This window comes from Georhizobium profundi, assembly GCF_003952725.1.
GTDB classification, from domain to species: domain Bacteria; phylum Pseudomonadota; class Alphaproteobacteria; order Rhizobiales; family Rhizobiaceae; genus Georhizobium; species Georhizobium profundi.
On record NZ_CP032509.1, the window covers coordinates 1,572,268 to 1,629,002 of the forward strand.

General features: G+C 62.7%; 53 protein-coding genes, 1 pseudogene and 1 riboswitch (2 of these 55 only partly in view). Of the genes and pseudogenes, 36 read left to right on the top strand and 18 right to left on the bottom strand.

The annotated features are described in order from the left end of the window. From D5400_RS07305 to D5400_RS07340, 8 genes are all read left to right on the top strand, one after another. Positions 1–703: the 3' portion of an ABC transporter ATP-binding protein gene (locus tag D5400_RS07305; RefSeq protein ID WP_126009066.1), read on the top strand. Its footprint begins 380 nt before the window's first position; the window shows 703 of its 1,083 coding nt (coding positions 381–1,083); its start codon lies off the left edge, out of view; its stop codon occupies positions 701–703. A gap of 10 nt (positions 704–713) precedes the next feature. Next, positions 714–1,778 carry an ABC transporter ATP-binding protein gene (locus tag D5400_RS07310; RefSeq protein ID WP_126009068.1) on the top strand — a complete coding sequence of 355 codons (1,065 nt, stop codon included), beginning with the start codon at positions 714–716 and terminating at the stop codon, positions 1,776–1,778. A 2-nt stretch (positions 1,779–1,780) separates the two neighbouring features. Further along, entirely contained in the window at positions 1,781–2,650 is an 870-nt protein-coding gene (locus D5400_RS07315; protein WP_126009070.1) for a carbohydrate ABC transporter permease, read from the top strand. Between the two features lie 112 nt (positions 2,651–2,762). Continuing rightward, positions 2,763–3,581, top strand: coding sequence for a carbohydrate ABC transporter permease (locus D5400_RS07320; protein WP_126012907.1), 819 nt, complete (start codon positions 2,763–2,765; stop codon positions 3,579–3,581). Between the two features lie 17 nt (positions 3,582–3,598). Next, a complete protein-coding gene (locus tag D5400_RS07325) occupies positions 3,599–3,880 on the top strand; it encodes a DUF2160 domain-containing protein (RefSeq protein WP_126009072.1) in 282 nt (93 codons plus the stop codon). Positions 3,881–3,953: 73 nt separating this feature from the next. Continuing rightward, on the top strand, positions 3,954–5,783 hold the full coding sequence (locus tag D5400_RS07330) for an ABC transporter substrate-binding protein (RefSeq protein ID WP_126009074.1): 1,830 nt from the start codon (positions 3,954–3,956) through the stop codon (positions 5,781–5,783). A 77-nt stretch (positions 5,784–5,860) separates the two neighbouring features. Next, entirely contained in the window at positions 5,861–7,357 is a 1,497-nt protein-coding gene (glpK, locus tag D5400_RS07335) for a glycerol kinase GlpK (protein WP_126009075.1), read from the top strand. A 58-nt stretch (positions 7,358–7,415) separates the two neighbouring features. Beyond that, positions 7,416–7,763 (top strand): hypothetical protein, encoded by a 348-nt coding sequence (locus D5400_RS07340; RefSeq protein WP_126009077.1) that lies wholly within the window; start codon positions 7,416–7,418, stop codon positions 7,761–7,763. 149 nt (positions 7,764–7,912) lie between these two features. Here D5400_RS07340 and D5400_RS07345 read toward each other — a convergent pair whose 3' ends face one another. Further along, positions 7,913–10,015: a putative bifunctional diguanylate cyclase/phosphodiesterase gene (locus tag D5400_RS07345; protein ID WP_126009079.1), complete on the bottom strand. Its 2,103-nt coding sequence runs from the start codon at positions 10,013–10,015 to the stop codon at positions 7,913–7,915. 133 nt (positions 10,016–10,148) lie between these two features. Continuing rightward, on the bottom strand, positions 10,149–10,856 hold the full coding sequence (locus D5400_RS07350; protein WP_126009081.1) for an SDR family oxidoreductase: 708 nt from the start codon (positions 10,854–10,856) through the stop codon (positions 10,149–10,151). Between the two features lie 141 nt (positions 10,857–10,997). Here D5400_RS07350 and D5400_RS07355 point away from each other — a divergent pair, with 141 nt between their 5' ends. Both D5400_RS07355 and rirA read left to right on the top strand, forming a co-directional pair. Continuing rightward, positions 10,998–12,626 (top strand): alpha-D-glucose phosphate-specific phosphoglucomutase, encoded by a 1,629-nt coding sequence (locus D5400_RS07355; RefSeq protein WP_126009083.1) that lies wholly within the window; start codon positions 10,998–11,000, stop codon positions 12,624–12,626. Positions 12,627–12,765: 139 nt separating this feature from the next. After that, entirely contained in the window at positions 12,766–13,227 is a 462-nt protein-coding gene (gene rirA / locus D5400_RS07360) for an iron-responsive transcriptional regulator RirA (RefSeq protein WP_126009085.1), read from the top strand. 24 nt (positions 13,228–13,251) lie between these two features. On the opposite strand, the gene D5400_RS07365 is transcribed toward rirA, so the two are convergent. Continuing rightward, positions 13,252–13,539, bottom strand: coding sequence for an ArsR/SmtB family transcription factor (locus tag D5400_RS07365; RefSeq protein ID WP_245451531.1), 288 nt, complete (start codon positions 13,537–13,539; stop codon positions 13,252–13,254). A 171-nt stretch (positions 13,540–13,710) separates the two neighbouring features. Next, complete coding sequence (locus D5400_RS07370) at positions 13,711–14,487, bottom strand: HugZ family pyridoxamine 5'-phosphate oxidase (protein ID WP_245451474.1); 777 nt, start codon at positions 14,485–14,487, stop codon at positions 13,711–13,713. Between the two features lie 132 nt (positions 14,488–14,619). On the opposite strand from D5400_RS07370, the gene D5400_RS07375 reads away from it, so the two are divergent. The 3 genes from D5400_RS07375 to D5400_RS07385 all read left to right on the top strand — a co-directional run bounded on the left by D5400_RS07375 (position 14,620) and on the right by D5400_RS07385 (position 16,569). Continuing rightward, on the top strand, positions 14,620–15,222 hold the full coding sequence (locus tag D5400_RS07375) for a thymidine kinase (RefSeq protein ID WP_126009087.1): 603 nt from the start codon (positions 14,620–14,622) through the stop codon (positions 15,220–15,222). Between the two features lie 82 nt (positions 15,223–15,304). Continuing rightward, positions 15,305–15,691 carry a c-type cytochrome gene (locus D5400_RS07380; RefSeq protein ID WP_126009089.1) on the top strand — a complete coding sequence of 129 codons (387 nt, stop codon included), beginning with the start codon at positions 15,305–15,307 and terminating at the stop codon, positions 15,689–15,691. Positions 15,692–15,756: 65 nt separating this feature from the next. Then, on the top strand, positions 15,757–16,569 hold the full coding sequence (locus D5400_RS07385) for a hypothetical protein (RefSeq protein WP_126009091.1): 813 nt from the start codon (positions 15,757–15,759) through the stop codon (positions 16,567–16,569). Here D5400_RS07385 and D5400_RS07390 read toward each other — a convergent pair. Continuing rightward, positions 16,541–17,002, bottom strand: a complete 462-nt coding sequence (locus D5400_RS07390; RefSeq protein WP_126009093.1) for an Lrp/AsnC ligand binding domain-containing protein — start codon at positions 17,000–17,002, stop codon at positions 16,541–16,543. The two genes, D5400_RS07385 and D5400_RS07390, sit on opposite strands and share 29 nt — an antisense overlap. A 113-nt stretch (positions 17,003–17,115) precedes the next feature. Between D5400_RS07390 and putA the strand changes: the two genes are divergently transcribed. The 3 genes from putA to D5400_RS07405 all read left to right on the top strand — a co-directional run bounded on the left by putA (position 17,116) and on the right by D5400_RS07405 (position 22,722). Continuing rightward, positions 17,116–20,235 (top strand): bifunctional proline dehydrogenase/L-glutamate gamma-semialdehyde dehydrogenase PutA, encoded by a 3,120-nt coding sequence (gene putA, locus D5400_RS07395; RefSeq protein WP_126009095.1) that lies wholly within the window; start codon positions 17,116–17,118, stop codon positions 20,233–20,235. Positions 20,236–20,363: 128 nt separating this feature from the next. After that, on the top strand, positions 20,364–22,043 hold the full coding sequence (locus D5400_RS07400; RefSeq protein ID WP_126009097.1) for a formate--tetrahydrofolate ligase: 1,680 nt from the start codon (positions 20,364–20,366) through the stop codon (positions 22,041–22,043). Between the two features lie 4 nt (positions 22,044–22,047). Further along, positions 22,048–22,722, top strand: a complete 675-nt coding sequence (locus tag D5400_RS07405; protein ID WP_126012916.1) for a spermidine synthase — start codon at positions 22,048–22,050, stop codon at positions 22,720–22,722. 4 nt (positions 22,723–22,726) lie between these two features. Here the strand turns inward: D5400_RS07405 and D5400_RS07410 are convergent, their stop codons facing one another. Beyond that, positions 22,727–23,671, bottom strand: a complete 945-nt coding sequence (locus D5400_RS07410) for an extensin-like domain-containing protein (RefSeq protein WP_126009099.1) — start codon at positions 23,669–23,671, stop codon at positions 22,727–22,729. A gap of 324 nt (positions 23,672–23,995) precedes the next feature. Between D5400_RS07410 and D5400_RS07415 the strand changes: the two genes are divergently transcribed. Continuing rightward, complete coding sequence (locus tag D5400_RS07415; RefSeq protein WP_126009102.1) at positions 23,996–26,182, top strand: anthranilate synthase; 2,187 nt, start codon at positions 23,996–23,998, stop codon at positions 26,180–26,182. 12 nt (positions 26,183–26,194) lie between these two features. Then, on the top strand, positions 26,195–27,106 hold the full coding sequence (locus tag D5400_RS07420; RefSeq protein WP_126009104.1) for a cation diffusion facilitator family transporter: 912 nt from the start codon (positions 26,195–26,197) through the stop codon (positions 27,104–27,106). Positions 27,107–27,155: 49 nt separating this feature from the next. Here D5400_RS07420 and D5400_RS07425 read toward each other — a convergent pair whose 3' ends face one another. Next, positions 27,156–28,277, bottom strand: a complete 1,122-nt coding sequence (locus D5400_RS07425) for an acyl-CoA dehydrogenase family protein (RefSeq protein WP_425364916.1) — start codon at positions 28,275–28,277, stop codon at positions 27,156–27,158. Between the two features lie 200 nt (positions 28,278–28,477). Here D5400_RS07425 and D5400_RS07430 point away from each other — a divergent pair, with 200 nt between their 5' ends. The 8 genes from D5400_RS07430 to D5400_RS07465 all read left to right on the top strand — a co-directional run bounded on the left by D5400_RS07430 (position 28,478) and on the right by D5400_RS07465 (position 35,665). Beyond that, positions 28,478–29,173, top strand: a complete 696-nt coding sequence (locus tag D5400_RS07430) for a winged helix-turn-helix transcriptional regulator (protein ID WP_126012922.1) — start codon at positions 28,478–28,480, stop codon at positions 29,171–29,173. Positions 29,174–29,241: 68 nt separating this feature from the next. After that, positions 29,242–29,356: riboswitch (TPP riboswitch) on the top strand. Continuing rightward, positions 29,349–29,960, top strand: a complete 612-nt coding sequence (locus D5400_RS07435; RefSeq protein WP_126009106.1) for a YkoF family thiamine/hydroxymethylpyrimidine-binding protein — start codon at positions 29,349–29,351, stop codon at positions 29,958–29,960. It overlaps the preceding riboswitch by 8 nt. Positions 29,961–30,014: 54 nt before the next feature. Next, complete coding sequence (locus D5400_RS07440) at positions 30,015–30,596, top strand: ECF transporter S component (RefSeq protein ID WP_126009108.1); 582 nt, start codon at positions 30,015–30,017, stop codon at positions 30,594–30,596. Further along, positions 30,589–32,247 (top strand): ABC transporter ATP-binding protein, encoded by a 1,659-nt coding sequence (locus D5400_RS07445; RefSeq protein ID WP_126009110.1) that lies wholly within the window; start codon positions 30,589–30,591, stop codon positions 32,245–32,247. The genes D5400_RS07440 and D5400_RS07445 overlap by 8 nt, the downstream gene beginning before the upstream one ends. Beyond that, positions 32,241–32,984 (top strand): energy-coupling factor transporter transmembrane component T family protein, encoded by a 744-nt coding sequence (locus D5400_RS07450; protein ID WP_126009112.1) that lies wholly within the window; start codon positions 32,241–32,243, stop codon positions 32,982–32,984. The genes D5400_RS07445 and D5400_RS07450 overlap by 7 nt, the downstream gene beginning before the upstream one ends. 138 nt (positions 32,985–33,122) lie before the next feature. Next, the gene (locus tag D5400_RS07455) at positions 33,123–34,121 is read left to right on the top strand and encodes an ATP-binding cassette domain-containing protein (RefSeq protein WP_126009114.1); all 999 of its coding nucleotides are present in this window, start codon (positions 33,123–33,125) and stop codon (positions 34,119–34,121) included. Beyond that, the gene (locus tag D5400_RS07460) at positions 34,118–34,939 is read left to right on the top strand and encodes an ABC transporter permease (RefSeq protein ID WP_245451476.1); all 822 of its coding nucleotides are present in this window, start codon (positions 34,118–34,120) and stop codon (positions 34,937–34,939) included. Before D5400_RS07455 ends, D5400_RS07460 begins: the two co-directional genes overlap by 4 nt. 183 nt (positions 34,940–35,122) lie before the next feature. Then, positions 35,123–35,665: a hypothetical protein gene (locus tag D5400_RS07465; protein WP_126009116.1), complete on the top strand. Its 543-nt coding sequence runs from the start codon at positions 35,123–35,125 to the stop codon at positions 35,663–35,665. Positions 35,666–35,738: 73 nt separating this feature from the next. Here D5400_RS07465 and D5400_RS07470 read toward each other — a convergent pair whose 3' ends face one another. Beyond that, positions 35,739–36,104, bottom strand: coding sequence for a DUF2019 domain-containing protein (locus D5400_RS07470; RefSeq protein ID WP_126009118.1), 366 nt, complete (start codon positions 36,102–36,104; stop codon positions 35,739–35,741). Continuing rightward, a complete protein-coding gene (locus D5400_RS07475; RefSeq protein ID WP_126009120.1) occupies positions 36,101–36,685 on the bottom strand; it encodes a hypothetical protein in 585 nt (194 codons plus the stop codon). Before D5400_RS07475 ends, D5400_RS07470 begins: the two co-directional genes overlap by 4 nt. Positions 36,686–37,304: 619 nt before the next feature. Here D5400_RS07475 and leuA point away from each other — a divergent pair. The 3 genes from leuA to D5400_RS07490 all read left to right on the top strand — a co-directional run bounded on the left by leuA (position 37,305) and on the right by D5400_RS07490 (position 40,644). After that, entirely contained in the window at positions 37,305–39,047 is a 1,743-nt protein-coding gene (gene leuA / locus D5400_RS07480) for a 2-isopropylmalate synthase (protein WP_126009122.1), read from the top strand. Further along, positions 39,044–39,859, top strand: coding sequence for an alpha/beta fold hydrolase (locus D5400_RS07485; protein ID WP_126009124.1), 816 nt, complete (start codon positions 39,044–39,046; stop codon positions 39,857–39,859). The genes leuA and D5400_RS07485 overlap by 4 nt, the downstream gene beginning before the upstream one ends. Before the next feature lie 95 nt (positions 39,860–39,954). Further along, a complete protein-coding gene (locus D5400_RS07490) occupies positions 39,955–40,644 on the top strand; it encodes a hypothetical protein (RefSeq protein WP_126009126.1) in 690 nt (229 codons plus the stop codon). Between the two features lie 96 nt (positions 40,645–40,740). On the opposite strand, the pseudogene D5400_RS07495 reads toward D5400_RS07490, so the two are convergent. Further along, positions 40,741–41,604, bottom strand: a pseudogene (locus D5400_RS07495) (metallophosphoesterase family protein); the annotation flags it as partial. On the opposite strand from D5400_RS07495, the gene D5400_RS07500 reads away from it, so the two are divergent. Then, positions 41,587–42,117, top strand: coding sequence for an NUDIX domain-containing protein (locus D5400_RS07500; protein ID WP_245451477.1), 531 nt, complete (start codon positions 41,587–41,589; stop codon positions 42,115–42,117). The pseudogene D5400_RS07495 and the gene D5400_RS07500 overlap by 18 nt on opposite strands. A gap of 8 nt (positions 42,118–42,125) precedes the next feature. Here the strand turns inward: D5400_RS07500 and D5400_RS07505 are convergent, their stop codons facing one another. Then, positions 42,126–43,115, bottom strand: coding sequence for a glutathione S-transferase family protein (locus D5400_RS07505; RefSeq protein ID WP_126009131.1), 990 nt, complete (start codon positions 43,113–43,115; stop codon positions 42,126–42,128). Positions 43,116–43,373: 258 nt separating this feature from the next. On the opposite strand from D5400_RS07505, the gene D5400_RS07510 reads away from it, so the two are divergent. Beyond that, the gene (locus D5400_RS07510; RefSeq protein ID WP_126012928.1) at positions 43,374–43,874 is read left to right on the top strand and encodes a GNAT family N-acetyltransferase; all 501 of its coding nucleotides are present in this window, start codon (positions 43,374–43,376) and stop codon (positions 43,872–43,874) included. 15 nt (positions 43,875–43,889) lie between these two features. Here D5400_RS07510 and D5400_RS07515 read toward each other — a convergent pair whose 3' ends face one another. Genes D5400_RS07515 through D5400_RS07530 form a run of 4 tightly spaced genes read right to left on the bottom strand, consistent with a single transcriptional unit; the run spans position 43,890 to position 50,722 of the window. Beyond that, positions 43,890–45,947 (bottom strand): hypothetical protein, encoded by a 2,058-nt coding sequence (locus tag D5400_RS07515; protein WP_126009133.1) that lies wholly within the window; start codon positions 45,945–45,947, stop codon positions 43,890–43,892. A gap of 13 nt (positions 45,948–45,960) precedes the next feature. Beyond that, positions 45,961–48,774: a DUF4159 domain-containing protein gene (locus tag D5400_RS07520; protein WP_126009136.1), complete on the bottom strand. Its 2,814-nt coding sequence runs from the start codon at positions 48,772–48,774 to the stop codon at positions 45,961–45,963. After that, positions 48,774–49,691, bottom strand: coding sequence for a DUF58 domain-containing protein (locus D5400_RS07525; RefSeq protein WP_126009138.1), 918 nt, complete (start codon positions 49,689–49,691; stop codon positions 48,774–48,776). The genes D5400_RS07520 and D5400_RS07525 overlap by 1 nt, the downstream gene beginning before the upstream one ends. A 14-nt stretch (positions 49,692–49,705) precedes the next feature. Further along, positions 49,706–50,722 (bottom strand): AAA family ATPase, encoded by a 1,017-nt coding sequence (locus D5400_RS07530; RefSeq protein ID WP_126009140.1) that lies wholly within the window; start codon positions 50,720–50,722, stop codon positions 49,706–49,708. A 213-nt stretch (positions 50,723–50,935) separates the two neighbouring features. On the opposite strand from D5400_RS07530, the gene D5400_RS07535 reads away from it, so the two are divergent. Genes D5400_RS07535 through D5400_RS07545 form a run of 3 tightly spaced genes read left to right on the top strand, consistent with a single transcriptional unit; the run spans position 50,936 to position 53,507 of the window. Beyond that, positions 50,936–51,541 (top strand): DUF1285 domain-containing protein, encoded by a 606-nt coding sequence (locus tag D5400_RS07535; protein ID WP_164527820.1) that lies wholly within the window; start codon positions 50,936–50,938, stop codon positions 51,539–51,541. Between the two features lie 8 nt (positions 51,542–51,549). Further along, positions 51,550–52,209, top strand: a complete 660-nt coding sequence (locus D5400_RS07540; RefSeq protein WP_126009144.1) for a CoA pyrophosphatase — start codon at positions 51,550–51,552, stop codon at positions 52,207–52,209. After that, the gene (locus tag D5400_RS07545; protein WP_126009146.1) at positions 52,206–53,507 is read left to right on the top strand and encodes a CCA tRNA nucleotidyltransferase; all 1,302 of its coding nucleotides are present in this window, start codon (positions 52,206–52,208) and stop codon (positions 53,505–53,507) included. The genes D5400_RS07540 and D5400_RS07545 overlap by 4 nt, the downstream gene beginning before the upstream one ends. Here the strand turns inward: D5400_RS07545 and D5400_RS07550 are convergent, their stop codons facing one another. Continuing rightward, positions 53,508–53,702, bottom strand: a complete 195-nt coding sequence (locus tag D5400_RS07550) for a DUF1059 domain-containing protein (protein ID WP_126009148.1) — start codon at positions 53,700–53,702, stop codon at positions 53,508–53,510. Between the two features lie 86 nt (positions 53,703–53,788). Continuing rightward, complete coding sequence (gene hemF, locus D5400_RS07555) at positions 53,789–54,700, bottom strand: oxygen-dependent coproporphyrinogen oxidase (protein WP_126009150.1); 912 nt, start codon at positions 54,698–54,700, stop codon at positions 53,789–53,791. Positions 54,701–54,867: 167 nt separating this feature from the next. Between hemF and D5400_RS07560 the strand changes: the two genes are divergently transcribed. Then, positions 54,868–55,128: a hypothetical protein gene (locus D5400_RS07560; protein WP_126012931.1), complete on the top strand. Its 261-nt coding sequence runs from the start codon at positions 54,868–54,870 to the stop codon at positions 55,126–55,128. Positions 55,129–55,152: 24 nt separating this feature from the next. Here the strand turns inward: D5400_RS07560 and D5400_RS07565 are convergent, their stop codons facing one another. Next, on the bottom strand, positions 55,153–55,623 hold the full coding sequence (locus tag D5400_RS07565; RefSeq protein ID WP_126009152.1) for a tRNA (cytidine(34)-2'-O)-methyltransferase: 471 nt from the start codon (positions 55,621–55,623) through the stop codon (positions 55,153–55,155). A 257-nt stretch (positions 55,624–55,880) separates the two neighbouring features. Here D5400_RS07565 and D5400_RS07570 point away from each other — a divergent pair, with 257 nt between their 5' ends. Next, on the top strand, positions 55,881–56,735 hold the 5' portion of the coding sequence (locus D5400_RS07570; RefSeq protein WP_126009154.1) for an ABC transporter ATP-binding protein. It continues 999 nt past the right edge of the window; only the first 855 of its 1,854 coding nucleotides appear in the window; its start codon is at positions 55,881–55,883; its stop codon lies off the right edge, out of view.

Sequence of the window (56,735 nt, forward strand, 5' to 3'; positions counted from 1 at the left end):
CACACCGCTCAATCTGTCCGGCGGGCAGCAGCAGCGCACTGCGCTGGCGCGCGCCATCGTGAAGAATGCCGGTCTGGTGTTGCTCGACGAGCCGCTCGCCAATCTCGACTACAAGCTGCGCGAGGAACTGCGTCTCGAATTGCCACGCATCTTTGCGGAAAGCGGCGCGATCTTCGTTTATGCGACAACCGAACCCAGTGAAGCGCTGCTGCTTGGCGGCAACACGGCAACGCTGAGCGAAGGGCGCGTCACGCAATTCGGCCCGACAATCGACGTCTACCGGGAGCCAGCCGATATCCTGACGGCCGAAACCTTCGCCGACCCACCATTGAATGCGATCGACGTGGTCAAGCGCAACGGGCGCTTCGTGATGGAAGGCGAGGCCAGCGTGCCGGCGCAAGGCGCAATCGCATCGCTTGCCGACGGTCCGTACCGCATGGCCTTCCACCCGCATCAATTGCGCCTCGAGCGTTTGGGCGAAGATCATGCGCCTATCAAGGCGCGGGTGACGGTCACGGAGATCACCGGTTCGGAAAGCTTCATCCATCTCGATTTCGCCGGCCAGAAATGGGTGGCGCTGGTCCACGGCATCCACGAGTTCGAACCGGACGCGATGGTCGAAGCCTATATCGATCCGCGCCACATCCTGGTCTTCGACGCGCAGGGCCGACGGGCCGTGGCGCCATCGTCGCTTGCGGCTTGAGGAGAAACCGATGGCACGCATCGAACTCGACCATATCCGTCACGCCTACATGGCCAATCCGCAATCGGCCGACGATTACGCGCTGAAAGAGGTGCACCACCAGTGGAGCGACGGCGGCGCCTATGCGCTGCTCGGCCCTTCCGGTTGCGGCAAGACCACGCTCCTCAACATCATTTCGGGTCTTTTGAAGCCCTCAGAGGGCCAGATCCGGTTCAACGGCGCGGATGTGACGAACCTGTCGACCGAGGAACGCAACATCGCCCAGGTGTTCCAGTTCCCGGTCGTCTACGACACGATGACGGTCTTCGACAATCTCGCCTTTCCGCTGCGCAATCGCGGCTTGCCGGAAGCGGACGTGAAGAAGCGCGTCACCGAAACGCTGGAAATGCTCGATCTTTCCGACCGCGCCAACAAGCGGGCGCGGGGCCTGACCGCCGACCAAAAGCAGAAGATTTCGCTCGGTCGCGGGCTGGTGCGGCGGGACGTAAACGCCATTCTCTTCGACGAGCCGCTGACGGTCATCGATCCGCATCTGAAATGGGTGCTGCGGTCGGAATTGAAGAAGCTGCACCGCCGCTTCGGCTTCACGATGGTTTATGTGACGCACGACCAGACCGAGGCGCTCACCTTCGCCGACAAGGTCGTCGTCATGTATGAGGGCGAGATCGTTCAGATCGGCACGCCGGACGAGTTGTTCCGCAGGCCTGCCCACACCTTCGTCGGTTATTTCATCGGTTCGCCGGGCATGAACATCGTGCCGATCAAGCTCGACCAAGGGCGTGCGCGCCTCGGCGAACATGTGATCGACATTCCTGGCGCAACGCCCATGCCGGGCAAGATGGAGCTCGGCATCCGGCCGGAATTCGTCACGCTCGGCCGCGAAGGCATGCCGATCTCGATCTCGAAAGTCGAGGATATCGGCCGGCACCGCATCGTGCGGGCGCAACTCGCCGACCACGACATCGCGGTGGTGGTGCCGGAGGATGGCGACATTCCGGCGGACCCGCGGGTCACCTTCGTGCCCGAAGGCATCAATCTCTATGCCGACTCCCGGCGCGTCGAGACGAGGGGCTGATCATGGAAAAGACCTATAACAACAAGGCATGGTTCCTCGTTCTGCCGGTTCTGGTTCTGGTTGCCTTCTCCGCCGTCATCCCGCTGATGACAGTGGTCAACTATTCGGTGCAGGACACGTTCGGAAACAACGTCTTCTTTTGGGCCGGCACAGAATGGTTCGAGCAGGTTCTGACATCGAGCCGCTTCCATGGCGCGCTGATCCGCAGCCTCAGCTTCTCGCTGGTAATCCTGGCCATCCAGATCCCGCTCGGCATCTTCGTGGCGCTGAACATGCCGCGCAAAGGCATCGGCGTACCGATCTGCCTCGTCTTGATGGCGCTGCCTCTTCTCATTCCGTGGAACGTGGTCGGCACGATCTGGCAGGTCTTCGGCCGTGGCGATATCGGTCTGCTCGGCTACACGCTGCGCACGCTCGGCATCTCCTATAACTACGCCACCGATCCCTGGCATGCCTGGATCACGGTCGTGGTCATGGATGTGTGGCACTGGACGTCGCTCGTCGTGCTGCTCTGCTATGCCGGTCTCGTCTCGATCCCGGACGCCTATTATCAGGCGGCGAAGATCGACGGCGCGTCGCGCTGGTCCGTCTTCCGCTACATCCAGCTGCCGAAGATGAATCGCGTACTTCTGATCGCCGTGCTGCTGCGCTTCATGGACAGCTTCATGATCTACACCGAGCCGTTCGTCGTCACCGGCGGTGGACCGGGCAGTGCCACCAACTTCCTGTCGATCGATCTCGTGAAGATGGCGATCGGGCAGTTCGACCTCGGACCGGCTGCCGCCATGTCCATCGTCTACTTCCTAATCATCCTGGCGCTATCATGGGTCTTCTACACCGTCATGACGAACTACGACACGGCGGACCGCTGAGATGGCCGAACGGGAGGCAAGTGCCATGGCAACCACCACGACGACCATGCTGAGGGAAACGGCGTCTTCGCACCACGAGGCGCTCGGCCAAAGCGAGGCAGTGGCGCGCAAGATGCGCCGAAGGGGGCGGGAATCGCGCTTCTGGTGGCTCGTTCCGACGCTCTACATCGTGTTCCTGATGTTGCCGATCTACTGGCTCGTCAACATGAGCTTCAAGACGAACACCGAGATCCTTGGTTCGTTCTCGCTGTGGCCACAGAACCCGACGCTGCGCAACTACATGGTGATCTTCACCGATCCGGCCTGGTACTCGGGCTATATCAACTCGATCATCTACGTGACGCTGAACACGATCATCTCGGTGGGTGTGGCTCTTCCTGCGGCCTATGCGTTCTCGCGCTACAAGTTTCTCGGCGACAAGCATCTGTTCTTCTGGCTTCTCACCAACCGCATGGCGCCGCCGGCCGTCTTCGCGCTGCCGTTCCTGCAGCTCTATTCGTCCTTCGGCCTCATCGACACGCACATCGCGGTGGCGCTTGCGCACTGCCTGTTCAACGTGCCGCTGGCAGTCTGGATCCTCGAAGGGTTCATGTCGGGCGTACCGAAGGAGATCGACGAGACGGCCTATATCGACGGCTATTCGTTCCCGCGTTTCTTCGTGAAGATCTTCATGCCGCTGATCGCATCCGGCATCGGCGTCGCTGCATTCTTCTGCTTCATGTTCTCATGGGTCGAACTGCTGCTTGCCCGCACGCTGACCACGACCGAAGCGAAGCCGATCGCCGCAACGATGACGCGCACCGTTTCGGCGTCGGGCCTTGACTGGGGCGTGCTGGCAGCGGCGGGCGTGTTGACCATCATTCCCGGTGCGCTCGTCATCTATTTCGTGCGCAACTATATCGCCAAGGGCTTTGCCCTCGGCCGCGTCTGAAGAAGAGGAGACCGGATATGGATTTCTCATGGATGGCCTGGACGACGCCGACGGCGCTGTTCTTCCTCAGCATTCTGACACTGCTGCTCGGGATGGGCGTGTGGGAATATTTCTCGCCGGGCGGCAATCCTCGGGTCGGCATCCTGCGCTTCGAGACGACGCGCGGCGACCGGCTGTTTCTGTCGCTGCTCGGCTCGGCATTCATTCATCTCGCATGGCTGGGGCTCGTCGGTCCCAATCTGTGGTGGGCTCTAGCCCTATCGGTGGTCTACGCGATCGGCGTGTTCCGCTTCGTCTAGGGAGAGGCAACGGGCCGCCCTCAAGGCGGCTTTCGGACGGCAAACTGCAATCGCACTCAAAGGGAGGAACCTCATGCGAAAGCAACTGTTCTCAACGACCACGGCGCTTGCGCTGCTTTGCGGAATGGGCGTCGCCCATGCCGACATGGAAGCAGCCCGAGCCTTCCTCGATGCCGAGATCGGCGACATGTCGTCGCTTTCGCGCGAGGAACAGGAAGCCGAAATGCAGTGGTTCATCGATGCGGCGGAACCGCTTTCCGGCATGGAGATCCGCGTCGTTTCGGAAACCATCACGACGCACGAGTATGAAAGCCAGGTTCTGGCTCCGGCCTTCACCGCGATCACCGGCATTCGCGTCACGCACGATCTCATCGGCGAAGGCGACGTCGTGGAACGTCTGCAGTCGCAGATGCAGACCGGCGAAAACCTCTACGACGCCTATGTCAACGACTCCGATCTGATCGGCACCCACTGGCGCTACCAGCAGGTCCGCAACCTGACCGACTGGATGGCAGGCGAGGGTGCCGACTTCACCAACCCGAACCTCGATCTGGAAGATTTCGTCGGCATCTCGTTCACGACCGGCCCGGACGACAAGGTCTATCAGCTTCCGGTTCAGCAGTTCGCGAACCTCTACTGGTTCCGCTACGACCTGTTCACCGATCCGGAGATCATGGCTGAGTTTGAAGCCGAGTATGGCTACGAGCTCGGCGTGCCGATCAACTGGGCGGCCTATGAAGACATTGCCGAGTTCTTCACCGGCAAAGAAATCGACGGCACGTCGATGTACGGTCACATGGACTATGGCCGCCGCGATCCTTCGCTCGGCTGGCGCTTCACCGATGCCTGGCTTTCGATGGCCGGCAACGGCGACAAAGGCCTGCCGAACGGTCTTCCGGTCGACGAATGGGGTATCCGCGTCAACGAGAACTCGCAGCCGGTCGGCTCGTGCGTCGCTCGCGGCGGCGACACCAACGGCCCGGCTTCGGTCTATGCCATTCAGAAGTATCTCGATTGGCTGGCAGCCTACGCACCGCCGGAAGCCCAGGGCATGAACTTCTCTGAATCCGGCCCGGTTCCGGCTCAGGGCAACATCGCTCAGCAGATCTTCTGGTACACCGCCTTCACCGCAGACATGGTTGGCGAAGGTGCTTCCGCAGTCCTCAACGAAGACGGCACGCCGAAGTGGCGCATGGCGCCCAGCCCGCATGGCGTCTACTGGCAGGAAGGCATGAAGCTCGGCTATCAGGATGCCGGCGCTTACACGCTGATGGAATCGACCCCGGTCGATCGTGCCCAGGCGGCCTGGCTCTATGGCCAGTTCATTGCGTCGAAGACCGTGGATGTGAAGAAGAGCCATGTCGGCCTGACCTTCATCCGCGAATCCACCATCCAGCATGAGAGCTTCACGGAGCGTGCGCCTGAACTCGGCGGCCTCGTCGAGTTCTACCGTTCGCCGGCCCGCGTTCAGTGGTCGCCGACGGGCACCAACGTGCCGGACTATCCGCGTCTCGCACAGCTGTGGTGGCAGGCGATCGGCGATGCGTCTTCCGGTGAGAAGACCGCGCAGGAGGCCATGGACCAGCTCTGTGCCGAGCAGGAAGCTGTGATGGAGCGCATTCAGCGTTCGGGCATCCAGGGCGACCTGGGTCCGGTTCTGAACGAGGAAGAGAGCCTCGAGTACTGGAACGAGCAGGCGCAGGCCAACGGCACGATCGCGCCGCAGCTCAAGAAGGAAAACGAGGACGAAGAGCCCCAGACGATCACCTATGACGAGCTGATCCAGAGCTGGCAGGCCGCTGATGCATCGGCACCGGCCGATGCTGGAGCCATGGAAGAGGAAGCAGCACCGGCAGAAGCCGATGCTCCTGCCGAAAGCGAAGCTGAAGGCCAGCAGAACTGATCGTTCTTCAACGAGCAAGGGGGCCGGGGTTCATCCCCGGCTTCCGTTTATGCGCATAGGCACGAATGGACGAATTCATGACAGCGAAGCACATCCTCGCGATCGATCAGGGCACGACATCGAGCCGTGCGATCCTCTTTGACGAGGCGCGTCGCATCGTTGCCGTGGGCCAAAAGGAATTTCCGCAGCATTTCCCACACTCCGGCTGGGTCGAGCACGACCCGGAAGACATCTGGGAGAGCGTGATCTGGTCCGTTCGATCGGCGCTGGAGAAGGCAGGCCTCGAAGCCGGCGACGTCGCAGCCATCGGCATCACCAATCAACGCGAGACGGTTGTCGTCTGGGACCGGGCGACGGGCAAGCCAATTCACAACGCGATCGTCTGGCAGGACCGACGCACCGCTGCGCTTTGCGCCGAGCTGCGCGATGCCGGGCATGAGCCGATGGTCACGGAACGGACGGGGCTGCTGCTCGACCCGTATTTTTCCGGCACGAAGCTGGCCTGGATCCTCGATCATGTTCCCGATGCGCGCGCCCGCGCCGACAAGGGCGAATTGTGCTTCGGCACCATCGACACGTTTCTCATCTGGCGCCTGACGGGTGGCCAGTCCTTCGTGACCGACGCGACCAACGCCTCGCGCACGCTTCTCAGCAATATCGATACGGTGAGTTGGGACGAGGAGCTTCTGTCTCTTCTGAACATCCCAGCCCAGGCGCTTGCGGAGATCCGTGATTGCTCGGGCGAGTTCGGCGTCACGGACAAGAGCGTCCTCGGTGCTGCGATCCCCATCCTCGGTGTGGCCGGCGATCAGCAGGCGGCCACGATCGGCCAGGCCTGCTTTAAGCCGGGCATGTTCAAATCGACTTACGGAACGGGGTGTTTCGCGCTGCTGAACACCGGCGCGGATCGCGTTGCATCGAACAACCGCCTGTTGACGACGATCGCCTATCGCCTTGACGGTGAGACGACCTACGCGCTTGAGGGCTCGATCTTCGTTGCCGGGGCGGCTGTCCAATGGCTGCGCGATGGCCTGAAGATATTGAAGGACGCCTCGGAGAGCGGGGCGCTCGCGGACAAATCGGATCAGGAACAGGCGGTCTATCTCGTGCCGGCCTTTACCGGACTTGGTGCGCCGCATTGGGACGCAAATGCCCGCGGCGCGATCTTCGGCCTGACCCGCAGCACGGGCCCGGCAGAGCTGGCGCGCGCTGCGCTGGAGTCGGTCTGTTTCCAGACCCGCGATCTTCTCAACGCCATGCACCGCGACTGGTCCGGCGCCAATGGGGATACGGTGCTGCGCGTCGATGGTGGCATGGTGGCGTCCGATTGGACGATGCAATGCCTTGCCGACATTCTGGATGCACCAGTCGATCGGCCGCGGATCCTGGAAACGACGGCGCTTGGCGCGGCGTGGCTTGCCGGCTCCCAGGCCGGGATCTGGCCGGATCGGACGGGCTTTGCGGAAGATTGGGAGCGCGATCGCCGCTTCGAGCCGAAAATGAGCGCCGAGACCCGCCAGGAGAAAATCGCCGGCTGGGACGATGCTGTTTCAAGAACGCTCTCCAAGCCCTAGCGCGGGCCTTTTTCAAAAGATTGTTTTTCGACTTTCTTAACGTTCACGGCATCTCGCTGTGAACAACAAAGGAAACTTGCTTCGCTTTGCTTTGCCGCATGGCTCACACTGCAATATACAACCGGTGGATGGTGTTGCTGGGGAGGTTGCAGTTGTGGACCGGGCGGGTATTGAAGGAAGTATAGGGATCGGTTCGGCAGACGCGATCGAGCCGGAATACAGGCTGGCATTGCTGCGGGAGTGGCACTGTGCGCTGACAAGCATCGTCGCTGCGGACCCGGAAACCCCCGAGACACGCCGGACCATCGACACGATCGAAGGCGAAATCGCCAAGCTCGAAATTATCTGCAAAAAAAATCGATCGAGCGCGGAACCGAAAATCGGGTCGAATGTTATTGGGTCGTAGCGTTCACAACGACGGGTTCTTTTCCCACCCCCCGAAACGCCCTGTCCGACGCTTACATTGCCTTGATGCCCGCCCCGAACCTCAAGGCAACCATAAAAACCGGCTCTCCCCCCAGAGCCGGTTTTTTATTGTCCTGAAATCGGGATGCCTCAGGCGACCTTCTGCCGGAGAGGCTTGGCGGGAATGATCGCTTCCGGCAGGTCGATGACCAACTGCTCCGCCTTGGGAGCGTTCTCCGCCAGCATGACGTCGAGCGCCTTCTTGGCGAGGGGGCGTCCGAAATAGAAGCCCTGGACCTCGTGGCAGCCTTCGGCGTTGAGGAAGGCGAGGTGTTCCTCTGATTCGACGCCCTCGGCAAGCACCGGAATGTCGAGGCTCGATCCGAGAATGATCGTCGCGCGCACGATGGCTGCGGCCTGTCGATCCGTATTGACGCCATCGACGAAGGACCGATCGATCTTAATCTTGTCGAACGGGAAGTTCTTAAGCGTCGCGAGGGACGAGTAGCCTGTGCCGTAGTCATCCATGGCGATCCGCACGCCAAGGCTCTTCAGCTGTCGGATGACGTGAAGCGCGCGGGTCTGATCCTCGATGATGCCCGTTTCCGTGATCTCGAGCTCCAGTCGCGAAGCGCCGAGACCGGAGTTCAAAAGTGCCTCGTGGACAATTGTCGGCAGGTTGGTCTGAGCTAACTGCAACGGCGCGACATTGACGGCAATGCGGTAGGGCTGAGCCCAGGTCGATGCCTCACGGCAGGCCTCGCGCAGCACCCATTCGCCAATTTCGCAGATCAGGCCCGATTCCTCGGCAATCGGGATGAACTCGCCTGGTGACACCATGCCACGTTCCGGGTGGTTCCACCGCAGCAGGGCCTCAAACCCGACAAGCTGGCGCGTCGCGGCATCGTTCTGTGGCTGATAGTAGAGCTCAAGCTCTCCCTTCGCCACAGCCTGTCGAAGACTGACGGCAAGCGCGCGCCGCGAGCGCTGGCCCTCGTCCATGGACTTGTCGTAGAAGCACACGGATGGCCCATCGATCGACTTGGCGCGATACATGGCCAGATCGGCCTTGGTCAGCAATTCTTCCGGCTTCTGGCCATCGATCGGGAAGATGCTGATGCCGATGCTCGCCCCGATCGAGAGCAGGTGCTCGTCATAGGGGAAGGGCTCGCAGACCGCAGCGACGATCGCATCGGCGAACTGGCTCGCTTCGGCCTTTGTGTAGATGCCCGACTTGACCGCCACGAATTCATCGCCGCCTACTCGGGCCAGGAACTCACCGGGCTTCATCATGCGCTGGATGCGGGCTGCCAGTTCTCGCAGGAGCACGTCACCAGCGGCATGGCCGTGCACATCGTTGACGAGCTTGAAACGGTCGAGGTCGAAGGCGAAGAAGGCGGTGCGCGCCGCGTCAACAGCCCTGTCGTCTGTCAGACTTTCGAGCTTGGAGTTGAGGTAGGCGCGGTTCGGCAGGCTCGTCAGCGGGTCATGGAGAGCAAGGTGGCGATAACGATCGACAGCTTCGTTCTGCGTTTGCACGTCGATGAAGTGAATGGCGGCGCCCGTCGCGAGCACCAGCACCATGATAGAGACGACGCCAAACGCCAGGATCGATTGAGGGATCAGCATTTCTGGGCGGAACGCGCCGGCATCGGGGATGACCGTCATCGCGCCCATGGCGGTGAAGTGGGTGCCGCAAATTGCCAGGATCAATGCTGCGACACTGCCATAGCGGCAGAAGCGCGTGACCGGACGCACGGCGCGGTTCATGGAAAGCGCGCCGAATAGGGCACCGATCACCAGCGAGGCGATGACGAGGTTGTCGTCCCAGGCAATGGATCCCTGAAGTTGATAAGCCTTGACGCCGGAATAGTGCATGGCGCCAACGCCGAGGCCCAGGATCGCTCCACCCGCTTCCGCGAGGTATGTCTCGCGTCCGAGCGCCGTGATGAAAAAGCCACCGAAGGTCGCTGCGACGCCGATCAGCAGCGAGAGAAAGGTCGACTGCGGCTCGTAGCCGTGTGGCACGCCGGGGTCGAAGCCCATCATCGCGGTAAAATGGGTCGTCCAGATCGTCGCTCCGGCCAGGAAGCTCGCCAGAAACAGCCAGGCATAGCGCCTGCCACCCTCCGAGCGACGAACACGCGAAAACAGCCGGATGGCAATCATGCATCCTGCGAGGCAGATGAGAGCTGCCAAAAGCACGAAGCGAAGATCGTGATCGATAACCAGGCAGGAGAGAACTTTGACCATGCGACGGTGCCTCTTAGGTAGACACTCCGCATAGCCCCTAAATTCACACCAAATTACAAATAGCGCTTATGTTCTCGCAGCATGTGAGATGAGATGCGGTGAAACAGTAAGATGTGATTAATTGATCGTTGCGCTACCAAGTAATTGGAAGCCCTTTGTGATCGAAAAAGCCTGCATTGTCTTCATTTTGGAGACGATCGATGACCATCAGAAGATTTTCGGCCGCCTCATGGGGCTGCTGGATCGACAGGCCCTGCTTGGAGAACGGTGCAGACAGGTCGGTTGCCACCGTGCCGGGATGCAATGCGCAGCATATGGCATGAGGCCGGGTGCGCCTCAGCTCGATCGCCGCGGTCCGCGTGAACTGGTTCAGCGCAGCTTTCGATGCGCGATAAGAATACCAACCGCCGAGCGCATTGTCGCCGATGCTGCCGACCCGGGCGGACAGCGTCGCGAAGACGGCTTTTCCCTCTCGCGGCAGCAGCGGCAGATAATGCTTCATGATGAGGGCCGGGCCGATGGCATTGAGCGCGAATGCCTTTGCCATGTGCGGGGGCTCAAGCTCGCGCAAAGCCTTTTCCGGCCTGTGCTTGTCATCGTGGAGAAAGCCTGTGGCATCGATGACGAGGCGGATTGCCCCATCACCCTGGGCGACGGCCTTTGCCGACCCAGCGATGCTCTCCTCGTCCTCCAGTACCAATGCCGGATCGGTGCGCCGTCCGATGAGCATGACGTCGGCAAATGCGGAACTTGCTTCGAGTGCGTGAGCGAGCGCCGTGCCGATGCCGCCGGTGCCGATCACGATGGCGCGACCGCCTGTTTCAAAAGATGTGAGGATCATGAGGCATGAAATGGAACGCGGCCACGGGATGTCCATTCCCCTCGCGCAGAATGCGTCCTAATCATCGAATTGGCGCATGGCAGCGGCTCGACTATGCTCGCGTCGCGGACCGACCACATTCATCAAGCGAGTTTCCCCGACATGATCGAAACTGTTGAGACCACGCCTTTCCGTGATCAGAAGCCCGGTACGTCGGGGCTTCGCAAGAAGGTCCCGGAATTCCAGAAGCGTGGCTATGTGGAGAACTTCCTGCAATCCATCTTCGATGCGCAGGAAGGCTATGAGGGCAAGACCCTGGTCGTTGGCGGAGACGGCCGGTTCTATAATGAGGATGTCATTCAGACTGCGATCCGGATGGCGCTCGCCAACGGGTTTGGCCGCATCCTGATCGGGCAAAACGGCATCCTGTCTACGCCTGCGGCATCCAATGTCATCCGCAAATACAAGGCCTTCGGTGGCATCATCCTGTCGGCCAGCCACAATCCGGGCGGCCCGAATGAAGACTTCGGCATCAAGTACAATGGTGCCAATGGCGGACCGGCCTCAGAGACGGTGACCGGCGCGATTTACGAGCGCAGCCTGGTGATCGATCGCTACAAGACGATGGACATCCCGCAGGTCGACCTCTCGCGCATCGGCAGGGTCGACGTCGCCGGTGGTGTGGTCGAAATCATCGACCCAGTCGCCGACTACGCCGATCTGATGGAGACGCTGTTCGATTTTGCGGCCATTCGCGATCTTTTCGCGTCAGGCTTCCGCATGCAGTTCGACGCGATGAGCGCCGTCACCGGCCCTTATGCGGAAGAGATCTTCGTGAAGCGGCTCGGCGCCGATCCGGCAGCGATGATGAACACCACGCCGCTGCCCGATTTCGGCGGGCATCATCCAGACCCCAATCTCGTGCATGCCAAGGAGCTCTATGCCGCGATGATGGCCGAGGACGGGCCCGATTTTGGCGCCGCGTCCGATGGCGACGGAGACCGCAACCTGATCATCGGCAAGGGCATGTACGTCACGCCATCAGATTCGCTTGCCATGCTTGCCGCGAATGCGCATCTCGCACCCGGCTATGCCAAGGGCATTGCCGGCATTGCACGGTCGATGCCGACGAGCCAGGCAGCAGACCGCGTAGCCGAAGCGCGTGGCCTGCCATGCTTCGAGACGCCGACAGGCTGGAAATTCTTCGGCAATCTGCTGGATGCCGGCAAGGTGACGATCTGCGGCGAGGAGAGTGCCGGAACTGGATCGGATCATGTGCGTGAAAAGGACGGGCTTTGGGCCGTTCTGCTATGGCTGAACGTGCTTGCCGTACGGCGCCAGTCGGTGGCCGAGATCGCGCGCGATCATTGGGCAACCTTCGGACGCAACTACTATGCCCGGCACGATTACGAGGCGCTGGACACGGCAACGGCTGATGACATGGTCGCAGCACTGCGCGAAAGGCTGCCGTCGCTTGTCGGGCGAACTTTCGGCAATCGGACGATAAGAGCGGCGGACGATTTTGCCTATCATGATCAGGTTGATGGATCGTCGAGCGCCAAGCAGGGCATTCGCGTCTTCTTCGATGACGGTGCGCGGATCGTTTATCGGCTTTCAGGCACCGGCACGACCGGCGCCACTCTCCGCGTATATCTGGAGCGCTATGAGCCGAACGACGGCAATCTCTCCATGCAGACCAATGATGCTCTGGCTGACCTCGTGACGGCGGCGGACGAAATTGCCGAGATTTCGGCCCGGACGGGTCGTGTATCCGCAGATGTGATCACCTGACGGGCAAAAGACCTGCATGACTGAATGGTGGGGTGGTCCAGACGCTGGACCGGCCCACCTCCGGCATGCTAGGAAAAGCCATACTCTGGAATTATTCTAATGTTCCATTGCCGATTCACTTGGACGGATCTGACACCCGATGCGCCTGACCAAACAGACCAACTACGCCGTTCGCATGCTGATGTATTGTGCATCGGCAGACGAAGGCAGCTTGAGCCGTGTTTCGGAAATCGCCAAGGCGTACGGCGTATCTGAACTGTTCCTGTTCAAGATTCTGCAGCCGCTGGTCGAAGCCGGGCTGATGGAAACCGTACGCGGGCGCAAGGGCGGCGTGCGTCTCGCGCGTCTTGCATCGGACATCACGCTCTATGACGTCGTGCGGGTTACCGAAGATAACTTCGCGATGGCGGAATGTTTCGAAAACGACGCGGCTGAATGCCCGCTCGTTGAATCCTGCGCGCTGAATTCGGCACTTTACAAGGCGCTGAACGCCTTTTTCGCCGTTCTGCAGGACTACACCATTGCCGATCTGGTGCAGAACCGGCCGCAAATGCGGATGCTGCTCAACATGATGCAGGGCGAGGCGGTCGCCGTTCAGTGAGTTTAAAGGTTGGCCGGCTGAGTATCAGCCGACCGTCGCTGGTTTGGCTGTCACCTGGGCCAGGCGCGCTGGCCGGCTGGACAGGAAGATATCTCCGATCGTTTCCAGCACCCGATAGACGCTCTCCGAGGCGATCGAGTAATAGATCGTCTGTGCGTCTCGCCTGGTGCTGACCAGCTTGCGGGCGCGCAATTTGGCCAGATGCTGCGACAGCGCCGATTGGCTTAGACCCACCGTCTCGGCCAGCTGTCCAACGGGCATTTCACCTTCGATGAGATTGCAGAGAATCAGAAGGCGTTTTGCATTGGACATCGCCGAAAGCAGGTCTGCTGCCTCGTCGGATTTCAACTTCAGCGCCTCGGCGTCGGATTTCAAGGACGATGAGGGGCCGTTTGACGTGTTCTTGTGGGTTTTCGTGCTCATCATGCCCCAATAACGGACTTTGATGGGCCTAGTTCCAGCATAGGTTAAAGGCATTCGAATTTAATCGTTTGCTCTTGCACTTTTTGCGAGCTCGGCAAGAGCCTTGCGAAGATCTCCCGCATCACCAAGGGACTTCGGGAAGCGGATGCGGCGCAATTGATCGCCACGCTGAATCTCGAAGCCTGCGGGATCGATGCCGCAGATGCGCCAGCCGCTATCTTTTTCGCCAGCAAGATGTGCGGCGTAGAGATCGATCGCGTCGGAATGGTCGGCATTCATATGGGCGATGGCGCCTTCCTCCATGTCGGCCAATGCCGACGCGGCGGGGGAAGCGATATCGAGATCGTCGCCGGAAAGCTCGTAAGCCTTGCCAAAACCGCCGTTTAGGCTCGCGGAGAGGGGGAGCAGCCGGAAGAAGCTGAAATCGGGAAAATCGATATAGAGCTCAGCCTTCGGATGACGTGTAAGAAAACGACGCCTCAAGGCTGGACGTTCGGCTGAGTCGCGCGTGATGTGCTCGGCGCGGCATTTCAAGGAGATGCGGGGATGCGCCAGCGGATCTCCCTTGCCAGGCTCGCCGAAAAGAAGGCCGGCCCGCGCATCGGCAAGAAGCGCCTTGGTGTGGCTCGACAAGGCCGAGACGAGGATGATCGGTCTGCCGACACCATCGGTTGCAACGAGCGTTCGGCTGACAATGGGGTGACCCGTCATTGGTTCGAGAACCGAGAGCGCCGCATGCCGTGAGCCGCGGATCAGACGGTCCGCTTCCGTCCGCGCGAACTCGTCCGTTTCGCGGATCGTCTTGGCTGCTTCCGGCTTGCGCATTTCCTCGGACATGCGGTTTTTTGAACTCCCCTTGATCGTCCTCAAGCTGTTGATGGCCTGCGGGTCTGCCGGGTCAGCACTGGTAACACCGGCCGGCAACAGTCAGATAGAGTGCGTATCGAACCGAACCAGTGGACGTTCGTCTTGGCCAAACTCTATTTTCATTATGCTTCCATGAATGCCGGCAAGTCGACCTTGCTGCTGCAGGCGTCCTACAATTACGAGGAACGGGGGATGCGGACCCTGCTGCTGACCGCAGCCCTCGACGACCGGGCTGGCCATGGGCGCATCGCTTCCAGGATCGGTCTCGGATCGGACGCGCTGACCTTCACGGAGGCCGATGACCTCTATGGCGTCGTGGAGCGCGAGATAGAACAGGAGAGTGATGGCCGGCTGGCCTGCGTCTTCGTCGACGAGGCCCAGTTTCTCAGCGAGGCTCAAGTGTGGCAACTCGCGCGCGTCGTCGACCGGCTGAACGTGCCGGTGATGACCTACGGGCTGAGAACCGATTTCCGTGGCGAGCTCTTCCCTGGCTCCAAGGCACTTCTCGCCATCGCCGACAGTCTGAGAGAAATTCGGACAATCTGCTTTTGCGGAAAGAAGGCGACCATGGTGGTCCGGGTCGATGCAGAGGGCAAGGCGCTGAGCGAGGGCGCCCAGATCGATGTCGGCGGCAACGACAAATACGTGCCCTACTGCAGGGAACACTGGATGGAGAAGACCGGGCGACGGCCCGACCGGGGATAGTTCTTTAGCTCGGGGGACTTGCCGTTCTCAGCCGCGACGTTATGTCTCTTATGTCTCACGACAGTCGTGATGGGAGAGAGATATGGTTCGTTATTTGCTTGCCGCAGGTTTTTCCGTACTCGCACTGACTTCGGTCGCTTCCGCTCAGGATGCTGCCGCCGGTAAGGCCACTTTCCGTCAGTGCATGGCCTGCCATGTCGTTGATCAGGAGCAGAATCGCGTAGGTCCTCATCTGGTCGGTATCGTCGGTCGTCCCGTCGCTTCGATCGAAGGCTTCAACTACTCCGACGCAATGCGCGCCTATTCCGAAGATGGCGCCAAGGTATGGGACGATGCGACGCTTGCAACCTATCTCGCCGATCCGCGCGGTGTGGTCCAGGGCACGCGCATGGCATTTGCCGGTGTGAAGGATGAGGCTGCGCTTGCCAATCTGATCGCCTATCTCTCCGATCCTGCCGCTGCCGAATAGTATTTCGGTCAGCCGCTTTTTTCGGTATCGGTCATCGACGCGTCTAGAAGGCGAGATGATTGCCGATGCCCGCTCCTTCTCCGAATGATCAATCGATCGAAGCGCTGCTGTCGCTTCGATCGCTTACCTTGCACGTCGTTCATGAGGCGGATGGCATCGTCGCAGCGGTTTCCCGCAATCCGGGAAGCGCCGGGGAGCAGCCAGCGCTCGGAGACCGCGTCCGTACGCTGAATGCGGCGGTTGCAGCCATGCACCATCATGCCTCAATGCTTTTGCAGCGCCTCGGCAGTGCCGTGGGTGAGGCTGGCAACGGAGCCGATCGTTCGCCGAGACGAAACACCCTGCGTTTGTCACGGTTACCGCAACCGGGTGACGCGGAGATGGGCGAAAAGCTCGCAGCCGATCTCCATGGCTTGGCTCGGTTGATCGATCTTCTCGATGAGCATCGCGACGCCGTCGCGCATCGGGTGACACTGACCGAAGCGCAATCGGAAGCCGCGATGCGATCCGTCGCGGCCATTCGGGCGGCTGCGTGTGCCGGAAGCAGCTTTGACCCTCGGGTGGATGCCGTGTCCTACGCCATCAGCAACGCCGAGGCTGCAATCGGCGTGCTTTTGCACGATCTGCGGATCGTCGATGCCATGGCGGCACTGGCGCGCCTGGAATTGGAGCGCGGCGTTCTCATCCATGCCGCGTCGGGTCGCGCAGCCTTCAAGGAGCCGCGCGGATATCTTGGCGAGGTTCTGGAACTGCACCAGCAGCAGTTGTTGTCGGCGAGGGACATCGAGAGCCGTCGGCAGAAGGCAGGCGAGCTTCTTTCGGCGTTAATGGCGCCGCCGGCCACCGGGCTTAAACGGGAAGATGCCCGGTCGTTTTGACCTCTTCCATGACGGCGTAGGTGTGCGTTTCCCTGACGCCCGGCAGGGACAGGATCACATCGGAGAGGAAAGTGCGGTACGCGTCCATGCCCGCGACGCGTGCCTTGACGAGATAGTCGAAGCCGCCCGCCACCATATGGCATTCCATGACATCGTCGCTCGTCTTGACTGCCTTGGCGAAGGCATCGAACACGTCGGGCGTCGTCCGATCGAGCTTCACCTCGACGAAAACCAGTAACGTACGTCCAAGCTTTGCTGGGGAGAGGCGCGCGCCGTATCCTTCGATATAGCCTTCGCGTGTCAGCCGTTTGACCCGCTCGGCCGTCGCCGTCGGCGACAGCGCTATCCGGTCGGCGAGTTCCGTGTTGGTCAGTCGACCGTCCAGCTGGAGTGACCGCAATATCTTCCGGTCGATTCGATCAAGATCCTTCATGTGGACAGCAATAGCGCCGAACGTTGGAGATATCCACCAAGTCACCGACAAAATATAGCGGATAATGCGGTTGCGGCTTTGCTAGGATCGCAGCAGATTTTCGGAGATCCCTGATGACTGCTGCGCCGCGCCTCTCCACCTTGCGATTTGATGCACCCTACGGGGGCGACGACGACACGATCATCCGCGGCCATCTGGGCCTGATCGCTATGGATCAGGCGCAGGACCGCGCGATCGATCAGCGGGCGACCCGGCTGATCAATGCGATCCGATCGGAAGCCGGTTCAATGGGCGGGGTCGAGGATTTCCTACGTGAATACGGGCTCTCCACGCGCGAAGGCCTTGCGATGATGGTGCTCGCGGAAGCGCTGTTGCGCGTGCCGGATGCGGCGACACAGGACAAGCTCATCGAAGACAAGCTGCGCGAGGGCGGCTGGAGCGAGCACGAGGCGCATGGCGAGACCTGGTTTGTTTCGGCCTCCGCCTGGGCGCTCGGTCTGTCTGCGCGTGTCCTGAAGCCCGGCGACACGCCCGAAGGCGTGATGCAGGGCCTCGTTCGGCGGCTCGGCATGCCGACGGTCAGAACCGCAACGCGGCAGGCGATGCGGTTTCTCGGGCATCATTTCGTGCTCGGCGAAACGATCGAGGATGCGCTGTCGCGTGCAGCGCGCAACGAGGCGAAAGGCTATCGGCATTCCTTCGACATGCTTGGGGAGGGCGCGCGCACGGCTGACGATGCGGCGCGCTATTGGCGCTCCTATGCCGAGGCGATAGAGGCGATCGGCAAGGTGCAGGCCAAAAGCGGCAAAGAACGACGTCTGCCCGAGCGTATGGGCATCTCGGTCAAGCTGTCCGCGCTTCATCCGCGCTATCTGGCGACCCATCGGGATCAGGTGCTCAAGGAGTTGGTGCCGGACGTGCTGCGTCTTGCCCAGCGCGCGAAAGCACATGACCTCAATTTCACGATCGATGCCGAAGAAGCGGACCGCCTCGAACTGTCGCTCGATGTAATCGATGCGGTCTTTGCCGATCCGTCGCTGGCGGATTGGGACGGCTTCGGTTTGGCGATCCAGGCCTACCAGAAGCGGGCGCCGATGGTGATCGAGCATATCGATATGCTGTGCCGGAAGCTTGGCCGGCGGATGATGGTTCGGCTCGTCAAGGGCGCCTATTGGGACACCGAGATCAAGCGGGCGCAGGAGCGGGGACTTCCTGACTATCCGGTCTTTACGCGCAAGCCGGCCACGGATGTTTCCTATCTCGCCTGTGCCCGCAAGATGCTCGACCGGCGAGCCCATCTCTACCCGCAGTTCGCGACCCACAATGCCCTGACGATCGCGACGATCCTTGAAATGGCCGGTAGCGACCGCTCGGGCTTCGAATTTCAGCGCCTGCACGGCATGGGGGAGGCGGTCTATGCCGATCTTGCCAAGAGCAACGAGCGTGTGCCCTGCCGCATCTATGCGCCGGTCGGCGGCTATCGGGATCTGCTTGCCTATCTGGTGCGCCGTCTTCTGGAAAATGGGGCGAACTCGTCGTTCGTTGCCGTGGCAGGCGATGCGAAGATCCCGGTCGCCAAGCTTCTCGTCAGGCCGCAAAACCACCTCGCCCTCGACAAAGGGCATTCGGCCCGTCACGAGAAGATCCCGCTGCCTGCCAAGCTCTATGGGAACCGCCGAAACAGCGGCGGCCTCGAATTCGGCTATCGCGCCGATCTGGACCAATTGGTTGCCGGTCTGGCCCGTGCAACTGCAACTGTGAACGCCCAGCCGCTCAATCCGGGTCTTGCCGCATCCGGAAAGGCCCAACCCGTTCTGGCTCCTGCCGATCCCGGACGCGAGGTCGGCTCTGTGGTGTTCGCAACGGCTGCGGACGTCGACAAGGCGATGACGGCGGCGCGTGCCGGCTTCGCCCGCTGGTCGCGCACCCCGGTCCAAGATCGGGCCGCGACGCTGGAGCGCGCAGCAGACCTTCTGGAAAAACACCGCGATGCACTGATGGCGCTTCTGGCGCTCGAGGCTGGCAAGACCCTCGATGACGGGTTGGCGGAGATCCGGGAGGCTGTTGACTTCTGCCGATATTATGCGGCGCAGTCCCGAAAGCGTTTTGCCACGAAAGAGCGGATGCCGGGACCGACCGGCGAGGACAATCACTATGGCTGGCGCGGGCGTGGCGTTTTTGCGGCGATCAGTCCCTGGAATTTTCCGCTGGCGATCTTCCTGGGGCAAGTGACGGCAGCGCTTGCCGCCGGCAACGCGGTCATCGCCAAGCCGGCCGAGCAGACGCCGCTAATTGCCTATCGCGCGGTGCAGCTTCTCCACGAAGCCGGTGTGCCGAAGGATGTGCTGATCTACCTGCCCGGAGCCGGAGATGTGGGCGCGGCGTTGACGGCGCATCCTGCAATCGCGGGTGTCGCCTTCACCGGATCGACGGACACGGCGCGTGCGATCAACCGCACGCTTGCCGAAAAGGACGGTCCGATCGTTCCGCTGATCGCCGAAACCGGTGGTCTCAACGCGATGATTGTCGATGCCACCGCGCTTCCTGAGCAGGTGGCGGACGACGTGGTCATGTCGGCGTTCCGTTCGGCCGGCCAGCGGTGCTCGGCGCTGCGGTTGCTCTTTCTCCAGAACGACGTCGCCGACCGCATGATGGACATGATCGAGGGTGCGGCAAGCGCCCTGAAGATCGGCGATCCGATGGATCCCTCGACCGACATCGGCCCCGTGATCGACCATGCGCAAAAGGAGATGCTGGAGACCCACATCACGTCCATGCGGAAAAGCCACGCCGTTCGTGCGACCGGCAAGGCACCCGAAACCGGAACGTTCTTCGCGCCGCACATTGTGGAGCTCGACCGAGCAGACCGGCTGGATCGTGAAATCTTCGGACCCGTTCTTCACGTGGTTCGCTACCGGGCGAAGGATCTGGACCAGGTCGTGGAAAGCATCGCGGCGTCGGGCTACGGGCTGACGCTCGGCATCCATTCCCGCGTCGATGCCACAGTCTCGCGCATCATCGATCGCCTCGATGTCGGCAATGTCTACGTCAATCGCAACATGATCGGGGCCGTGGTCGGCACCCAGCCTTTCGGCGGCTCCGGGCTGTCCGGCACCGGTTTCAAGGCCGGTGGACCACACTATCTGACCCGCTTTGCGCAAGAGCAGGTGGTGTCGATCAACACCGCTGCCGCCGGCGGCAATGCAAGCCTGATCGCCATGGGGGACGGCTGAGCCGCTGCTCGGTTCCATGCCTGGCCGCTGAATAAGTGATGCGCCATCTTGCGCGATGGCGTATCCGCGTAGCACCGTGGGCGCGTCAAGCTGCGGTGAACGGCAGCCGTGCAAGCGAGGGGAAATTCATGACGAGTGTCCAATCCGACATCGAGATTGCACGCGCTGCAGCGAAAAAGCCGATCATGGAGATTGGCGCCGCCCTCGGAATTCCCGCAGACCAGCTTGTTCCCTACGGCCATGACAAGGCGAAGGTCTCGGCGGACTTCATCGGCAGCCTGAGCGGCCGTCCGGACGGCAAGCTGATCCTCGTCACGGCCGTCAACCCGACGCCGGCCGGCGAAGGCAAGACGACGACGACGGTCGGTCTCGGAGATGGGCTGAACCGGATCGGCAAGCGCGCAATCGTCTGCGTGCGCGAACCCTCGCTCGGTCCATGCTTCGGCATGAAGGGCGGTGCAGCCGGCGGCGGCTATGCGCAGGTCGTGCCGATGGACGACATCAACCTGCACTTCACCGGCGACTTCCATGCCATTACGGCCGCTCACAATTTGCTGTCGGCGCTGATCGACAACCATCTCTATTGGGGCAATGCGCTGGGCGTCGACAGCCGCCGGGTCGTGTGGCGTCGCGCGCTCGACATGAACGACCGGGCGCTGCGCGACATGGTGTGCGGTCTCGGCGGCGCGTCGAACGGCTTTCCGCGCCAGACCGGGTTCGACATCACCGTCGCGTCGGAAATCATGGCCATTCTCTGCCTTGCATCCGACCTCGAAGATCTGGAGCGGCGCCTGGGCGACATCATCGTCGCCTATCGGCACGACAAGTCTCCCGTCTTTGCGCGCGACCTGAAGGCCGATGGCGCGATGACGGTCCTGCTCAAGGATGCTATGCAGCCCAACCTCGTGCAGACGCTGGAAAACAATCCGGCCTTCGTCCATGGAGGGCCGTTCGCCAATATCGCTCATGGCTGCAACTCGGTGGTGGCAACGCGCACGGCATTGAAGCTTGCCGACTACGTCGTGACCGAAGCGGGGTTCGGCGCTGACCTCGGCGCGGAGAAATTCTTCAACATCAAGTGCCGAAAGGCCGGCTTGAAGCCCGCGGCCGCCGTCATCGTCGCGACGATCCGGGCCCTGAAGATGAATGGCGGCGTGGCCAAGGCCGATCTCGGCCACGAGAACGTCGATGCGGTGAAGGCAGGCTGCGCCAATCTCGGCCGCCACATCGAGAACGTGAAGCAGTTCGGCGTGCCGGCCATTGTCGCCATCAATCATTTCTCAGGCGACACCGACCGCGAGATCGATGCGGTTCGGGACTATGTCGCGCGCTTCGGCGAGGAGGCGATCGTCTGCCGCCACTGGGAAAAGGGCTCGGCCGGCATCGTCGACCTGGCCGAAAAGGTCGTGGAGCTGGCAGAGACCGGCCACGCGCAATTCGCGCCGCTCTATCCGGACGAGATGTCGCTCTTTGGCAAGATGGAGACCGTCGTCAAGCGCATCTATCGCGGCGCGGAGGCCGTCGCCGAACCAACCGTGCTCGATCAGCTGTCCCAGTGGGAAGCGGCCGGATACGGCCATCTTCCGGTCTGCATGGCAAAGACCCAGTACTCCTTTTCCACCGACCCGACCGCGCTGGGGGCTCCGAACGATCACACTGTGGCGATCCGCGAGGTTCGGTTGTCGGCCGGTGCCGGTTTCGTCGTCGCGATCACAGGCCAGATCATGACGATGCCGGGCCTGCCGCGGACGCCGGCGGCGGAGACGATCCATCTCGATGACCGCGGCCAGATCGAAGGCCTGTTCTGATCCGATGATCCCCTGGGTACATCTCGATACGGCGATCGTGCCGGGCGATGGAACGCCGCTGAAGCTGATGCAGCGCGGCCATGAGTTCTCGATCATGACCGGCGCCACCGAACTGATGAACAGCCGCTTGAGCGGTTCGGAAGAGGTGCTCGCGGAACGGTCCTGCGAGCTGGTTGCGGATCGCGCCCGGCCGCGCATTCTGGTCGGTGGCCTCGGCATGGGCTTCACGCTGCGTGCCGCGCTGAAGGCCTTGAAAGCCGAAAGCGAGATCGTTGTCGCCGAACTCGTGCCGGCTGTGGTGACGTGGGCGCGCGGACCGTTGCAGCCGATCTATGGCGAGAGCCTCGGCGACCCGCGCTTGACGATCATCGAAAGCGATGTAGGCGCCGTCATTTCAGCCGAGCCTGGCCGCTACGATGCGATCCTGCTCGACGTCGACAATGGCCCGGACGGGCTGACACGCGATGCCAATGAAGGTCTTTACAGCTTCGCCGGCCTGGAAAGAGCGCGACGTGCTCTGACGAAGAACGGGGTTCTGGCCGTCTGGTCTTCTGCGCCGGATGCGGGCTTTTCGCGCAGGCTCAAATCATCGGGGTTTGCCGTGGAAGAAGTGAAGGTGCGCGCCAGGCGCTCACGCGGGGCGCGGCACCTCATCTGGCTCGCGACGCGCACGGACTAGCCCGTCACGGCGTCTGGCAGAGACGGTAATCGCTTGAGCGTTCGGCGATGTCGAGATGCAGATGGTCGTCGTGATACGCGTCCGACCCGGGTCCGAGAACTGTCGTGAAATGCAAACAAGCGCCCGAGCCGACCGCCTTCTGGAAGGCTTCGCTGGCATCGCCGTCACCTTCCTTGGGTGAAACGGTGATGGCTTCTCCGCTTTCGAAGGTGAAGCTCATGATGTCGATGGCGTTGCCCAGCGCATGTTCCGAGATGTCGGCTTCTTCGACGTTGTTGCGCGGACGGCAGACATAGGTCGATCCGTGGTTGAGTGTCATGAGCTGGCCGAGTTCGAGCGCGCGGGCGGCGGGCAGGACTTCTCCGCGCACCCATTTCGCTAGTGCCAGCGCAGTTGCACAGCGCATCTGCGTTTCCGGTTCGAGCGCGATGCCCGGTAGGACGCTTGTGACGGCGAAGGGCGTGTCGACGCCGCATCCAGCCTGTTCGGGACCTTCGGGTTCGATCGTATCCATGAGCGTGAACTCCGCACCCAGGCCGCGCAGTTCGGCACGGCAGGCACGCAGCGCGGCTGCGTCCTCGGGCTCCGGGGGAAGGAGCTCGGGGGTCTCCTCCTCGACGGGCTCTTCCTCGACTTCGCCGGCATCCGCATCCGCATCGGTACCGGCATCTGCGTCATCGGAAGCTTCGTCGACGTCCTCCTCGGGGCGCTCATCCGGGACCGGCACGTCTTCGGGGGCTTCCTCTTCCGCTTCCCCGCCGTCGATGGGCTGATCGGCGTCATCTCCTGGTTCGGCATCGCCGGGAAGCTCCGGTCGCTCTTCTGGCAAGGGTGCGTCACTGGCTTGCGGCAAAGTCGGATCGGGCCCGGTTTCCTGAGCAGTCGCAGGCGTCATCAGCGCGAGCGCGAGAATTGCGGCGGCTACGCTGCAGGCAAATCGAGTGTCCATCAAGGATTGATCCTCTCCCACGACGCGATCGCGTCGAGCGCTCCCCGGTGCCTGAACGCATGGTGTGAGTCCCGGTTCCCATGGGCGAGGGGAGAGTGGAGCCTACGCTCGCGAATCCAGTTGCGGCGGGCCGCTTTCGCCGGTATTGAGAATGCATGAACATGGCACGCGCAAACAAGAATTGGTGGTGGGCACGCTAGAGCGGCCGCGACCAGTCGTGCGTGACTGATAGACCGAAGCCGCCCAGGATCACTCCCGGCGGCTTTTTTGTTTGAGCCCGTCGGACAGGGTGGCCGGGCTGAACAAAAAGGGTGGGCAGCGACGATGGCTCGGATTGAAGAAGACGGCGCGCAGACTTTCCTGACGGAAGGTGGCGTTGAGGTTTCCCGGCTGCGGCGGGAGGTCGGCTATGGCGGTGCGATCGACAGCTACATCGATCGGCTCGATGAGCGGCGCGGTGCCGTCTTCTCGTCAAACTACGAATATCCCGGCCGCTATACCCGTTGGGATACGGCGATCGTCGATCCCCCGCTGTCGATCACGGCGCGCGGTCGAGCGGTCACCCTCGATGCCTACAACGATCGCGGTGCAGTGCTGCTTGAGATGATCGCAGCGCGGCTCGCGTCCGAGCAGGAGATGACGCTCGTCGAGCGGACTGATCGCAAGCTTGCGCTTCAGGTGCATGAGCCCAGCCGCCTGTTCACCGAAGAAGAACGCTCCCGCGTCCCCACTGTCTTCACGGTGCTGCGCGCTATCATCGATCTCTTCCGGTCGTCGGAAGACAGCAATATCGGGCTCTACGGCGCGTTTGGCTACGATCTGGCCTTTCAGTTCGATCCGGTGAAGCAGTCCCTGCCGCGGCCGGACGACCAGCGCGATCTCGTGCTTTTCCTGCCCGACGAGATTCTGGTCGTCGACCATTATTCGGCAAAAGCCTGGATCGATCGATACGATTTCACCAAGGATGGTGCCACGACCTTAGGCAAGGACGGGTCTATCGAAGCCGAGCCGTTCCAGGACACGGGCACGGTTCCGGAAAAGTGCGACCACCAGCCGGGCGAATATGCCGATCTGGTGCGCCGCGCGAAGGAGAGCTTCAAGCGCGGAGACCTGTTCGAAGTCGTGCCGGGGCAGATGTTTCGCGAGCGCTGCAAGTCGAAGCCGTCCGCGATCTCGCGCCGGCTCAAGGCGATCAATCCGTCGCCCTATTCGTTCTTCATCAATCTCGGAAACCAGGAATATCTCATCGGCGCATCGCCGGAAATGTTCGTGCGGGTCAATGGCCGGCGCGTCGAGACCTGCCCGATCTCGGGCACGATCAAGCGTGGCGAGGATGCAATTTCTGATTCAGAACAAATCCTCAAGCTGTTGAATTCAAAGAAAGACGAGTCCGAACTCACCATGTGTTCGGATGTCGACCGGAACGACAAGAGCCGCGTCTGCGAGCCTGGTTCGGTCAAGGTGATCGGACGCCGCCAGATCGAGATGTATTCGCGGCTCATCCACACGGTCGATCATATCGAAGGCCGGCTGCGGGACGGGATGGACGCGTTCGACGCATTCCTCTCGCACGCCTGGGCCGTGACGGTGACAGGAGCGCCGAAGCTCTGGGCGATGCGCTTTATCGAAGCCAACGAGAAGAGCCCGCGCGCCTGGTATGGCGGCGCGATCGGCATGGTGAACTTCAATGGCGACATGAACACCGGGCTGACGCTTCGCACCATCCGCATCAAGGCCGGCGTGGCGGAAGTGCGTGCCGGCGCAACGCTGCTCTATGACAGCGATCCGGAGGAAGAGGCAGCCGAAACCGAGCTCAAGGCCTCGGCGATGATTTCGGCCATTCGCGACGCCGGCAGCGCTTCGGTTACGGCGGGCGCGCGAAAGACCGACCGGGTCGGCGACGGGGTGTCGATCCTGCTCGTCGACCACGAGGACAGCTTCGTCCACACGCTGGCCAACTATCTGCGCCAGACCGGTGCTACGGTCACCACAGTACGCTCGCCGGTGGCCGACGAAGTGCTCGATCGTATCGATCCGGATCTGGTGGTGCTTTCGCCTGGCCCCGGCAGCCCGAAGGATTTCGACTGCAAGGCGACGATCAAGCGCGCGCGGGCGAGGGGCCTGCCCATCTTCGGCGTCTGTCTGGGGCTGCAGGCTCTGGCGGAAGCCTATGGCGGCCAGTTGCGCCAGCTTGCCCTGCCCATGCACGGGAAGCCGTCGCGTATCCGCATCATTGATCCCGGCGCTGTCTTCGATGGTTTGCCGTTCGAAGTGACCGTCGGCCGTTACCACTCGATCTTCGCCGATCCGGCGAGCCTGCCCTCGGATTTCCGCATCACGGCGGAGAGCGAGGACGGAACGATCATGGGCATCGAACATTTTCGGGAACCGGTCGCTGCCGTGCAGTTCCACCCGGAATCGATCATGACGCTCGGCCAGGATGTCGGCATGCGCATCATCGAAAACGTCGTGGCACGGCTTGCGCGCAAGGCCGATGTAGCGGCTGCCTGAAGGACGACGAGCGTGGTGCCAAGCAACAGCGTGCGGGTGAGGCAACTCGCCTTCTGGTCGATCCCGATCGCCTTGGTCGTGACGGGCATGAAGCTGGTCGCCTGGTGGGTGACGGGCTCCGTCGCGCTTTTGTCCGACGGCCTGGAGTCGATCGTCAACATCATCGCGGCACTGATTGCGTTCTACGCCGTTTCCTACGCCCATAAGCCGGCCGATGCGGACCATCCGTTCGGGCACCACAAGGCTGAATACTTCTCCGCGGTCATCGAAGGCGTGCTGATCGTCGTGGCGGCCATCGCCATCATGCAGCAGGCGATCCCGGCGCTCTTCGAACCGCAATTGCCGGAAGCCGCAGGGCTCGGCCTGACCATCAATCTCGCCGCTGCCGCCATCAACGCGGCCTGGGCCTACATCCTCATCCGCGAGGGGCGCGCCTATCGATCGCCCGCGCTCGTCGCCGATGGGCACCATATCGTGTCGGACGTCGTGACATCTGTCGGCGTCTTCATCGGTCTCGTTGCGGCGCTCGTTACGGGCTTTGCGATCCTCGATCCGCTGCTCGCCATCATCGTCGCCATCAACATCCTCTTCCAGGGCTGGAAGGTCATCTCGGCGTCTGTCGGCGGGTTGATGGACCGCGCCGTGGATGCGCAGGACGATGCTCTCATCCGTGCCGCGATCGCCGACCACGCCGCAGGCTCGGTGAATGTGCATGATCTGAAGACCCGCCAGGCGGGGCCGGCGACCTTTGTCGATTTCCATATGGTCGTGCCGGCCGAGATGACGGTGGCAGCATCTCATGTGATCTGCGACCGGATCGAAGATGCGATCCGTGCCGCGGTGCCGGGCGCCCGCATCGCGATCCATGTGGAGCCGGAAGGCGTGAAGGCGCACGGCGTCCGCGTCATGCCGCAGCAGAGCTAATTGCAAAGATGGCGGGTCGCGACGATGCGACCCGCCATGAAGCTTGTTCTCAAAATACCGTGTCGACCGGAAGTCCCATCGCCATTGCCCCTGCATACGCTGCCTGGGGGCCGCGTTGCAGCGGGTGGAACCGGGCGCCCTGGACGTCGCGGAAGCATCGCTCCAGCCCGGCCTTTCGGTAGAAGCCGGTTCCGCCGGCAAGCTCCAGCGCCAGTTCAACCGTCTCGATCGCTTTGTCCGCCACCAGCGTGCGTCCCATCATCACCGCATTGACCGTCTCGGCGGAGGCATCGCCGCGCAGGGCGGTTTCGACCATGAAGCGGTGCGCCAGTTGGGCAGCCTTGAGGCTCGTCACCATGCGACCCGCCAGATCGAGCGTGTGCGCCGTCTGCGGCTTGCGCGATGCGATCTCGATCGCGATGTCGCGCGCCCGCTCTGCAACACCGAGATAGACCGCGTAGATCAGCGGAAAGGCGACGGTCGCGATGATCTGGAACACCGGGTGCCACCGACCCGCCGGGCGCTTGAACGCAATGACGGCATCGGCAACGAACAGCCCGTCGATCACGACATCATGCGATCCCGTGCCCCGCATGCCGAGCGCGCGCCAGGTCGGCTCGATTGAGACCTCCGCAGCTTTCATGGGAACACCGAAATGGATGACCGACGAGGTTCCATCGCCTTCGTTGATGAGCGCTCCCGACATGAGAACGTCGCCTGCGGGCGACGCGGACGTGAAGACCTTGCGGGCCCGAATGCGATAGCCGCCATCGACCCGCTCAGCCGTCCCGGAGCCGCCGATCCAATCCGATCCACCGCTTGAGAGCAGGATAATGCGTTCGCTTGCGACGCGGCGCAGAAGCGGCTCGACCGCCGCAACCTGCTGATGGCGCCATCGCCAGGCGGGTACGGCGACCTGATGTGTGTGCATTGAAAACGCGAGCGCCGTCGAACTGCAGCCATGGGCAAGCGTGCGCAGCATCTCTGCAAGCTGCTCGACATTGGCGCCGCCTCCACCGAGTTCGATAGGAACGCCTGCCTCGACAAGTCCGGCGCCCTTCAGAAGAGCGAAATTTTCCGCAACGAATGCATCTTGTTCGTCAGTGCTTTCGGCGCGTTTCCTCAATTCTGGAATCAGTGATTTTGCGATGTCTATCGGATCCGTTCCCATGCTCCGCATGCGGGTTGCATTCGTGTCCTGAACAGCCAGTGCCATGATCATTCTCCCTCGACTGATTGATCGAGCTTGATGATCCGCCTGCTTTCTCGGGATTTCCAGTTCAGGAACTGTACTGCGCTTTTCGTATCGCGCGCCGCGAGAACGCGGTATTATCCGGCTCGGGCAGTGGGGCGGCAGGCGAGGGCCAGCCCATGACGGAACATGCCGGTTACGGACAATTCTGTCCGGTTGCGATGGCGGCCGAGATCCTCTGTTCGCGCTGGACGGTGCTGATCGTGCGCGAGCTCATTTGCGGCACGACGCGCTTCAACGATCTTCGCCGCGGGGTGCCGCGCATGTCGCCAGCGCTTCTGTCAAAGCGGTTGAAGGAACTGGAGCAAGCAGGCGTCATCGAAGCCATTCGGCGCAACGATGGCACGGCGTTGGAATATCACCTCACTCGAGCAGGGCGTGATCTCGAGCCACTCGTCATGGGGCTCGGCATCTGGGGGCAGCGCTGGGTGGAATCGCGGCTTTCTCTCAAGAATCTCGACCCGTCGCTTCTGATGTGGGACATGCGACGGCATCTCAATCCGCAACCGCTTCCGCCGCGACGGTGCACGATACAATTTCTGTATCCCGAACTGCCGACGAACCGGCAAAGCTGGTGGCTGGTCGTCGACCGCGGCCATGTGGATCTCTGCAATTTCGATCCGGGTTTCGATCTCGACCTTCTTGTCACGGGGGACTTGCGCAGCATGACAGCCGTCTGGATGGGGCTCGCACCTATCCGCAGCGAAATCGACGCGGGGAGGCTCGTCGTCGATGGAGATCCCGTCATCGCCAAGGCCATGCAGCAATGGCTCGGCCTCAGCCCTTTCGCACCCCACGCTCGGCAGGCCAGCTAGGCGCTCGACAAATCACTAGGAAAATCAACGAACGACTTGCGTCTGTCGAATGAGCGCGATAGCGTCCGACCATTCGACAGGGGTGCTCCGTATTGCCGGGGCTGAGATGCGAGGCGCGTGAAGCCTCCGGACCCTCAAGCTGATCTGGTTAATGCCAGCGGAGCGAGGCGACGACATGTTTTCCGGTGCGCAGATTTCCCTTTATCCGATGTCCGACGATTTCGTCCGGATCATACTCGATGCCGTGCAGGCGCTGGATCCCTATCGGGATCGGTTCCGCATCGAGACCGACGACGTGTCGACGCTGATCGTCGGGCCGCCGGAGGACCTCTTCCCCGCCATGCGCGATGTCTTCGTGCGTGCGGCGCATTCTGGCGTCCACTGCGTTCTTTCCGCCGCCGTCTCGCGCGGCTGCCCGGGCGAACCGGATGATCCGATCTGCACGCCGATCTCGGGCGCCGGCAATGCGCTGCCGCTCGCCGAGCGGATCGAGGCGGCGTGCGCGCATGTGGCCGATGCGGCCTTCACAGGTCAGCATGTGGCGGCGCAATTTTCGCTCTACCCGCTTGGCGAAGGGCACCACATGGACGAGATCTATGGGTGCATCGATTTCCTGAAGTCATCGGGCGTATTCGATTGCTCGAAGAATTTCTGCACGAAGCTCGGGGGCGATGCCGGCGCGGTGTTCGCAACGCTCTCGGAAGCCTTCCTGCGTTTCGGCGATGCGCGTGGCCATGTGGCGCTCGACATAACCGTCTCGGCCAACAGCCCGAGCAAGCGCGCCTGAGGGCGCGGCGCTAACCCTCTCTCCTGTTTCATATTTTCTCTCAAGAGGCCTGTCATGCACAGCAACAGCTGGACCCTGCGCGAAATCCTGATCGTCGCCTTTCTCGGAGCCGTGTTTGGCGTCCTCTATCTGGCCTGGGTGCAGGTCTGGCTCATCACGCAGGCGATGTTCGGGCCGGTGACGATGGATGTCGTCATGGGGTTCTGGTTCATCGTCTCGATCATCGCTGCCGCAATCATCCGCAAGCCGGGTGCGGCGCTCCTGTCCGAAGTGCTCGCGGCGGTCGTCCAGGTTCTGCTCGGAAGTCCGGCGGGCCTGCTGCTGATCGTCACCGGGCTGGTCCAGGGTGCAGGTGCGGAAGCCGTTTTCGCAGCCACGCGCTGGAAAAACTATCGCCTGCCCGTGCTGATGGCAGCGGGCGTTGGGGCTGCGGTCGCGTCCTTCATCTACACCTGGGTCCGCTTCGACTATGGCGCGCTCGCACCGGGCCTGCTGATCGCGATGTTCGTGCTCAGATGCCTGAGCGGCGCGCTGCTCGGCGGCCTGCTTGGACATTGGGTGACGCAGGCGCTCTATCGTACGGGCGTGCTCTCCGGTCTCGGCATCGATCGCGACCGGCGGGTCGTGCATGGCTGACGAGCCTGCCGCGGTTCTTATCGACGGGGTCTCGGTCACCTATGCCGCATCGGACAAGGCGGCGGTCGGGCCCGTCGATCTCGTCATTCGGCCGGGCGAGCGGTGGCTGCTGCTCGGCGCATCCGGGTCGGGCAAATCCTCGCTGCTGAACGCGCTGACCGGCCTGATCCCGCACGCGATTGCGGCCGAGCGATCCGGCGAGGTGAGGCTCCTTGGAGAAGACGTCGCCGCGCGCACGCCGGCGGGATGGAGCAGCACCGTCGCGCGCCTTTTCCAGAAGGTGGAACAGACGCTCTGCGGCATGACGGTGGCCGACGAGATTGCTTTCGCGCTGGAAAATCAGGGCGTCGCCGTGGCCGAGATTGCCACGCGCACGGACTCAGCAATGGGATCGCTCGGCCTGCCGCAGGAGTGGCGCGACAGACGGACGAGCCGCTTGTCCGGCGGTGAAAGGCAGCTTGTCGCGATCGCTGCCATCATGGCGCAAGGCGCGCCCATCCTCGTTGCCGACGAGCCCACGGCGCATCTTGCGCCCGAGGCTGCACGCCGGCTGGAGCGGCTCTTGCGCGACGTGCCACCTGACGGCGCCGCACTCGTCGTCGACCACCGGCTCGACGATCTCATCCCGCTGATCGACCGTGTCGCCGTGCTCGGAGACGATGGCCGCATTGTCGCCACTGGCTGCCCGCGAAAAGTGTTTCGGGATCACGGGCAAACGTTCGATCTTCTGGGCATCTGGCGGCCGATCGGCAGCCGTCTTGCAGACCGGCTGATGGCGCTCGGTCCTGAGACCGACCCGCAGCCGCTGACCTTGGCTGAAGCGCTTCAGGCCATGGATCGGCTGCCCCTTACGCTGCTCGACCGAGCACGCGCAACGCTTGTCGACTTCATTGCGCCGCGGATCGCGCAAGCCGGAGCAGTCGGCGCAACCGTTGCCCGGCTGCAAAACGCGTCCTGCGCGCCGCTCTTCGCCAAGCCGGTCCTTCAGAAGGTGACGCTGTCGATTGCAGCGGGCGAGGTGGTCGCGATCCTCGGCGCCAACGGAGCAGGCAAATCGACCCTTGCTGCCAGCCTGGCGGGGCTCCTCCGCCTGAAGGCTGGGCGCCGGGACGGGGCGATGGGCGGCATCTCGTTTCAAAATCCGGACAGCCAGTTCATCGCCGGTTCGGTCGGCGAAGAGCTTGCCGCCGCACTTGAAGCCGCCGGCGCACGGGCGGAGGCAGCTGATGTGGCGGCACTTGCCGAGCGTTGGCGACTGGTCACGCTTCTCGACCGCCATCCGATGCAGCTTTCGGAAGGGCAGAAGCGGCGGCTCTCGCTAGCCCTGTTGATGGCCGGCGACCGGTTCCCACTGATTGTCTTGGATGAGCCGACCGGCGGGCTCGATGCGGCGGGTACTGAAGCGCTCATGGATGAAGTCGACCGGCTCCGCGACAGTGAGCGCGCGGTGGCGATCGTCACGCATGACATGGATTTTGCACTTGCGACGGCCCCACGCTGGATCGTCGTTGGCGAAGGGCGCATTCTCGTCGACGGCCCTGCCGGCGAGCTCATGCGGGATCGTGCGCTGATGAAAAGGGCAGGGCTTGCGCCACCGCACCTTCTTCAAGCGCTCGACTGGCTGGAAAAGGAGCCGGTGCCCGCATGCTGAAGACGGTTCATCCGCTGCCGAAGCTCATCGTCGCGCTGGTCTGGCTTGCTGGCTCCATCGCGGTGTTCGACGCGTCGTTCCAGATTGCGATGATCCTGACTTGCGTGACTGTCCTCGTCCTCCTCGAGCGCCTTTCGCCAGTGTTCGTGCTCGCCTTGATGGTGCCCTTCGCGCTCTTCGGCGCGGGCTTCATCACCACCAGCGTGCTCTTCCGGCAAGAGAGCGAGTTCGCGGTGCAGATGGCGCAGGAAACGCCTTTCGGCGACGGGCGGCTGCAGGCGGGCATCGTGCTTTTCCTTCGCGCGGTTGCCTGCGGAATGGTGTCGGCGGTTTTCGTGCTGACCACCGACCCGGGCGGCTTCGTGAAAGCACTGATGGTCAATTGGCGCCTGTCGCCGCGCGTCGGCTATGCGCTCTTCGCCGCGCTGCAGCTGGTGCCGGATCTCGCTTCCGAACTGCAGCAGATGCGGCTTGCCCGCGCCATGCGGCGCGGCGCTCTACCACGGCGCATCCCAGGCCCGATCGAAGTCGGTTCGCTCGTCGTGCCGCTCATCGCCTACGCCATCAGGCGAGCGGGGGATACGGCACTCGCGATGGAGAGCCGGGGCCTCGGCGCCTCGCCCAGGCGTACCGTCATCGGTGCACCGGCTTCATCCAAACGAGACGCGATCTTCTGTTTCGTGGCGTCCGTTTGGCTCCTGTCGATCCACTGGCTCACGTCGCGGGCGCCTCTATGAGGCACGGACTGTCTTCAAAATCGGCATGAAACTGGTGTAAGGCAGCCCGATCGATCGAAAAAATCGGATCGCCTGTCGGCTGACGGCTGTTGCCATCGTCCTTGGCAGTGTCGACCACAGATTGAGATGGGCCACGCCATGACGTCAGACGCATACCGTGAAGGCGCGCCGGAACCTGCCATCGTGGCCGAAGGGCTGATCAAGCGCTTCGGTGACGTGACTGCCGTTGCCGGGATCGATCTCGTCGTGCCGCGCGGCATGATCTTCGCAATCCTCGGCCCGAACGGCGCCGGCAAGACGACGCTGATGCGCATGCTGGCGACGCTCACCGTTCCCGATGGCGGCGCCGCCACGGTAATGGGTCATGATCTGACCGCCGCGCCCGATGCCGTGCGCAGCTCGATCGCCATGACCGGTCAGTTCGCCTCGCTCGACGAAGATCTGACGGGGCGCGAGAACCTCATCCTCATCGCGCGGCTCTGGGGCTTCAAGGGCCGGGCAGCGCGCGAGCGCGGCGACGAGCTCCTCGCCGCCTTCGATCTTTCCGATGCGGCGACGAAGCAGGTGAAGGACTATTCCGGCGGCATGCGCCGGCGGCTCGACATCGCCGCATCGCTGATCGTGACCCCCGGTGTCCTCTTCCTCGATGAGCCGACGACGGGCCTCGACCCGAAGGCGCGGCAGGGCGTCTGGCGGATGATCCGGGGGCTGGCGGACAGTGGCGTGACCATTCTTCTCACGACCCAATATCTGGAAGAAGCAGACCAGCTTGCCTCGCGCATCGCGGTCATCGACCACGGGCGCAAGATCGCCGAAGGCACGAGCCGCGAGCTGAAGGCTGCGACCGGTTCCGGCTTCCTGCATGTGGCTCTTGCCGATCCCGCGCATCTCGACCGCGCTGCAGCGGTGCTCGAAGCGCAGCTGCAGAGTTCAGTTCAGAGATCGACGGAAGGTGCGACACTGTCGATCATCGCCAAGTCGCCGGAAGCGGCGAATGCTGCTCTGGCGACTTTGATCGCCGAAGGTATCGCGCTCGCCGATTTCTCCATGGGGCAGCCGACGCTGGACGAAGTGTTCTTCGCGCTGACGGGCGAGCGTACGGCCACGGATATGCCGGAAAGGGAGGCTGCGGAATGAGCGATCGATTGATGAGCGATCTGCCGGACACGGCCGGTCTCAGACATGTCGCCCGACCGCCGAAGCCGTCTGCGTTCTCCAACGCGCTCGTTTTCGGCTGGCGTGCCGTCCTGAAGTTCAAGCACGTGCCGGAGCAGCTTTTCGATCTGGTCATGACGCCGATCATGTTCACGCTGCTCTTCACCTTCGTGTTCGGTGGCGCGCTTGCCGGTTCGACCGGCGATTACCTGCAGTTCTTCCTGCCGGGCATCCTCGTCCAGACGGTGATGTTCAACTCGGTCTATTCCGGCATGGGGCTGTCGACCGATCTCGGAAAGGGCCTCTTCGACCGGTTCCGCTCGCTGCCGATCTGGCCGCTGGCGCCCTTTGCCGGGCTGATGGTGGGCGATATCCTGCGACACCTGATCGCCGCCACGATCATCCTGACCATCGGCCTGATCCTCGGCTACCGGCCGGAGACGGGGATCCTCGGCGTGCTCGGCGCCTTTGCGCTGCTTGTCGCGATCGGCTTCGGCATGGGCTGGATCTTCATGGTACTCGGACTTTTGATCCGCACGCCGACGACGGTGATGACGATGGGCTTCACCTTCCTCTTTCCGCTCGTCTTCGCCTCCAACATCATGGTGGATCCTGCAACGATGCCCGGCTGGCTGCGCAGCTTCGTCGACGTCAATCCGGTCAGCCTGATGACGACGGCGATCCGCGGGCTGATGAATGGCGGCGGCAGTTTCGCCGATGTGGGCCTGGCTCTGATCGCGCCCGCACTGGTGACGGCGATCCTCGCGCCGGTGACCCTGATGCTCTATCGGCGGCGCTGAGGTCTTTCGCCACCGTCCTGTTTGGGCCATAGAGCTAGGAGCGTTTCCAGGTGAAGCGGATGCCGGTTCATCGCTCGGCGACGCGATCAATCAACACCAAGAGCGATTGATCCATTCGAAGACGGGCGAAGTTGCGCCAGGAGCGCGGTTCGACCGGCCACAACGGGGAGTGACGAAGAGTTCATGCATGATTTCAGCCTTCTCGACTTCAGTCCCCTTGTCATCATCGATGGTCGGATGGAGGCGGTACCGGTCGAAAAGCGCAGGGATATCGCGTCACGGGAGCGGCTGAAGCTGCGCGACAAGCCGCCGATGATGGAAATCGAAGGTCTCGTCCTGAAGCGTCCGATCACGCGCATCTTCGAAAAGGAGGTCTATCTCTCCGGCCTCAAGCTCAAGGATGCCGAGAACCAACGCGTCGTAGCGATCGGTCGCCCCCACGAGGACCGCTTTCACCTCTACAATTACATCATCCCCGAAACAGGTGCTTCCTTTGCCAACCGGGCCCTGACACCGGGTGCGTGCGTGCGGCAGATCGTGTTGCTCGCGGTCGCCTTGCTTATCGCGTTCGGAATGGCCTTCTTTTCACTCGGCTTCTTCCAGCGCAGCATCTTCATGGGTCTGATATGGCTGACCGCCGCAGTGGTTTTCCTCTCGGTCGCCAAGCATTTCTGGGAGCAATACAAGGCGGATCGGATGCTGGCGAAGTATGTGGAGCGGCTGTGAAGCGAGGGCTTCAACTCACCGGTATTGAGCATGGTTTCAGAATAGCTGTCAGCAGGGCCGATGTGTCATCGTTTCAGTCCGGCTGCCAGATGCCCTCGTCCCAAGCCCGCAGGGCCATCCCCGCATCAAGCTTTTGTGGCCACTGAGAATTTCGGATACGCTCCAGTGCATGCCGCGCCTCGACGGGCGCAATGGAGCGGGTCGCCTTAGCGGCCAGCAACCTCACCTCCATGCTCGGATCATCGTAAAGGCGCAGTAGAGCGCGACGCTGGTCGCCGTGGCGGGATCGCAATTCGGTTTCGATGGAACGTTTTTCTGCGTAAAGCGTCCGATATCTCGACATTCGACCTTCAATGCTCGCTTCGTCCATCCTTCGAGCGACGTCGGCGAAGGCATCCACCAGTTGGTCGACAGATGCAGCCCCAAGATCTTCATTCATGGTTTCAGCACTCCCGCATCGACCAAAGCGTTCAGTCCGACCCGCCGCTGCTCGTCCCACGACTTGCCCTGGAGAAACTCCCTCGGCGGCAAGCCACCGAATTCATCATTTGGTCTGGCACACCATCGATTAATCAGCCAGTGCTGCATCCGCGGTATCAGCACGATGTTGTCAGGATCATTGATCGTATCCTCGAAAAATCCGCTCGGTCTAGCAGTCGATCGTTCGACGATGTGGTGTCTGTCATAGCCCGCCAATGGCGTTTTCGCTCTGTTGAGCAGTTCCTCAAGCGTGCGTGGGGCATCGCCGTAGAATTCGATCAGCGGAAGTCTGTCATACAGCCAATGTCCGATCGTGATTGCTCGACCCCAGGGCGTCGCTCGCCAAGCGTTGCGCACGATCCATTCTGCGACCCGTAAAGCGACGCGCGTTCTTTCTCGTGAGCTACCAGGCCGCTGGTCCGGAATATCCGGCCAGTCCTCTGGGGGTTCGGGTGGATCGACGTTCGCTGCCAGCGCAGGAAAATCTCTGTCGGCGGTCGATCGAGCAGGGGATCGATTTGCCGATTGCCCTCCGTCCACCCGGACCCACCTGCCAGCCCTTCGGCTGCCCGCGGGACGCGCGGCTGGTTGGGATCGAAATTGGCTTTGGCCAGAAGATATCCGACATAGTTTGCGTGGATCAGCACCGCATGGGCGCTAAGACGCCAGCGTTGGTGCAGCAGATCGTCGATTTCTGTTCGATTGGCATTTGACATGGAAGCCCCCAGCAACCGTTCCAGAATTCGGTCGGTGCTGCGGGCGGGGATGAAGTCGATCGTGGATTAGACGTCGCGCTGGTGGCGATCCCGGGGAGCCGGGATCCATGCCTGTCAAGTCTCCCGCTTGCCTCTCTCGGCGTCCTCGGCTATCACTCCTTCCATGAGCAAGAGGCGCAACACGGCTGGATCTTTCCGCGACATGGGCATTTCGTCCGCGTCAGTCCGTGCGCGTACGCTCAGCTCGCTTCTTCTTCTCGGCCTTACGCGCGGTTGCCGGGTCCTTTGAGGAGCGCCCGGCGGCCGTAGAGGCTTTGCCGGCAACAGCTCCTTATCCCTTTGACACTGCCAGTGAATTGACCGATTGAGGTCCCGCTTGTGCGCTGTTTCTGCCCCTTTTGTCGGGCAGCGCGTTTGAAGCGGAGGAGACGGAGACGAGAGCCATGACTGTCCACGCCAAGCAAGAGAAGCCTGCAGCCCGCATTCAAAAGGGCATGCCGAGCGCCCCCCAGAAGTACCAGCCCTATCCGCAGATCGATCTCTCCGACCGGACCTGGCCGTCGCGCCGGATAGAGAAGGCGCCGATCTGGTGTTCGGTGGATTTGCGCGACGGCAATCAGGCGCTGGTCGACCCGATGGGGCACGATCGCAAGGAGCGCATGTTCAAGCTTCTGCTGGACATGGGTTTTCCGGAAATCGAGATCGGCTTTCCATCGGCCTCGCAGACGGATTTCGATTTCGCGCGCTGGTGCGTGGAGCAGGGCAATGTGCCGAGCGACGTCTCGCTGCAGGTGCTGGTGCAGTGCCGCCCGGAACTGATTACGCGCACCTTCGAGGCGCTGGAAGGCGCGCACCGTCCGATCGTCCATTTCTACAATTCTACATCGGAGTTGCAGCGCCGCGTGGTCTTCCAGAAGGATGTTCGCGGCATCAAGGAAATCGCCACTGACGCGGCGAAGATGATTATGGACATGGCGTCCAAGGCTGGCGGCGGCGCGGATAGCTACCGGTTCCAGTATTCGCCCGAGAGCTTTACCGGCACCGAACTCGAAGTCGCGCTCGAAATCTGCAACGCGGTCGCCGAGATCGTAAAGCCGACAGCCGACAACAAGCTGATCATCAATCTGCCGTCGACGGTGGAGATGTCGACGCCGAACATCTACGCCGACCAGATCGAATGGATGTGCCGCAACCTCGACAACCGCGAGAACCTGATCATCTCGCTGCATCCGCACAACGACCGTGGCACCGGCATCGCTGCCACCGAACTCGGCCTGATGGCCGGCGCGGACCGTGTCGAAGGCACGCTTTTCGGCAATGGCGAGCGCACCGGGAATGTGGATGTGGTGACGCTTGCGCTCAACATGTTCACGCAAGGCGTCGATCCCGAGCTCGATTGTTCCGACATCGAGCGCATGAAGGCCGTCTACGAATATTCCAACCAGATGACGATCGCCGAGCGCCACCCTTATGTGGGGGAACTCGTTTACACGGCGTTTTCCGGCTCGCATCAGGATGCGATCAACAAGGGCATGAAGGCGATCAAGGTCGCCAACAAGCCGCTCTGGGAAGTGCCGTATCTGCCGATCGACCCCAAGGATGTCGGCCGCACCTACGAGGCGATCATCCGCATCAACTCGCAGTCGGGCAAGGGCGGCATCGCCTACATCCTGCAGGAGGATTATGGGCTGAACCTGCCGAAGAAGCTGCAGGTCGAGTTCCGCGAAGACATCCAGCGCATCACCGACGAGGAGGGCAAGGAACTGCCGTCGCGCCGCATCTATGATCGCTTCATGGAGCGCTATGTCGGCCAGCCGGGTTCGCGGCTCTCCTTTGTCGATCATCACACCTATGCGGATGGATCGGTGAAGGGCCGCCGCATCGTTGCCGCTGAAATCACGGATGGCGGCGAAACGAAGCGGATCGAAGGCAAGGGCACCGGTCCCGTGGATGGGTTCGTCGATGCGCTCAACAAATATCTGGGCATCGAAATGACGGTGGCCGACTATTCGGAGCATTCGATGCAGCACGGCTCGAATGCGGCCGCCATCTGCTACATGGAGATGGAGCACGGTGGGCGCACGATCTTCGGCGTCGGCGTAAACCAGAACATAGTCGCGGCCTCGCTCGAGGCGATCGTGTCTGCTGCCAACCGTATCATCGATCGCAGCGGTGATGCCGGATGACGGTGGAAAAGACCGGCGCCGACCAGTCCGAGACGCCGCTGTTTGCTGCGACGGAGGGAGATCCGACAGCGCGGGCGCCGGTCGTCTTCCTGCACGGCTTCGGCGGATCGGCGGGTGTCTGGACAGAGGTCGCCGCCGCCATCGCCGTCGAACATCCGACGGTCGCCTATGACCTTCCGGGGCATGCGCGTTCTCTTAAAGCTGCCGGTATTGGCGGGGCAGGGCGGATGGCGAAGGCGATCGCGGTCGATCTCGACAGCCGCGGCATCGCCGGCGTCCATCTCGTCGGGCATTCGATGGGCGGGGCAGTGGCGACACTTCTCGCCTTGCGCGACCCGGACCGGGTTGCTTCGCTGACGCTGCTCGCCCCCGGCGGGTTCGGGTCGGAGATCAACCATCGGCTGCTTCAGCGCTATGCGCAGGCGGCCAATGCGCACGCCATTCGGCTTGCGCTTGAGGAAATGTATGGCTGGAACCGGCCGATCAGCGATGCGACCGTGGAGGCTTACGTGGCCTTGCGGGCGCAGCCCGGTGCCATCGAAACGCTGCTCGCAATCCATGACACCATGACCACGGGTACCGGCCTCGACCGGCGGCAGGGCATGATCGCGCGTGCCGATCTCGAAACGCTGACGATGCCGGTCAAGGTGCTCTGGGGCACGCAGGACCGTGTTTTGCCGACGCGCCAGGCACATCGGCTGCCACCGCTTTTCGCAGCCCATGTCTTCGAGGATACGGGGCACATGCTGGTCGACGAGCAGCAGGAAGCGGTCATCACACTGGTTCGGCAATCGGTCAAAACCGGGGGTTAGCTCTTTCGTGCCGCCGCCGTCTCCCTCGCCAAGGCCACTTGCGGTGTGTTAATGAACAGTTAAGCCGCCTTGTGGCTCAGCGAGGGTTCTGCGTGATGAGCGATCAGTCGAGATCTGCGCGCCAGCGGCGCCTTTCGGAGATCATCCGAGAGGTGAAGGTGGCGGCTGCCGAGCGCGACGACGTGGTCGTCGATATGCGCGATGCGGATCGGGCGCGTCTGGAACTGCTCGCCCAGGAACTGGAACCCGTCATCGCCGACGTGCCGGCGCAAGACGACCAGTTCGATTTTGCCCTGTCCTCCGGCCTGCAGCCACGGTTCTGGATCGATGCGGTTGCGCATGTGCACATGGCGCGCGACCGGCGCACCTATCGCTTCGTGCGTGACACAAGGCTTGGCCGCACGCTCATGAGCGAAACCGCCGACATGGCGGAGACGGCGGACGCCGTCTCGCGTTACATCGCCGAGCGGATCATCCAGCGCCAGCGCCTGCTCGAAGGCGATTTCGAAGCAATGCGGACGTCTTACGAGACCGAAATGCGCTCAGGCGGACGCCGGTTGCCGGATCGACGTGATCGTGCAGAGCATGACGGCGCAGATGCGCCATCGGTCGCGGCCACGAACGCCCCGTCGTCACCGGCCCCTCAAGCGATGCCAAGCACCGAGCGGGTACCGGCCATCAATGCAAAAAGCCTACTTGTCGGCGTCATCTGGTTCCTGAGCGGTTGCATACTGGGCGGCCTGCTTTTGATGGCGTCGTTCGCCGATCGCTTCCTGCAGCAGTGACGCGCTGTCCTGGCCGAGTGCCGGGTCGATGTGGCCTGGCGGAACCGTCTCGGGCCGCATCAGGTCGTCGTCGCTGATCCGGATCGGTTTGTCGCCGCCATCCTCCGGCAGCTGGAAACGTTCCAGCCGGCACTGCCAATCGTCCGGCTTCCCATCGATCGAAAAGTAGTTGTAGGTCGCCGTCGGTTTGGCGCCGCCCGGCCCCTGGCTTGCAGAAGCGATGCCGACCACGGGTACGAGCCCGCCCGGCGAAGGCAGCCAGTGGATCGTGTTGAGGTGCGTGTGGCCGTGCAGAACCAGTTCGGCGCCGGCATCACGCAGCACGCGCGAAAAACGCCCGATGCCGATCATGCGCTTGTGCCAGATCGCCGCGCGCCGGACCGGCGGGTGATGGATCATGACCACGCGGAACAAGCCGGCGTTTTTAGCCTGCTTCAGCAGTTCCACCGTGCGGCGGGCCTGCGGAATGCCGAAATAGCCGCTTGCCACGAAGGGCGGCGTCGCGGTGGCTGTCGAAATGCCGATCAGCGCAACGTTGTCGCGAACGCGCATGAAGGGAAAGAGCCCGTTGTCGGGACGGATCAGGCGCTCGTCGTCGCTCGTCATATAGCTGCGCCAGGCTTCGGCCACCTTGTCGTAGGCGCCGGGCACGTAGGCATCATGATTGCCAGGCACCACCGACGTGCTCAGTCCGTCGCCGATGGCCTCCAGCCACGCGGTGGCGACCTCCACCTCGTTGTCGGTGGCGAGATTGACCAGATCACCGGTGATGGCGAGGTGGTCGGGCTTCTTTTCGAAGATGTCGTCGAGCAGCGCTTCCAGCACATTGCCGAACAGCGCCTTGCGCCGATGGCGCCGCCAGTTCACATAGCCGGTGATGCGCTTGGATGCGAGTTCGCGCATGGAGGGGACGTGTTCGAGCCCCAGATGGATGTCGGAAATATGAGCCAGCCGAAACATTCAGGCACCGATCCAGAGCTGCGTCAGGCCGAACCGACGGGTTTCGATCTGCGTCGATTGGCGCGACGCTTGCGGCTGAGGCTCTATCATGTCTTCTTCCTGGTCAGGCGACCGATGACGCTTGGCGTGCGTATGCTGGCATTCGATCGGGATGGCCGAGTTTTTCTGGTGCGGCACACCTATGTGAGCGGGTGGCATCTGCCGGGTGGGGGCGTGGAACCCGGCGAGACGGTTCTGCAGGCGGTTGAAAAGGAACTTTTCGAAGAAGGCAACCTCACGCTGGTCGAAGCGCCACGGCTTGCCGGCATCTATCTCAATCGCGGAGCAAGCAGGCGGGATCATGTGGTCCTTTATCACTGTGCGCTCGTGGCGCAGGAACGCGTCAAACAAGCGGATCGCGAGATTGCCGAGGCGGGGTTCTTCGACGTGGATGCCTTGCCGGAGGGAACGACCCCGGCCACTCGGAAAAGGCTCGCGGAGCTCAATGGTTCCGAAGCCTCTCCCTATTGGTAGGCCGGCGGTCAGGCAGCCTGCGCCAGATGGCCCCTGCCATGTGGTGCATCGTAGTCCAGTGCAGGGCCGACGGGCACGATGCCGGTCGGGTTGATGGTGCCATGGCTGCCGTAATAGTGCCGCTTGATGTGTAGCAGGTTAACGGTCCCTGCGATGCCCGGCATCTGGTAGAGTTCGCGCATGTAGCCTGAGATGTTCGGGTAATCGGCAATGCGGCGCAGATTGCATTTGAAGTGGCCGACATAGACCGGATCGAAGCGGACCAGCGTCGTGAAGAGCCGCCAATCGGCTTCCGTCAGGCGCTCGCCGACGAGATAGCGATTTTTCGCGAGACGTTCCTCGACTTCATCCAGCGCATTGAAGAGAGCGACGAAATGCTCTTCATAGGCTTCCTGGGTGGTTGCAAAGCCGCATTTGTAGACGCCGTTGTTGATCGCGTCGTAGACCAGCGCATTTATCTCATCGATCTCGCCGCGCAGCTCCTTCGGGTAGAAATCGAGTGTGTCGTCGCCGATGTCGTCGAAGGCGGAATTCAGCATTCGGATGATGTCGGCGGACTCGTTCGAAACGATCGTCCCGCGTTCCTTGTCCCAGAGCACCGGCACGGTTACGCGGCCGGAATAGACCATGTCGGCCTTTGTGTAGACCTGCCACAGCTTCGAGAAGCCGAAGAGGTGATCGACCGTGCCGCCGTCGCGGTCTTTGAACTCCCAACCATTCTCGCCCATGTGGTAATCCACCACCGAGACCGAGATCGCGTCCTCGAGCTTCTTGAGCTTGCGGAAGATCAATGTGCGGTGCGCCCACGGGCAGGCGTAGGACACATAGAGGTGATAGCGGCCGGCTTCGGCCTTGAAGCCTTTTTCCCCGGTTGGCCCGGCGGAGCCATCGGCTGTCACCCAGTTTCGAAACTGTGATTCAGACCGCTTGAAATGGCCTTTCGTTTCCTTGGTGTCGTACCAGACGTCCTGCCATTGACCCTCGACGAGCAAGCCCATTTATCGATCTCCATTATTTTAGCGTCTTGTGAGCATTGTAGGCGGAACGCGCCTCTTCAAGAAACGATGCAGCGAAGACAGTCTGTTTTTCCTGTTGGCGGTGGCGCAAGCCCATGCTATCGCCGCGATGCCCTGACCTTGGGGCGATAGGAAGCAGCTTTGCATCAGTCGACCAGACAGCGACGATCCTGATCGTTCCCGTGCCTCGCAAGAGGGCGCGGCGCACCCTCGTTGCGGTTCATTGCTGGTCTAGCCTTCATGCACAATCCCGATATCGTCTATCTGACCGAAGACCCGTCGCATGACGGCATCATTCAACTGATCAACCAGGAAGCATTTGGACCGGGTCGTTTCACCCGCGCCGCGGAGCGTGTGCGCGAGCAGGGGCCGCATGATCGTCGCTTGTCTTTCGTCGCCAGCGAGAACGGCGCGATTGTCGGTTCAGTGCGGCTGACGCCCGTGCTTGCCGGGGGTGCGAAGGCGCATCTTCTCGGGCCGCTGGCCGTCCGACCGACGCACAAGAACCGGGGGATCGGGCGGGCGCTCGTCGCCATCTCGGTCGGTCGTGCACTCGATCAGGGCAGCGAAGGCGTCATTCTCGTGGGAGACCCGCCCTATTATCAGCCGCTCGGTTTCGAGCCGGCGGCGATCGGGACGCTGACATTTCCCGGCCCTGTCGATCCATCACGCATTCTCATCGCCGGCTGCTCGCCGACGGCCCGCGCAAAGCTGAAAGGCACGGTAGGCTGGCGGGCTTGAGCGAGCGATCGGCGATCAGCGGCCTTCGCGATACCAGGTCGAACCGAGTGCCAGGAGCAGCAGCGCCAAGCCCAGGAAGCCCGAGAAGAGCGGAATGCGGTTGACCCCGATCAGGACTGTCTCGTCCGTCACCCTGAGCGGCATGCGGCCGGAGCCGGTATCGCGCACGGCGCCACGCACCGGAAGGATGGTCGGAAGCTCGTTGCCGGAGACGCGGGTGACCGACCCGCCGGTCTCGCGGGCGATCGGCTGAAGCAAGCCTTCCGTCGAGACGGTGGCGCGGAACTCCGGTGCGTCGATCGCACCGATATGGGCAAGTGCCGTCAGATCGCCATTCGCCACTTCGAACAGGCCGACCTCTTTGGTCTCAAGCTCGGCGCGGAACAGACCTTCCTCGGCCTGCGAGAGGGCGAGATCGATCACTTCTCCCGCCGGTGTCGTCACGGAGGCCGGCCCTGGCTCGTCGCCCATGGTCTGGCGCTCGACGATGAGCATGCGGCCGCGCGCGCGCGCCGTCAAAGCCTCTTCTTCGAGCGATGGCTCCTTCATCAGCCAATGCGCGACACGGCGATAGAGATCGACATGCGGGCCGCCGCCTTCGAAGCCGCGCGCCCACAGCCAGCCATGGTCGGAGAGCAGCATGGCGACCCGGCCTTCGCCTGTCCGGTCGAGGACGAGAAGCGGCGATCCGTCGGGACCATCGAGCACCGTATTGCCTTGTGGAGCATCCACCTCGACGGCGCGGAACCAGCGGCCCCAGGACGGCGGTTCCTGCTCGCTGCCCGGCAGGTCGCGCGTCACCGGGTGCTTGCGACCATCTTCCGAAAGGCGCGGGAAAAAGCCGACATCGTTCACTTCGCCGGTTGGCATGGCAGGCAGGACGGGCGCCAGCGGTGTCGTCGCGATCGACTGCGAGCCCGCGTGTTCGGGTCCGGCAGCGATCAGAAGCGCACCGCCTGCTTCGACATATTGGGCGATGTAATCGTAATAGAGCACCGGCAACACGCCGCGCCGCTGGTAGCGATCGAACACGATCAGATCGAATTCGTTGATCTTCTCCACGAACAGTTCGCGCGTCGGAAAAGCGATCAGCGACAACTCGTTGATCGGCGTACCGTCCTGCTTTTCCGGCGGCCGCAGAATGGTGAAATGAACGAGGTCGACGGAGGCGTCCGACTTCAGCAGGTTGCGCCATGCGCGCTCACCGGAATGCGGCTCTCCGGAAACGAGCAGAACGCGCAGGTTTTCCCGAATGCCTTCCAGTTCCATCACGGCGCGGTTGTTGGCCGGTGTGATTTCGTCGTCGAGCACACCCACCTCGAATTCGAGGATGTTCTTGCCACCCCGCGGGACTTCGAAACTCAGACGCTCTTCATTGCCGACCGTCACGGGCCCGCTGGCGATGTCTTCGCCGTTCAATCGCACCGAAACGGAGGCTGGTTCGCTCGATGGCTGGCCATCGTCGATGACGCGGTAGCGCACCGTCTGCTCTTCGCCGACGATGCCGAACCGCGGGGTCTCGATCAACTGGATCCGCCGATCCACTTCGTCCGGATGGCCGGTGACGAGCGCGTGGATCGGCGCATCGAAACCAAGGGCTGCGGCGTTGTCGGGAATGTCGTGAACCTGGCCGTCGGTGATCAGGATCGCGCCGGCAAAGCGGGATGTGGGGACATCCTGGATCGATGAGGAGAGGGCCTCGAACAACCGGGTCGACGGCACTTCTTCATTCTCGTCGGTGCGGCTTTCGACAACGCGAACATCAAAGCGGCTCTGGCGCTCGAGCCGTTCGATCAGTTGCTGCAGCGTGTCATCGGTTTGCTCGGTGCGCTCGAGCGAGTTCTGGCTCTGGCTGCGATCGACCACGACGCTGACCACGCTTTGCAGCGGCTCGCGCTCTTCCTGGTAGAGCACGGGATTGACGAGTGCCATCAACAGGGCCGCGAGCGCACCCACGCGCAGGATGCGACCGCGTGCGCCCTGCACAATGAGGCCAACTGCCACCAGCACGGCGCCGAGCGCCAGGGCGACGAGGGCGTAGAAGGGCAGCAACGGGGCGAAATCGAGTGTCATGGGACGGGGCGCCTCACTGGCCGAGCCGCTCAAGCAGGGCGGGAACGTGCACCTGGTCGGTCTTGTAGTTGCCGGTCAGCATGTACATCATGATGTTGACGCCGGTCCGGTAGGCAAATTCGCGCTGGGCGGGGTCCGCCGGAACCGTCGGATAGATCGGCACGCCATTGGTGTCGATCGCCCACGCGCCGGCCAGATCGTTGCCGGTGATGATGACCGAGGTCACGCCATCGGCGGATGTCATCGTGCGCGTTTCACCGGCTTGCGGCAATTGCTCGATCCACATTTCGCCGCCGCGGTACCGGCCCGGAAAATCCGGAAGCAGATAGAACGCCTTCGTCAGCACGTGATCTTCCGGCACGGGCTCGAGCGGCGGTATGTCGAGGTCGGCCATGATGGCCCGCAGGCGGTCGGTCTCCGGGCTTGCTGCATTGCCGAGGCCGGAGAACTGATCGCGGGTATCGAAAAGAACGGTTCCGCCGGCCTTCATATAGGCGTCGATGCGGCTGATGGCCTGCGCGCTCGGCATTGGCGCGCTGGCGCTGACGGGCCAGTAGATCAGCGGGAAGAAGGCTAACTGGTCGGTTTCTATATCGAGACCTGCCGGAGCGCCTGGTTCGAGCGACGTTCGGTAGGCCAGGAACTCGGCGAGCCCGGCAAGGCCGCGCTCGGAAATACGGTCGACCTCATCCTCGCCGGTCAGCACATAGCCGATCCGGGTGGTGTTGAGCTGTTCCAGGATAATGTCGTCGCCGGCGCGCGTATCATCCGTCTGCGCTCTCGCATCAGGTGTCAGCGTCAGCGACACTGCAAATATAGCGACCATGCCAGCTGCCGCGCGGCCGAGTGCAGGCGATCCGATCCGCAGACGCCGTGCAAAGCCAGCCATGAAAAGAACGACGGCGCTATCGACGAGCAGGAGGATCATCGCGGCGGTGAAGAGATGCGGGCGCAGCGACACGGCATTGTCTGTCCCGTAGCCTGTCCGCGTTGCGGAAACGGCGTCCGGCCAGGCGACAGGTTCGAGCGCATCGCGTCCGTCCATCAGGTTGAGCGCGATGAAGCCATCCTCGGTGCCGTAAAGACCGGGCGGATTTTCCGGGCTGACTGTGGGCGCTTCGTTCGAGAGCACGAGTGGGCGGGCTTCGCCCGATGGCGCGACCAATTGGCCGGCAGCGTCGAGCAATCGATAGGGCGGCAGGGATGCCTGTTCGCCCGCGCTGCCACCGGCCGGCTGGCCGCCAGCACTGGACAGCATGACCGTCCGGCGCAGCATCTCGACGAAATCGCCGGAGATCGGCAGGTTCGACCAGGTCGCTTCGGCAGTGACATGGAACAGCACCGTGCGACCCTCGCCGATCTGGCGGGTGGTGACGAGCGGCGTGCCGTCTTCCAGGCTCGCCCAAGTATTGGCGGAAAGCTCGGGGGAGGGCTGCGCGAGCACCTGCCGGTTGACGACGATGTTTTCGGGCGGCGGCATTCCGGCAAAGGGGCCCTGATCCGGATAGGGTGCAAGGTTTTGCGGCTCCGTCCATGACAGGGCGCCGCCGAGCGCGCGCTCGCCCTGACGCAGCGTCACGGGGATAAGGGGGTCGTTTTCGTCCGCGCCGGCAAGCCGCGGTCCGGCGAAGCGCAGGAGCAGGCCACCGTCTTCCACCCACTCGGTCAGCGGGCCGTAGACATCGTCCGGCAGGGTGCCGATGTCGGCCATGACGATGACCGACGGGTTGGTCTCGATGAGCTCGGGAATGGCAACCGACAGTTCCGGATCGCGGGGTCGCACGATGTCGGCAAAGGGTTCGAGCGCGCGTTCGATGTAATAGAGCGGGGCGAGCAGCGGCTGTGCCAGATCAGCGGAGGCGCCCGAAAGCAGGGCCACGCGCCGGCGGCGGAAGCTGTCGTCGAGCAGATAGGCGGAGCCGGCGCTGCGGATCCCCGGGATCGCGAAGCGCGCGAAATCATTGCGGAGTTCGAACGGCGCCCGGATAGAGCCGGTGCCCGTGGTCTCGCCATCCGCGAAATCGATGCTGCCCTCGGCAATCGCGCGGCCCTGGATGTCGTGAGCATTGAAGGGATAGCTCACAGCTCCGCCACCGACCGGCCGCTCAGCTTCGACGACGAAGGCGTCGGCGCCATTCTCGGCATCGACGAGCGCGACGGCATCGGGTCCGTCTTCGAAGAGCAGGACCGACGCCGCACCGATCGCTTCCAACTGTGCGGAAAGTCGGTCTGTCTCTTCCCCGTCGGACGTAACGCCATCGCTCAGGATCGCCAAAGTGCCGGGCGCAGTGCCACCGAGCGTGTCCGCCACAGCTGCAAGCGTGCGGGCACGGTCGCCATGCTGGGGCAGGGCGCTTGCAGCCTGCAAGCGCTCGAGTGCCTGGGCGGCCGAGCGGGGGGTCGCGTCATGGGTCGCGTCGGCGGTGAAGACGAGCGAGACCGGAATTTCGCTTTCCTCAGCGTCGGTGATCAGCCGGGATGCAACCGCGACGCGGTCTTCCCAATCGGCGGCGGTCGCCCAGCCATTGTCCATGACGATCAGCAGCGGCCCCTCGGTCGATATGCTGTTTTCCCGCGGATTGAGGATCGGATCGGCAAGCGCCATAATGATGAAGCCGGCGATGGCAAGCCGCAGAAGCGTTAGCCACCACGGGCTTTTCGACGGCGTTTCTTCGCGCTTCATCACGCGCGCGAGAATCTTGAGCGGCGGGAAGATCTCAGCCTGGGGGCGCGGCGGCGTCAGGCGCAGCAACCACCAGATGACCGGCAGGGCGAGCAGGCCGAAAAGCACGAGCGGCGCGGAAAAGGCGAGCGGCAGACCGAGCATCAGCCAGCCCTCGCCAAAGTCGTCGCGGGCATGCCGGAAAGGTGCATGTGCAGAGCGACGAGCGCCTCCGATGCGGGCCTGTCCGTGCGGTGGGTCGTGAAGCTCCACCCCAGGCGTCTGAGCGCGCCACCCAGGACTTCCCGTCGTGCCAGATAGGCGTTGCGGTACTCTTCGCCGGCCGTTTCCGCGCGCCCCAGCGTCAGCTTGCCGCCGGTCTCCGGATCAACGAATTCCGTTCGTCCGGCATAGGGGAATATCTCTTCCACCGGATCGCAGACTTCCAGCACATGGCCGCGGATGCCGCGCTTTGCCAGCGGCGCGAGCGTTGCCAGCACATCTTCAGGCGGATCGAGGAAGTCGCTGACGACGACGATGTCGTTGCGGGCGGTGATGCGGGTGAGATTGGGAAGAGCCGTGCTTGGCGGTGCCAGCACCAATGCGCCCGCCAGCCGTTCGGCCGCATTGCGTGCCGCGACCGGCTCCATCGCGCCGGGATAGGCGATGCGTTCACCAGACCGCGACAGTATCTCCGCCAGCGCCAGCACGACGACGAGCGCGCGGCTTTCCTTGGAGACCTGACCCAGATCCGATTTGAACATCATCGAAGCGGATGCGTCGGCCCAGAGCCACAGCGTGTGCGCGGCTTCCCATTCGCGGTCGCGCAGATAGGTGTGGTCGTCGCGCGCGGAACGGCGCCAATCGATGCGCGACAGGCTTTCACCGGGAGCGTAGGGGCGAAACTGCCAGAAATTTTCGCCGATGCCCCTGCGGCGGCGGCCGTGCCAGCCGGCGATGACGCTGTTGGAAACCCGGCGCGCTTCAACGAGGCAATCCGGCACAAGCGCAGCGCGCTGGCGCGCACGCGAGAGCGCCTCGCTGCTCGATGTGGGTTGAACCGTTTTTCCGAGGGCTGCCATCAGGATCGCTTCGCTTACCGCCTCGCTTTTGATTTCACGAGATCGGCGATCACGTCGCGCAGGCTCATGCCTTCCGCGCGCGCTGCAAAGGACAAGGCCATGCGGTGTTGCAGCACCGGTTCGGCCAGCGCGTCGACATCGTCGATCGAAGGTGCAAGCCTGCCATCGTAGAGAGCTCGGGCACGGGCGCAAAGCATCAGCGCCTGGCCGGCACGGGGGCCGGGGCCCCAGGCGACATGCCGGTCGGTGGCCTCGTTGCCATTGCCGGGCCGGGCCGCTCGCACGAGCGAAAGGATGGCGTCGACCACGGTTTCGCTCACCGGCATCTGGCGGATGAGCGCCTGAATCTCCTGAAGACGCGCCGCATCGAGCACCGCCGACGCATCGCTCTCACGTACACCTGTGGTCTCGAGCAGGATCTGGCGCTCGGCTTCGAGCTCGGGATAGCGCACGTCCACCTGCATCAGGAACCGGTCGAGCTGTGCCTCGGGCAGGGGGTAAGTGCCTTCCTGCTCGAGCGGGTTCTGGGTCGCGAGCACGTGGAACGGGGCAGGCAGATCGTTGCGCTCGCCGGCGACGGTCACGTGATATTCTTGCATCGCCTGCAACAGAGCCGACTGGGTGCGGGGCGAGGCACGGTTGATTTCGTCTGCCATCAGAAGCTGCGTGAAGACAGGGCCGCGCACGAAGCGGAAGGAGCGCTTGCCGCTGTCATCCTGGTCCATGACCTCCGAGCCGATGATGTCGGACGGCATGAGGTCGGGCGTGAACTGGATGCGGTTGGCATTGAGACCGAGCACGGTGCCCAGCGTCACGACAAGCTTGGTCTTGGCCAGCCCAGGAACGCCGACGAGCAGCGCGTGACCGCCTGAGAGAATCGCGAGCAGCGTTTGCTCGACCACGCTGTCCTGGCCGAAGATGACCTTGGCGACTTCCGCGCGAATGCGGGCGATGTCTTCCAGTGCCTGCTCGGCGGAGCGAACGATCGCCTTTTCATCCAGCGGCGTGGCGGTCGGTTGCATGGCGCCCATTGGGTCGAGGCCCTTTCGATCGGTTGCTGACGGAGCTCTGGCGAACGGCCGGAACGCTTCTCTCGTTCGTCCCGCATCAAGGATCAGGTGACCGCATGAGGGGATCGAAGCCAAGCTTATTCCGACGCCCTTCGCTGGCAAGCATGTTTTGAATAACTATCTGGTGAGTTAGCGGGCAAGCTGGACGGAACAATGGCAGGAAGCAGAGCAGATATGACGCAGCACGACCCGGCCAAATCCGACAAGGGCGAGAGCGATCTTGCGGCTTTGATAAGTCGGGCTGTCACCGGACGTGGCCTGCCGCCTGTCGAGACGTGGAATCCGGATCATTGCGGCGATATCGACATGCGCATTGCCGCCGACGGTACCTGGTTCTACCAGGGCACGCCGATTGGCCGGGAGCGGCTCGTGCGCCTCTTTTCCACGGTCCTTCGCAAGGATGAGGACGGGCAGACCTATCTTGTCACGCCTGTGGAAAAGGTTGTCGTGCATGTCGAAGATGCCCCTTTTCTCGCGGTCGAGATGAGCGCGACCATGCGCGATGGACACGAAGTGCTGACGTTCCGCACCAATGTCGGCGATCTGATCGAAGCTGGGCCCGAGCATCCGATCCGATTCGAGGCCACCGAACCCGATGGCGCGCTGAAGCCCTATCTACATGTGCGGGGACGGCTGGAAGCGCTCGTCACCCGGGCCTTGACCTACGACCTCGTCGAACGCGCCGTGACGGAAGACGTGAATGGAAAGGCGACTGTTTGCCTGCGATCGGCCGGCGCCGTCTTTCCGATCATGCCCGCCGACGATCTCGCAGCCGGGTGACATTGACGATGCGTTTCGATGATCCGGCGGGGCTGCATCGCTTCAGCGCCGAAACCTTCCGGCAGCGCGCGGCCCATCACCAGCGCAGCGCAGCCGAAATCGCAGACGCGTTCCGCCACCATGGCGACCATGCCCTGAACCCGGATCTCGCAGATCAGCTCGAGGCGGTTGCGCGACGCGATGCGGCCGTTTTGATACCGGTGATCGATGATGGCGCGGCCGATGCGCGCCTCATCCTTACGCAGCGGGCGGGAAGCCTGCGCCAACACTCCGGACAGGTCGCGTTTCCGGGCGGCAAGATCGATCCGGAGGATGGCTCGCCCGAAGCGGCTGCCATACGCGAAGCGCAGGAAGAGATCGCGCTCGATCCTGCCTTCGTCACACCTGTCGGTCAGTTGCCGCCTTATCTCACCATGTCGGGTTTCAGGATCATGCCGGTTCTGGCGGTCGTGAAGCCGGGATATTCGCTCGTTCCCAATCCGGATGAAGTGGCCGAGGTCTTCGAGGTGCCGCTTTCTTTCCTTATGACCCCTGAGAATCACATTCGCGAAAGTCGGGTGTGGCAGGGGCGCGAACGCCATTATTACACAATGCCGTATGAGAATCGGTTCATCTGGGGGGTGACCGCGGGGATTTTGCGGATGCTCTATGAGAGGCTTTACGGATGACGACGGACGTTACGGGGGATGTGGCTTCCAGCGCTGAAACATTGCGCGAGGCGCCGTGGTTCAAGGCTGCCGGGGTTCAACGCGTTCTCGATCTCTTGAACGACGAAGCCGCCGATACGCGGATCGTCGGCGGGGCGGTGCGCAATGCGCTGATGGGGCTGCCGGTCGTCGATATCGATCTGGCCACGAACCTGAAGCCGGAGGAGGTCATCGCACGGGCAGAGACGGCGAAGATCAAGTCTCTGCCGACCGGTATCGAGCACGGCACGGTCACGCTGGTCGTGGACGGCCAGACCTTCGAAGTGACGACGCTGCGCACGGACGTCGAAACCGATGGGCGACGCGCCGTCGTTGCTTTCGGCACCGACTGGGCCGAGGATGCCGCCAGACGCGATTTCACGATCAACGCGCTCTATCTCGATCGCAATGGGGAGCTTGTCGACCTGGTCGACGGGCTTGCCGATATCGAGACGAAGACGGTCCGTTTCATCGGCGATGCCGATTTGCGGATAACCGAAGATTATCTGCGCATTTTGCGGTTTTTCCGCTTCTTTGCTCATTTTGGCGGGGGGCGGCCGGATGCCGATGGGATCCGTGCGGCTGCGCGCCACAAGGAAGGAATCGCGAAACTGTCGGCCGAGCGGGTTTGGGCGGAACTCAAGAAGCTCCTTGCTGCCCGCGATCCATCCCGTGCGCTGTTGTGGATGCGTCAATCGGGCGTTTTGACGGAAGTTCTGCCGGAAACCGAAAAGTGGGGGATCGATTCGATCCATGGTCTCGTCCACGCCGAGGAGGCGTTCGGCTGGGAGCCAGATCCGCTCCTGCGGCTGCTCGCGATCGTGCCGCCGGACGAAGCCCGGCTGGACGCGATGGCCAAGCGGTTGAAGATGTCGCGCGCCGAGGCGCGGCGACTACAGGCCTATGCGCGGGCTGAAGATCCGGCCCATGGGGCAACGGACGTCGTTTTCCACAAGCATGCCTACCGCGCGAGTGGACCCGCCTTGATGGATCGGCTCAAGCTCAAGCTGGCTTCGGCCCGGATGCGGGCGCGGTCGGAAACGGGCGCCCTTGCGGAGGCCGCCGGTTACGCGCGGCTGATCGAGCGCCTTGGAAAGTGGCAGCGGCCGGTCTTTCCGATCAGCGGAAAGGACCTGTCGGATCTTGGTCTGAAGCAGGGGCCGAAGCTCGGTGCGCTGCTGTCGGATCTCGAAGAGGCCTGGATTTCCAGCAATTTCATCATGACGCGCGACGACCTCCTTTCGAAGGCCGCCGCGCGGATCGCTGAAAAGGAGAGCTGATCAGCTTGCCTGACGGCTCGCTGGTCCGTCTTCTATCCGCTGCTTGATGGCGTCGACCATGGATTCGCGAATGACGGTTTCGCCGTGTGTCGTGCGCAGGTGGTCGACGGCGCGGCGCACGACTTCCGCTTCTTCATCAGCGCTCGTTTGCCAGGAACAGCCAGGCACGAGCGATCCGCACTGGAACGTCTTCATGATCGTTTCCTCCTCTGTCCGGAACTTGAAGACTACCAGCAAAACGCGCTGGCGCCCAATTTGTTCGTGACGGAGGATGATCGCGACTAGGGCCAGCGCACCACCGGAGGCAGGGAGGACAGGATGGAATCGACGTTTCCGCCGGTCTTCAAGCCAAAGATCGTGCCACGGTCGTAGAGCAGGTTGAATTCGACGTAACGGCCGCGGCGCACGAGCTGTTCGTCGCGGTCTTCTTCCGTCCAGCCCTCGTTGAAATTGGCGCGCACCAGCTTGGGATAGACGATCGCGAAAGCGCGGCCGACATCCTGCACAAAGGCGAAATCGGCGTCCCAGCCGCCTTTCTCCTCGCTGGAGCGCAGCCAGTCGAAGAAGATCCCGCCAATGCCGCGCGGTTCGTTGCGGTGCTTGAGGTGGAAATATTCCTCGCACCAGGCCTTGTAGCGCGGATAGTCGGCAACCTTGTGCCTGTTGCACGCAATTTCCATCGCCCGGTGGAAGAGCTGGGTGTCGGGATCGTCCTGCGTGCGACGGCGGTCGAGCACGGGGGTGAGATCGGCGCCGCCACCGAACCACTGACTCGATGTCACGACCATGCGGGTGTTCATGTGCACGGCAGGCACATTCGGGTTGACCGGGTGCACGATCAGCGAAATGCCTGATGCCCAGAAGCGCGGGTCTTCCTCTGCGCCGGGGATCTGGCTGCGAAATTCGGGTGAAAACTCGCCGAAAACGGTCGATGTGTGGACACCGGCTTTTTCGAACACGCGGCCGTTGAGGAGCGACATGACGCCGCCACCGCCCGCACCGTCATCGCGGCTCCAGGGTGTCTGGACGAACCGACCCGGCTCCTGGTCGGAGAGGGGACCCTGAACTTCATCCTCCAGCGTTTCGAAGGCGGCGACGATCGTGTCGCGCAGCGTTTCGAACCAGGCGCGTGCGCGCACCTTCTTGCCTTCGATGTCATCTGGATGTGTGGCCGGAAGGTCCGGTCGTTCCATAGCTCAATGCCCCCGTGCGGGCGGCCCGTTCCGCCCAATCCGCAGTTTGCCCGGCAAGCCGCGATTTGCAACCTGCTTGGCGTGGCTTCGCCGCGACGATTCGACTCGCTTTCGCCAATACCGATGTCTATCTTTTGATGATCAGGACTGGAAGCCGCGAGGACATGATGGTTCGTCGACAGCCGCAGCCCCCTATGGAGGGCCTGCGCAGGCAGATCAGCAAGGGGCGGCGCGAAGGCGCCACGGGCTCCACGTCAACCTTCGTGCGCGAAACCTTCGTGCTGCCGCGCATGGCTGCTCGCGCCAAGGCCCGCGAATGGCTCGATACCTGGCCAAAGGCCGCCTACTGGACGGAAATCGAAACCTGGCGGCAGCTTCCCGACGACCGGATCGAGTTCACCATGCGGCGATTGCCGACCGCCGACTGATCTTCGCCTCTTTGGCCTTCATTCCTATGTGACGGCGAATGCACCCGTCTGCCTGAGGGCCTCGCCGGCAACCATCGCTGTCGAGATCGCAAGATTAAGCGATCGCATGCCGGGATGCATCGGTATGAGAATCCGGGCGTCCGCGAGCGCGTGAACATCGTCCGGAACGCCGGCGCTTTCGCGGCCGAACAGCAGGACATCGCTCGGGTCGAACCGGAAGTTCGTGTAGCCGACGGCGCCTTTCGTGGTCGCCAGCACGAGACGCCGCTTCTCTTGCGCCCGCCACGCTTCGAAATGGTCAAAATTGATATGGCGCACGAGCGCCGCCTGCGCCGCATAATCCATGCCGGCGCGTTTCAGAGCCTTGTCCGAGAGATCGAATCCGGCGGGCTCGATGATGTGGACCGACAGGCCAAGACACGCCGCCATACGCAGGATCGTCCCCGCGTTCCCAGGGATGTCAGGCTGAAAAAGGGCGAGTGAAAGGCTATGCATGCCGTGCCGCTATGCCAGTGTCACACTGTGCTGGCAATGGGATGCCTGAGACGGCCGCGGTCGGTCTGGCGAAATCTGCATCGGCGCACTATCTGGCTGAAACATTCCTCTTGCCCCATCGGCGATCTCCCGCGCACGGCCGGGACCGAGTTCGACGGTGCCATTCCGAAGACAGTGTTCGCACCGTGTCGTCTGCCAGATCGCCTTTTGCGAGGCATTCTCCAGTGCCTGCTGGACCCATATTGAAAGATGTCTTGATGTTTTCGTGGTTCGAACGCCGTCTCAATCCCTATCCAGAGGCTGATCCGGAGCGTCCACCGCAGGGTTTCGTGGCGTTTTGCTGGCATTATTCAAAGGATGCCGCGCCTTATCTCATCGCCATGGCGTGCCTGACCGCGTTGATCGCGATCGGCGAAGTTTTGCTCTTCGGCTTCCTCGGCTCGATCGTCGACTGGCTGGCGACTGCCGAGCCTGAGGGCTTCCTTCAGCGCGAGGGCTGGACGCTGTTAGCCATGGGCGCGCTGGTCCTGGTCGGCCTGCCCACGGTCGTTCTCCTGCAATCGGTGCTCATCCACCAGACGCTGCTCGGCAACTATCCGATGATCGCGCGCTGGCAGATGCACCGCTATCTTCTGCGCCAGAGCCTGACCTTCTTCGCCAACGAGTTTGCGGGCCGCGTCGCCACGAAGGTGATGCAGACCTCGCTCGCGGTGCGTGAGACGGTGATGAAGATGCTGGACGTCTTCGTCTATGTTTCGGTCTACTTCATCTCGATGATCGTGATGATCGCCGCGGCGGATGTCCGGCTGGCGATCCCGCTGGTCTTCTGGTTGATCATCTATGTGTCGCTCGTCGTCTATTTCGTGCCGCGCATGCGGGCGGTCTCCAGCGTCCAGGCCGACGCCCGCTCGATGATGACGGGGCGGGTGGTCGACAGCTACACCAACATCTCGACCGTCAAGCTCTTCTCCCATGCCGGCCGTGAAGAAGCTTACGCGCGTGAAAGCATGGACAACTTCCTGGGAACGGTTCATCGGCAGATGCGCCTGGTGACCATGTTCCAGGTCCTGATCTACGTGAACAACGCGATCCTTGTCTTTGCGGTGGCTGCG

Bases quoted from the DNA above. Each gene is read 5' to 3' on its own strand.
- D5400_RS07310 (WP_126009068.1), top strand. From the start codon at position 714: ATGGCACGCATCGAACTCGACCATATCCGTCACGCCTACATGGCCAAT.
- D5400_RS07315 (WP_126009070.1), top strand. From the start codon at position 1,781: ATGGAAAAGACCTATAACAACAAGGCATGGTTCCTCGTTCTGCCGGTT.
- D5400_RS07320 (WP_126012907.1), top strand. From the start codon at position 2,763: ATGCGCCGAAGGGGGCGGGAATCGCGCTTCTGGTGGCTCGTTCCGACG.
- D5400_RS07325 (WP_126009072.1), top strand. From the start codon at position 3,599: ATGGATTTCTCATGGATGGCCTGGACGACGCCGACGGCGCTGTTCTTC.
- D5400_RS07330 (WP_126009074.1), top strand. From the start codon at position 3,954: ATGCGAAAGCAACTGTTCTCAACGACCACGGCGCTTGCGCTGCTTTGC.
- glpK (WP_126009075.1), top strand. From the start codon at position 5,861: ATGACAGCGAAGCACATCCTCGCGATCGATCAGGGCACGACATCGAGC.
- D5400_RS07345 (WP_126009079.1), bottom strand. From the start codon at position 10,015: ATGGTCAAAGTTCTCTCCTGCCTGGTTATCGATCACGATCTTCGCTTC.
- D5400_RS07350 (WP_126009081.1), bottom strand. From the start codon at position 10,856: ATGATCCTCACATCTTTTGAAACAGGCGGTCGCGCCATCGTGATCGGC.
- D5400_RS07355 (WP_126009083.1), top strand. From the start codon at position 10,998: ATGATCGAAACTGTTGAGACCACGCCTTTCCGTGATCAGAAGCCCGGT.
- rirA (WP_126009085.1), top strand. From the start codon at position 12,766: ATGCGCCTGACCAAACAGACCAACTACGCCGTTCGCATGCTGATGTAT.
- D5400_RS07365 (WP_245451531.1), bottom strand. From the start codon at position 13,539: ATGTCCAATGCAAAACGCCTTCTGATTCTCTGCAATCTCATCGAAGGT.
- D5400_RS07370 (WP_245451474.1), bottom strand. From the start codon at position 14,487: ATGTCCGAGGAAATGCGCAAGCCGGAAGCAGCCAAGACGATCCGCGAA.
- D5400_RS07380 (WP_126009089.1), top strand. From the start codon at position 15,305: ATGGTTCGTTATTTGCTTGCCGCAGGTTTTTCCGTACTCGCACTGACT.
- D5400_RS07385 (WP_126009091.1), top strand. From the start codon at position 15,757: ATGCCCGCTCCTTCTCCGAATGATCAATCGATCGAAGCGCTGCTGTCG.
- D5400_RS07390 (WP_126009093.1), bottom strand. From the start codon at position 17,002: ATGAAGGATCTTGATCGAATCGACCGGAAGATATTGCGGTCACTCCAG.
- putA (WP_126009095.1), top strand. From the start codon at position 17,116: ATGACTGCTGCGCCGCGCCTCTCCACCTTGCGATTTGATGCACCCTAC.
- D5400_RS07400 (WP_126009097.1), top strand. From the start codon at position 20,364: ATGACGAGTGTCCAATCCGACATCGAGATTGCACGCGCTGCAGCGAAA.
- D5400_RS07405 (WP_126012916.1), top strand. From the start codon at position 22,048: ATGATCCCCTGGGTACATCTCGATACGGCGATCGTGCCGGGCGATGGA.
- D5400_RS07410 (WP_126009099.1), bottom strand. From the start codon at position 23,671: ATGGACACTCGATTTGCCTGCAGCGTAGCCGCCGCAATTCTCGCGCTC.
- D5400_RS07415 (WP_126009102.1), top strand. From the start codon at position 23,996: ATGGCTCGGATTGAAGAAGACGGCGCGCAGACTTTCCTGACGGAAGGT.
- D5400_RS07425 (WP_425364916.1), bottom strand. From the start codon at position 28,277: ATGGGAACGGATCCGATAGACATCGCAAAATCACTGATTCCAGAATTG.
- D5400_RS07430 (WP_126012922.1), top strand. From the start codon at position 28,478: ATGACGGAACATGCCGGTTACGGACAATTCTGTCCGGTTGCGATGGCG.
- D5400_RS07435 (WP_126009106.1), top strand. From the start codon at position 29,349: ATGTTTTCCGGTGCGCAGATTTCCCTTTATCCGATGTCCGACGATTTC.
- D5400_RS07440 (WP_126009108.1), top strand. From the start codon at position 30,015: ATGCACAGCAACAGCTGGACCCTGCGCGAAATCCTGATCGTCGCCTTT.
- D5400_RS07445 (WP_126009110.1), top strand. From the start codon at position 30,589: ATGGCTGACGAGCCTGCCGCGGTTCTTATCGACGGGGTCTCGGTCACC.
- D5400_RS07450 (WP_126009112.1), top strand. From the start codon at position 32,241: ATGCTGAAGACGGTTCATCCGCTGCCGAAGCTCATCGTCGCGCTGGTC.
- D5400_RS07455 (WP_126009114.1), top strand. From the start codon at position 33,123: ATGACGTCAGACGCATACCGTGAAGGCGCGCCGGAACCTGCCATCGTG.
- D5400_RS07460 (WP_245451476.1), top strand. From the start codon at position 34,118: ATGAGCGATCGATTGATGAGCGATCTGCCGGACACGGCCGGTCTCAGA.
- D5400_RS07465 (WP_126009116.1), top strand. From the start codon at position 35,123: ATGCATGATTTCAGCCTTCTCGACTTCAGTCCCCTTGTCATCATCGAT.
- D5400_RS07470 (WP_126009118.1), bottom strand. From the start codon at position 36,104: ATGAATGAAGATCTTGGGGCTGCATCTGTCGACCAACTGGTGGATGCC.
- leuA (WP_126009122.1), top strand. From the start codon at position 37,305: ATGACTGTCCACGCCAAGCAAGAGAAGCCTGCAGCCCGCATTCAAAAG.
- D5400_RS07485 (WP_126009124.1), top strand. From the start codon at position 39,044: ATGACGGTGGAAAAGACCGGCGCCGACCAGTCCGAGACGCCGCTGTTT.
- D5400_RS07490 (WP_126009126.1), top strand. From the start codon at position 39,955: ATGAGCGATCAGTCGAGATCTGCGCGCCAGCGGCGCCTTTCGGAGATC.
- D5400_RS07500 (WP_245451477.1), top strand. From the start codon at position 41,587: ATGAGCCAGCCGAAACATTCAGGCACCGATCCAGAGCTGCGTCAGGCC.
- D5400_RS07505 (WP_126009131.1), bottom strand. From the start codon at position 43,115: ATGGGCTTGCTCGTCGAGGGTCAATGGCAGGACGTCTGGTACGACACC.
- D5400_RS07510 (WP_126012928.1), top strand. From the start codon at position 43,374: ATGCACAATCCCGATATCGTCTATCTGACCGAAGACCCGTCGCATGAC.
- D5400_RS07515 (WP_126009133.1), bottom strand. From the start codon at position 45,947: ATGACACTCGATTTCGCCCCGTTGCTGCCCTTCTACGCCCTCGTCGCC.
- D5400_RS07520 (WP_126009136.1), bottom strand. From the start codon at position 48,774: ATGCTCGGTCTGCCGCTCGCCTTTTCCGCGCCGCTCGTGCTTTTCGGC.
- D5400_RS07525 (WP_126009138.1), bottom strand. From the start codon at position 49,691: ATGGCAGCCCTCGGAAAAACGGTTCAACCCACATCGAGCAGCGAGGCG.
- D5400_RS07530 (WP_126009140.1), bottom strand. From the start codon at position 50,722: ATGGGCGCCATGCAACCGACCGCCACGCCGCTGGATGAAAAGGCGATC.
- D5400_RS07535 (WP_164527820.1), top strand. From the start codon at position 50,936: ATGACGCAGCACGACCCGGCCAAATCCGACAAGGGCGAGAGCGATCTT.
- D5400_RS07540 (WP_126009144.1), top strand. From the start codon at position 51,550: ATGCGTTTCGATGATCCGGCGGGGCTGCATCGCTTCAGCGCCGAAACC.
- D5400_RS07545 (WP_126009146.1), top strand. From the start codon at position 52,206: ATGACGACGGACGTTACGGGGGATGTGGCTTCCAGCGCTGAAACATTG.
- D5400_RS07550 (WP_126009148.1), bottom strand. From the start codon at position 53,702: ATGAAGACGTTCCAGTGCGGATCGCTCGTGCCTGGCTGTTCCTGGCAA.
- hemF (WP_126009150.1), bottom strand. From the start codon at position 54,700: ATGGAACGACCGGACCTTCCGGCCACACATCCAGATGACATCGAAGGC.
- D5400_RS07560 (WP_126012931.1), top strand. From the start codon at position 54,868: ATGGTTCGTCGACAGCCGCAGCCCCCTATGGAGGGCCTGCGCAGGCAG.
- D5400_RS07565 (WP_126009152.1), bottom strand. From the start codon at position 55,623: ATGCATAGCCTTTCACTCGCCCTTTTTCAGCCTGACATCCCTGGGAAC.